The following is a 57,671-nucleotide window of genomic DNA, read 5'->3' as shown; positions in this document are numbered from 1 at the left end:
TGAATCCTACTTGGTTTCTCCATTGGTGATGAACAAAGTCTTGCATATCCACCCGATCATCGCTGTTTTTCTACTGTTGATTGCGGGGAACTTGATGGGATTTGTCGGTATGATCGTTGCTCTGCCTGTTTATTCGATCATCGTAGCGATGTCTCGTACCTGTATTCAGTTTTGGCAAGAACGTCGACAAGCAAAAACGCTGATCAAAGAAGAATAAGTTTGTTCACACGATGATCGCCAGATCATCGTTTTTTTTGCTTACTGAAAAGTCAACGCAGCAACGAACATTCGTGCTATACTAACTGCACAGAAAGATATAGTGGGAGTGAATGAGATGAAGGTATTGTGGAATGAACATATCGTGGATCGTGATCAAGTCAAATTAGATATTGAAGATAGAGGGTATCAATACGGAGATGGTATTTATGAAGTGATCAGGGTCTATCATGGTCAGTGTTACATGTTGGAAGAACATATGCAGCGACTCACAGCGAGTGCCAAGAAAATCAAATTGGCTCTGCCGTATGATGTAACGCTGCTGAAAGAACAGCTAAAGGCATTGATTGCTGTTGAAAAAATTGACAATGGGGAAGTCTATCTTCAAATCACCAGGGGGATGTATTCTCCGCGAAATCATCAATTTCCGCCAGTTGGTACGGTGACGCCAGTACTGACAGCAAACGCCATCCCTTTCGAGCGACCAACGGACATGCAGGAAAGAGGATTGACCGCCACTGTGATTCCAGATCAGCGTTGGCTGCATTGTGATATCAAATCATTGAGTTTGTTGGGAAATCTTTTGTCATTGGATGAAGCCATCGAGAAAGGCTTTGACGATGCTTTGCTGCAAAGAGATGGCTATTTCACAGAAGCGTCAGCATCGAATGTGTGGTTTGTCATCGATGGCCAACTATATACCCATCCTGATGGGCCTTTGGTCTTACCCGGAATCACCAAAATCAAAGTTCGTGCACTGTGTGCTGAACTGGGCATCTCATTACATGAAGAACCAGTCGCGATCTCCCAATTGCCTCAGATACAAGAGTGCTTCTTGACCAATTCAGTCTGGGAAATCGTACCAGTCGTTTCAATTGATGGTCAAATGGTCGGAGCAGGTGATAGAGGGCCGATAACCACTCGCTTGCAACAAGCTTATATCGATGCTATCTAAATAAAAAAGGCTGACCTGATTCGTCTCATCCGGTCAACCTTTTTTTACCATTCACTTGGATTCCATAATTTCCCATCCAATTCACCTTGTTTTGAGGTGATGCGTTGTTGCTGCTCTTGAAGTAAGTCAGCGAGACCTTGTAGGAGCGCTTTTTCGTGATAATCGGTTGATTCGTTGGTGATATCTGAGATCATTTGTTCAATCCATGGTTCCATCAAAAGAATTCCTCCAAACTGGTCAATGCGTCGTTTAAATCGTGAAGCAACTCATAGTTGTCTTCCACCTGCGTCAACAACGGATTCAGCTTTGGGTTGACAGCAACGTGTGTCCGCAAGCGGTCGATAAACCATCTTTGCCTTTGTTCAAACGAGAAAGGCGCAGGCATTGTTAACAATTGTTGATAGTCGATCACAAATGCGCGTTTCTGTTTTTCGGATTTATACATCAATTGATCCAGCACGACCAAAGGCAGTACACGCATCTGGTATTTTTGGGCCATCATTAGTTGCGGCCGTAATATTTCGTTGAAGCTGATTTGTTCGGTTCCCCCTAGTTGAAACCCTTTGGCTGCCACACCGGTAGAAATAGCAAACCCGATTTCTTTGCCACGTAACACTGTTTCGGCTGGAGACCAAATGGCATCGATCCAAGCCTTCATTTTGGCTGGGACGCTATACCAATATAGCGGGAATTGTAAAATCAAGCGATCACATTCTGACAGTAAAGACAGTTCATCAGCTACTATAAACTGGTCTAGCGTATCGAGAAAATGGATCGTGACTCCGGGTATTTTTGCACTTTCAGTAAAAAATCGCTGTGACAGCGAATGTTGGTAGTCTGGGTGACTCGCGATGACTAAAGTGTTTGTCATAAATCATTCATCCTTTCATAATAGATGTACCACAAATTTCCAGAAAGGGAAACTAGTCTGCTTTTTAGGTTCGTTTAAGTTGCAGCCTGTATTATGACTAAAAATGATCGATCGGAGGAAAAGCGAATGAGGATGGACAACAGTCATGTGTTAGTAAAAGTTCTGGCAGGATTGGTTTGGCTGATTGCCAACGGCATTGCTCTAGTAGAAAAAGGATTGTATACCACAGGCATTTCACAAAAGAGACAAGATGTGTGCACTAGCGAATGGATCGATGAAGATGGCCAAGAATTTACTGTGATGCACAGATAAGTGAATACAAGCTGTACGCAAGCAACACGAACAGTTAAATGAATCATTGTACATTTCATTGGTAAAGGTATAATAAGAGTATCAAATGAAATGGACCGATGTGATGAATCATTTATATAAACAAATCCAGTATCAAATTCCCAAGTTGAATCGTGTTGAAAAGAATGTTTTAGATTATTGCCTGCATGCGTCCGCAGAGGTTTTAGACATGACCGCAACACAATTGGCGCGAGAAACATACACCAGTCAAGCGACAGTTTCTCGTATGGCAAAAAAACTTGGTTTTGCTGGTTTTCAAGAATTCAAATTTGCACTGAAAGGTCATCAGATGATGACACACCCACAGGATGAAAGTAGCCAACCGCTGGCTTTAACGCCCCTGATCGAACAAATGCTTCGCGATTTTGAGCATTCTTTGCAAGGAATCGATCCTAACCAATTGACAAAAGCTATCGAACTTTTGGCGGAAGCCAAGCGCATCGAATTTTTTGCATTGGGCCAAAGTATGCCGGTCGCATTGTCTGCGAGCCGCAAATTACGTTTCTTAGGCAAACAGGTGGGTGCAGCAACGGATTGGGACGAACTTTTTGCTGTCAGCAATCATTTGACGAGTGCCGATTTGGCCATATTTATTAGTTTAAGCGGTGAGACAATGGGGATGTTGGACTATGCAGATCGGCTGATAGACAATCATGTGCCGCTCATTGCTTTTACGGGAACTTATGCCAATTCATTGATAGAACGAGCGACACTGGCTTTTACATCTGAAATCAGTACAGTGTATAGTCAAGATATTGATTTGAGTCCCCGGGTACCTTTGGCGGGGATCCTTGATGTGTTGATGATTCAATTTGCAAATCGAATACAACCTAAGAAGAATACCCATTCTGATTCCTGAATGGGTATTCTTCTTTTGGTATATAGGTTGAATCAGTCGTTGTTATCGTTTACATTTTTGGTGTAAAGGAAAGTAGAACAGAGGAGGAAATAAACGTGAAAAAAACAAAAAACACCAGTTGGATGGAAATTTTTCAAGGATTAGGAAAAACATTCATGCTGCCCGTCGCGTTGTTGGCATTTATGGGGTTGTTTTTAGGAATCGGCAGTGCGTTTTCATCGGAAGCGACAATTGACGCGTTCCCTGTGTTGGGTGCTGCATGGCTGCAAGTGATGTTTCGCTTTATGTCAACTATTGGCGGCTTTGCATTTAGCTACCTGCCTGTTATGTTTGCGATGGCGATCCCTTTAGGATTGGCGCGAAAAGAAAAAGGCGTTGCTGCTTTTTCTGGATTTGTTGGTTATGTAGTCATGCATTTATCGATCAATTTTTATTTACAAGAAACCAACCAGCTAGCAACTACAGAGCTGCCTAGAGAAGCAGGGCAAGAAATGGTGTTTGGCATCCAGACGCTATCGATGGGGGTTCTAGGTGGGATCATCGCTGGCTTGATCGTTTATAAGCTGCATATGAAATTCTATCATTTTCAACTGCCGGATAGTTTTGCCTTCTTCTCCGGCGCCCGTTTTGTACCAATCATTACCTCAGTAACGCTGGCGTTAGTAGGTGTAGTCATTCCCATGATCTGGCCGTTGTTCGCATTTGTGATTACAGGAATCGGTCATTTGATCCAACAGGCAGGTCCTTTTGGTCCGTTTCTGTTTGGTTCTGGTGAACGATTGCTCTTGCCTTTTGGGTTGCACCATATATTGGTGTCGATGATTCGCTTTACTGAAGCTGGCGGTAGCCAAATCGTCGATGGCCAACAAGTCTTTGGCGCTTTAAATATTTTTTATGCTGAGTTGCAAAATGGGTTGAGTATCTCGCCAAGCGCCACAGCTTTCTTGTCACAAGGGAAAATGCCGACCTTCATGTTCGGTTTGCCTGCGGCAGCGTTGGCGATGTATCAAACAGCGAAACCGCAAAATCGACACAAAATCAAAGGCTTGTTGATTTCCGGTGTCATTGCAACGTTTGTCACTGGAATTACCGAACCAATTGAGTTTCTATTCTTATTTGTTAGTCCATTACTCTGGATCTTCCATGTCATCATGACGGGTGCTGGGTTTATGATAATGAGTGTTTTAGGTGTAACGATCGGAAACACTGATGGCGGGATTTTAGACTTTGTGATTTTCGGGGTCATGCAAGGGACACAGACCAAATGGTGGCTGGTTTTGGTGGTTGGTGCTTGTTGGTTTGCCATTTACTATTTTGTCTTTAAAACAGTCATTTTACGCAAAAACTTACACACACCTGGAAGAGAAACACCCGGCGTGGACGAAATGGATTATTCACAAGATGAGTTGCAGCATAATGTCAAAGGTGGATTTGATGCACCGGGGATTTTAACCGCTTTGGGTGGGGCTGAAAACATCGAATCACTGGATAATTGTATTACGCGACTCAGATTGGTCGTGAAAAACGGATCGATCATTGACGATGAACGATTGAAAAAGCTGGGGGCACTGGGAGTTGTCCACTTGAATGACAACAATGTACAAGTCATCATTGGTACAAAAGTGACCACCGTCAGAAATCAATTGGATGCAATTTTATAGAGGAGAGGAGTCAATAGCATGGATTTTGATGAAGAGATAGATCGTAGAGGAACCCACTGCACACAATGGGATTACATTGAAGATCGCTTTGGTCAAAATGACTTGTTGCCATTCACCATCTCAGATACTGACTTCAAGGTGCCACCGATTGTGGAAAAAGCCTTATTCACAAGGATGCAACATCCAATTTACGGTTATACACGATGGAATCACGGCGATTTCAAAGATGCGGTGTCTCACTGGTATCAGACTCGCTTTGCGGCCACAATCAATGACGCGTGGCTCGTTTATAGTCCATCTGTCATCTATAGTGTCAAACAACTGATCAGTATATTAACAGTTGCAGGAGACGGTGTTATCATTCAAACACCCGCCTATGATGCGTTTTTTCACTTGATCACCAGCAATGGGCGTAAATTAGTAGACAATCCGCTTCTTTATCAGGAGGGAAACTATCAGTTCAATTTGGTAGAACTTGCAGAACAAATGGCTCAACCGGAGAATAAAGTCTTGCTGCTATGCAGTCCTCATAATCCTACAGGGCGTGTTTGGGAAAGAAAGGAATTGATTGAGATACTGCGACTGGCTCAGCAGCATGGGGTATTTATTATTTCTGATGAAATCCATATGGACATTTTGCGTGAGGGACAAGTTCATGTGCCATTGGTTCAATTGGCCGAAGACAATATCGCTGTGGTCACATCTGGAAGCAAGACCTTTAATTTTCCAGGTTTGATTTATTCATATGGATTGATCCCCAATCCACACATCAGAACACAATTTATCCAGCGATTAAAAGAGGCAGATGGCTTAAGCTCTACAAGCATCTTTGGTTTGACCGCGACGATTGCTGCTTATCAAGGAGGGGCTAGTTGGGTAGATGCACTCAACCACTATCTTGATGGAAATAGCAGGTTTGTCAAACAATATCTGCAGCAACACCATCCTGAGATAGCTGTCGTCGATAGCCAAGCAACCTACCTGATGTGGTTGGATTGTTCGCAGATGGCGCTTTCTATGGCTGAGATCCAAGAACGATTGATCAATCAAGGAAAGGTCGCCATTATGGATGGGGCCGTATATGGGGCGGCGGGCAAGGATTTCTTGCGTTTGAATATTGGGTGTCCTCGAGCAAAACTTGAAGAAGGAATGGGTCGATTTACCCGTAGTTTTCAATGATATACATGGAAATGAAAAAACTGCTTACCCAAGAAGAAGTGCCTGTTTTTCTTCTTCTGTGTGCAAGCAGTTTTTTTTATTTCGACCGAGATTGGTTAGGGGAAGTAGCGGTTCTTTCAACGACATGAAGAAAGCCATCGCGGTCTTGGATGATCAAAATCGATTGGTGGTCATAACGGGTGATAACCTCACCTTTGACATATTCGTTGGTAATGGTCCGATAATTCGTCGTGTTCATAGTCATTCCTCCCAACAATTCCATCTTGGTTCTCAGCGGTGTAGTGAACCAAGTGGTATCTTTATCATAAAGGATGAATGTATGGTTCCTAACAATTTTAGGTAAAGATTGTGTGAATACATGTTAATCAGCCAGATTAAAACGCAAAGCCATTTTTTGACTCCCTGATTCAACCATTTTACCCAACAAGGCTGTTGCTTGTTCCATATAATAAGTGGCCATCGTCTCATTGGCCTCTTCCAGCAACAATAAGGCTTGATCTTGTCCATTCCATGCTTGATCCGTCTGAAGCTGGATGCGGCGACAATAGGCCATGGTATCCAGTTCAAATCGAGCTGCCAAATCGCTATAGCGGTCATAATCACTGTCACCGATCAATGCCAACGTACGACTCAACCAATAATGGTTAGCAGGATCATAGACGTTTGTGGTATCCCGATAGGCTGCTGGTGTGTCGGTGATATGGGTATAAAAAGGAACCACACCATTGAATGTATTTGGTCCAAAAGCCAGCCAATGAATACCCGCAATTTCAGGTGCAACATTGTTTCTGATTTGTAGAATATGGACTTGTTGATTGCGATTCAGTGCAATCGACCGAAATTGTTTTTTCTCTGTTGCGGTGCCGGTTCCATAAGGATCAAAAGGTGTATTCTGAAAATGACTGCTGAGTGCCCATTTGACATCTTCAATCGTCAGCTTTTGTTTTGGATAACACAAGAAAGGCAATTCTTGATTGATTGGGTCCGCGTCTGTTCCACTGAAATGCTTTTGGATATACCAAGCACGAGGGTTATTATAGCGGGTATCTTTTTCGGTGGCACTCCCGAAAATATGCCGCAGATTGACTCCTTCAAAGTCAGGATTCAAATGGTGCGTGTCGATCATAGCAGGTAAATCTTTGGCGTACAATACGGTGTCTGCATCAAAATCGAAAGCATCGATATTCAAGCGATTGGGAGCCACCACATAGGCATCGTCTGGAATACGCGTTGCCACCCAATGATGTCCGCCAATGGTTTCCATATACCAGACTTCATCTTGATCTGAAAAAGCGATGCCGTTTGACTCATAGGTACCGTATTCTTCGAGTAATTGTCCTAAACGAAGCACACCTTCTCGGGCTGAGTGGATGTAAGGCAAGACAATACTGACAAAGTCCGCTTCGCCGATGCCCTCGGGTACAAGAGGATCGATGGCTAGGACGCGGGAATTGGTGGTGATCGTTTCGGTCGCAGTCATGGCAACATTTGCGGCATTGATCCCGGAAGCCGCCCAGACGCCTTGTGACGGATCAGCTTCCGGGGTAGCTGTATAGCGCATGGCGTTTTCTGGTAATTGAACTGTGCAATCACTTAACACGGCAAAAAACGTACGCCCTTGTTCTTTCGGTTCGATCACGACAAATTTTTGCGGCTCTGAGCCGCTGCCGGAATCTTCATTACGGGCGATCATTGTTGAACCATCGTTGGTTGCATGTTTACCAACCAAAATCGTGGTACATGAAGCTGTTTTTCTATCCATATCTATTCTCCTTATCGATGGGGGACTATTCGAATTGATGTTAGTATAACGATTGTTTTGGGTTTTATCAATGGGTGAGCTCTCGACTTTTTAAAAACCATCGAATTTTGGTTGTATATTTAGTACAATAGAGAAATGAAGAAAAGAAATGGGGAGAATCGATGAAACAAAAAATAATGATCAGTTATGTTTTACTGCTGAGTCTACTGTTGGTGGGCTGTGCGAAACCAAGTATCGATGGTACTAGTACATCTACGGAAGCTTCTTCAGCTGAAAAATCAGCTACACAGCGAACTGCTGAGATTTCGTTTGTCAACAACAGCGACGATACATCGGCAGCTTTGACTGACAAAACAGTCACATTTGAAGAGGGAACGACGCTGATGACGATCATGAAAGACAATTTTGAGTTGGTGGAAGATCAAGGCATGATCACAAGTATTGATGGTTTGGCGCAAGATGAAGGCAGTGGCTACTATTGGACCTACACAATCAATGATGAGATGATCAACACCGGTGCCAATGACACTTTTTTAGGGGAAAACGATCAAGTGGTTTTTACCTATGAAAAATTCGAATAAAGCGGCCTATTTCACGGTAAGAGAAATTGCTTTCTTAAGTTTGTTCACCGCAGCAGCGGTGGTTGGTCGTACACTCCTGCATCCTTTACCTAATGTGCAGCCGATGACCGTGATTTTCTTGTTGATTGTCTTATACTTGGGCTTTAGACGGGGGATGATCGTTGCCATTCTTTCCTTAGTCATCACCAATCTTTATATGGGGATGGGTGTGTGGACGGTGACACAAATCATTAGTTATGGTGTGGTCTTAGCAGTACAAGGGATATTTTGTTTGTCGGCAAGCTATCGCCGCATGCCGGTGTGGCCATTTCTTTATAGTGTCGCTGCAGGCTTTTTATATGGTTTTGTGATTTCATGGCTGAGTGTGAAATTGTATGGATTGCCGCATTTTTGGCCCTATTATCTACAAGGCCTTAGCTTTGATGCATTACATGCCATGGGTAATGGCGTTTTTTATCTGTTGCTGGCACCAGTATTTCGCCAGTTGATTCGCCGGTTCTATCCAAAAAAAGACAAAATCAGCTGATTTTGTCTTTTTTTGTTACGGCGTGAAGCTAAACGATCATTTTTTCTTCTTGAGGAACTAGGTCACATAGCTTTGCGACACCGGTTTCGCCAGTTTCTTTGATGCAGACAGTTACTGTATTAGTAAGGACATGTAAGACTTGAACTTCCACTAAATCTGGTTGCCCTATGACTTTTGCCCAATAATCAATGCTTAGATCTACCTGTGATTCATTCATCATTCACACCTCATTCTATTCAATTTAGCAATAGAATATCGGAAATGATGATGAAAGTAAAGGATTTCAACTCGACATTGTCAATTCCATTTTTGGGTAGATCACGGGTTATGTGAAAAAGGATACAGGCATATAATTATGCAATCAAACAGGCAGCGGGTATGCTTGAAGTAAGTGAAAGGGGTTGCTGAAAATGAAGTGGATCGTCAAAAAAGCTGACCTTGAAGACTACCGTCAGAAGTTCGATGGCAAACTTGCGGGTTATGCAGAAGAAGCCAAAGTGATTGCCCTCCCGTTACCGAAATATTATATTCTTGTTCTTGATGAAGAAAAAATCCATTTGATCCAGTTAGATTTGAGTTTTAAAGAAAAAGCGATGCAAACGATATTTTTACATGATATTACTCATATGCAGATCAGCGGTGTGTTGAACAAAAAAATAAGCATCCAGACCCCTGCTGCGACGGTCAAACTGCTGATTAAGCCAATGGCTATTGGCATCCAAGAGGAGCAAAAACGCTTGTTGGAACGATTGGCGCAAATCGCTACCTAATACTTAATACAAAGTATATAATACAAAAAACACAAAATAAAAAAAAACAGAGAAGTCGGAATGGCTTCTCTGTTTTGATCTATTCAGGTGTACCGACGATCTTGATAAAGGCATCGATATTTTTTATTTTCATATGTTTGATCACCAATTGTTCGCGCTTGTTCCATTTGCCTTCAACCTCAAGTTGATATTTATTTAAGGGCAATCGCAAAACATAGCTGGAAAGGTAGCGGTCTTTGATGATACAATTGACGATTTTATGGTCTTCAAGTAATTGGATACCGGTTAGCATCATAGGTGTTTCTTGGAAAACACGGCTATTCACAAGTAATCCTGTATGTGTTTCGTTCATAGTCATTTCCTTTCTAAGCAGCATACACACTTCTTTCTAATTGCTATGTTACCTGATTTAGGTCAGAAAGGCAATTCCTGTGAAAGGATTGCCTGCTTATGATAAGCTAAAAGAAAGGAGTGATTTGGATGGCTGGATACAATCGTTTTTCTAAAGAATGGCAAAATGCTTCAAAAGAATTACGGGAAGGAACATCAAAGAATGCCAAAAAAGGATTGAAGACTCGGCAAAAAATAGCCGATGAAAAAAAGGCGAAAGCGGACAATGCCTATCAGACAGGATTTTTGATTGGCTCATTCCGGGAAATGTTTCGAAAAAAATAGCTGTCTGCACAGTATATATCAAACAACAAGCCAATCAGAATGGTCTCTGCATTCTGGTTGGCTTGTTGTGTGGATTTAGAACAAGTAATTGAAGAAAACACCATTGAGAAATGAAAAACTGAGATAAAAGAGAAACAAAGTCACAACATCTAAGGGCAGCCCCTGCAAGATGTGAGGGATCTCCGCAATTTCAACTCTGGTGCGAACACCTGATAATGCATAGGAAAACAACATGTACATACCAGTGGCTGTTGCGAGGTGCAGAAGATAGTGGTCATAAGGAAACTGTGTTACTGTGGCTACTGTCATGATCGGCACAGCCACAAAGATGATTTTTGTCAAATGATCGGTCAGAAAACGAGATTTGCCGGGCATTATTTTTAGTAGGACCCATGAGATGACCAGCGCAATCAGAGCAGCGGTGACTAAATTGGTCACTACGACGTTTCCATAGACAAGATTGGCTTGCATCACGCCCCAAAATAAGACGCCGCTGAGTAAATATGCTATTCCGATCACAGTGGCAAGATAGCAGACACGGGTGGTGACGTTGGGCGTTTTTTTGCCAACGGCTGGCGCAAGTTGTTGACAGACATAGTTGGTTAAAATAATCACGAGAAACAGTACAAGTCTGTTGGCAATCGTCACAATAATTCCTCCTTTCAAACAATTGATCAACGCATGAATTTAAGATTAAAGGGTGTCGGTTTTCCTTCACCTAAGATCCTTAAGCGCAAGAAACGATCGATCAACGGCGTAAAGCAATTCATGATCAAAATCGCATAACTCATGCCTTCGTTGGTGAATCCATAGAAACGAAACAAGACGACGAGTAAACCCACGCCAACGGCGAATAGGTTCTCGCCTGCCTTTGTACCAGGCGTGGATGAATAATCCGTCGCCATGTAGATAGCACCTAACATCGCGCCGCCACTGATAATATGCCCAATCACATGCTGCCACGTGCCAGTAAAGAATCCGTCAGGTCCTAAAATGAAGGCAAATAGACCAATCGTAGCAAAAATAATCAGAGGAATACGAGGAGAAATGATTTTCCGCCATACTAGAAAAATGCCGCCTAGCAGCAACAAACAGGCACTGGTTTCACCAACACGACCACCAGTAAAACCTAAGAAAGCATCAAGCAGTTCTTGATTGGATAACGTATCACCGGCTTTCATCACCGCTAGAGGCGTGGCGCCAGATACGACATCATTGGCAGTTGCTTGGGATACCACATCAGGACTGATGCTGCCAAAAGGCGGATCAGGCCAACTGATTAGAAACATCTGATTATAGAATAAACCAATCAACAAGGCGCGCCCCCCCAATGCTGGATTGAGGAAATTGTAGCCGATGCCGCCAAAGAATTCTTTGACAACGATCACCGCAAAGGCCACACCAATGACAGGAAAATACCATGGCGCAGAAGGCGGCAGATTCATCGTCAGTAACAAGGCTGTAACCACAATACTTAAATCGAATCGCAGGGGACGCTTGACCAAGAAAGACCAACCCATGTCAGCAGCAAAAGCGGTAACGATTCCGATGACGAATAAGCCATAGACTTTCAAGCCGAAAAGATAGCCCGAAAATAAGACTGCGGGCAATAACGCCAACACTACTGCACCCATGATTTTGACAGTTTCATCATTGTCACGGATATGTGGGCTAGGGGGTACGTCCTGTTGTTTACGTTGCTGAAAGATTTTCTCGCTAGCTGAATCTTGATAGTAATCAGGCACTTTCCTTCGCCTCCTCTCGCAGCTGTGCCACTTTGCTCTTGGCCGCTGTGATGTTGGCCGCTAAAGACCGTTTTGCCGGACAGACAAAGGTACAAGCACCGCAATTGATACAAGCCTCTGCTAAGAGTTCTTCACATTTTTGGTAATCTCCCGCACGGTAGAATTGATCGATTTCCATCGGCATCAAACGCATCGGACAAGCTTCAACACATTTGTTGCACCGAATACAGGGATTTTCTTTATACAGCCAATCGGTTTCTTCATTGAATATGATGACCCCATTGCTGCCTTTTGTGACAGGGACTTTCAGTGTATTGACGGCTTTGCCCATCATGGGTCCACCTAAGATCAATTTGCTGGGGGCACCTTGAAAGCCGCCGGCAAAATCAATCAATTCGCCTGCTAAAGTCCCTAGGGGATTTTTGACGATACAAGGTTTTTGGACATCTCCTGTGACAGTCGTATAGCGTTCTATCAAAGGTTTGTCAAAACATACAGCATCGGCTAGTGCAAAACTGGTGGCAACGTTGATCAAAACAATACCTATATCAGCGGTCAATCCGCCAAGGGGAACTTCTTGATCTGTCAATAACTCTACTAACTGCTTTTCACCACCGGTTGGATAAACAGTTGGGACAGTAACGACTTCGATGGTGTCATCGTCGGCACTCGCAGCGGTCATCGCTTTGATTGCTAAAGGTTTGTCATCTTCGATCCCAATCAAAATTTTAGGGTCTGCCAATAACTTTTGGGCGATTTTGGCGCCAGTAATTATTTGCTGCGCTTCTTTTTGCATCAAAAAGGCGTCACTACGTAGAAATGGCTCACATTCTGACCCGTTTAGGATCAGCGTATGGATGTCGTTAGGCTCATCTACACTGAATTTCACGTGAGTAGGAAACGTGGCGCCGCCTTTACCTGCGATGCCTCCAGCTTGAATCTTTGCAATGATCTCCTTATTTTCAGCTGTCGACCAATCGAAAGCGTCGGTCAAAAAGTCATTGGTATATTTGAAATCATTTTCGATGATGATCGTGGTTCCTTCACCATTGTTCTGGTCGGGCCAATCGACGATATCAACGATGTTTCCAGAGACTGAGGCATGGATTTTAGCAGAAACAAAGGCATCCGCTTCAGCAATCACTTGACCTTGTTTGACATAATCACCAACGGCGACGATAGGTTCCACAGGTGCGCCGATATGTTGGGCTAACGGGATAAACACCATTGTTGGCGAGAACGTCAAGACATCGTCTTGTTTGACCATTAACTTTTCTTTCAACATTTTTAACGGAGGGCTAAGAGAGATGCCGCCAGTAAATGTTCGCATACAAAACACTCCTTTCTTATTCTATGTCTAAGTGTATCATGGGAGAGTCTGACATAAAAATTTAAACCCTTACAAATAAATAAAACCAGCATTTTTCTGTTTGACACATGACTGTTCGTTCATATATAATGATAAATGTAAATATGTTCATGTATTCATATGAAGAATGGAGGGACTTACATGTCAGAACATACTTGTCACCAAGCGCAAACGCATAACGATCACCATAGTCACAACCATAGTCATCTATCAGTGAAATGGTTTTTTGTTGGTTTTATCTGTTTTATGGCTGCACTCATTATACCTACAGATTCAATCAAAACCGTACTTTATCTGTTGACGATCCTTTTTGCCGGCTACCATATTATTGGCGAGGGCATCACAGATACGATTTCGCAAACAAAAAGCAATCATCGATTCACACCAAATGTACATTTACTGATGACAGCCGCAACACTTGGTTCAGTCGTCATTGGCAACTATAGTGAAGGCGCGTTATTGATCTTGATATTTGCTGGTGCGCATTTTTTGGAAGAGTACGCAGAAGGGCAAAGTCGGCGTGAAATCACAAACCTGTTGAAAATCAACCCAACAGAAGCCCGCTTGATCGATGCCAATGGGATAGTCACGAAAATTGCGGCAGAAACAGTGAAACAAGGCGATCATCTGCAAGTATTGCCTGGCGATCAAGTGGCCGCTGACGGCGTGATTATTTCCGGATCAAGCGATATCAACGAAGCCTCCATCAATGGAGAAAGCGTGCCGCGGGAGAAGACTGTCGGGGATGAAGTATTCGGCAGTACCATGAATGGTTCTGGCAATTTCACCATGGAAGTGACCAAAGATAGTGCAGACTCCGTTTTTGCCAAGATCATTGCAATGGCCGCACAAGCACAGTCGAACATGTCACCTACCGAAACCACAATTAAAAAAATCGAACCGATGTATGTCAAAATCGTCTTTTTGTTGGTGCCTCTATTTATTTTAACAGCACCATTCCTCTTAGGATGGGATTGGTCTACTAGTTTTTACCGCGGTATGGTAATGATGATCGCTGCTTCACCTTGTGCCTTAGCAGCTAGTGCGGTGCCTGTCAGTCTGTCGGCATTGTCTAATTTGGCCAAACGTGGCGTCTTGTTCAAAGGCAGTACTTTTTTGACGCAGTTTGCGCACATCAATGTCATTGCTTTTGACAAGACCGGCACATTGACCAAAGGCAAACCAACGGTCACCGAAGTTGTTTACGGCACGGCTGATCGTACAAGCATTGATGCAGTGATCACAGCGATGGAAAAACAAGCGAATCATCCTTTAGCGGAGGCAATCATTGCTCATTTCGACCGAAGTGAACTGCCTACACAACATTTGACGGTCACCAATCAAGCAGGTACTGGCCTGATAGCCAATCAAGGGGATCAACAGTATCGTCTGGGAAAAGTCAGTCCAGATTTGGACATCGCTGCAACGTTGAAAAGCGCCATCGACGATCTGGAAGCGAAGGGGCGGACGATTGTCTTATTTTCGATCAACCAATCTGTCGAAGCAGTGATCGGTTTAATGGATCAACCAAACGACAAAGCCTATGCAGTCATTGAAAGAATGAAAAAACAAGGGATTCAAACGGTGATGATCACTGGTGATAGGCAAGCTGCGGGAGATACCATCGGTGCGCAACTGCAGATCGATCAAACGATTGCGCAAGTCATGCCCGCGGACAAAGCAGCGATCGTTGCAGATTTGCAAAGAAAATATGGTGTAACGGCAATGGTCGGCGATGGTATCAATGATGCCCCAGCACTTGTCCAGGCGGATATTGGCATCGCTATGGGAGAAGGCTCAGATGCAGCGATTGAAGTGGCAGATGCGGTCCTCATGAAAAATGATCTCTATCGGGTCGATTATGCCTATCGTATTGCAAAAAAAACAGAAAAGGTGATGTGGCAAAACATTTATTTTTCGATGTTAATCGTCGCCTTATTGGTGGTGTTGAATCTATTGGGGAAAATGAACATTGGTTTAGGTGTGATTGCCCATGAAGGTAGTACACTACTGGTGTTGTTGAATGGTTTACGCTTATTGAAAAAACTACCAGAATAAAAAAGCGCCACTGTCCGCTTCCTTTAGATTAGGAGCGGGTAGTGGCGCTTGTCTGTCTACTTTATAGTGGATAAACTGTTAGTGGGTAAACTGTGTATCCGCTGGAAATGGAAAGCTGTCGATTTTTGCTAGACGCTTTTCGATACGACGCAGAATACCTTCTGATGATTCAACTTGTTTGATTGACTGAAACGCTTTGAGCAATAACGCTTTTTCTTTCGCGTATTCATTTTCTAACCGATAGATCGTGGCCAAACGTTCCACATATTCGTAATGGGTATAGTCAGTCTTGTTGATCAAAAAATGTAATAAATCTTTGGCTTTAGGATAATCTTCTTGTAAATAGAAGCTGATGGCTTCACGATATAATTTGATATCCAATTCTTCGATCGCATGTGGGTCGGCTTTCAAAGAGCGCCATTCATTGATAGAAATTTTTCGCACGACTTTACCGGTGGGATCTGTCAAAAAGATCACAGGTACGTCATTCGGATGTTTTAGATCTGGTTTGATTTTTTGCATGTCGCACCTCCTACAGTAGCATCGTGTTACAATTTGATACTTTCTCTTATTTTAAAAGGTAAAGGACCAAAAGTCTACATGAAGGTGTCAGAAAACTTTGATTTTTATCACATTCTCATTTTAAGCTTTTTTTCGCTGAAAGTGGTTGATCGCATCTGAGAAGCCCATAAATAACAGGATACCGCCAAAGATTTGGAAGAAGAACAGGACGGTTGAAAATGGGTTGAAGACCAAAATGATCCCAGCTGCAATGATTAGAAAGCTGACGATCAAGCCAATCAAATAAGGGGCACCACTTCGTTTTTGACTGAAATTGGCCATCAAACGTGTACAGCCGCTTATGGTGATCAAGATACCTAAAAAGAAAGGGATGATTGACAGCAACCCGCTAGCAAATATCAAAATAGCCGCAGCTGAAATCAACAATAGGATACCTGAAATATATTGGACTTGTCGATAGCCTTTTTTCTGGTCTTGATAGTTGCTGTATAGACTCATAATCCCTAAACAAGCAATGTAGCCTGCAACCAAATAGACGATCGTATCGAATACAGTGCGGGGGGCGATGAGAATGATTAGCCCGAAGACAATGTAAACCAAAGCTCTGATCAAATCATAGCGATATAATTTATCAAAAAATGCATTCATAAATGTTTCCTCCTTTTTTTTCCTATTGTAACGAATTATAGCGAAAATGGATACTATAAGACACAACTGGCAATTTATTTCTTTATTGAATCCACAATCTTTGATAAAATAGGGGAAAAGCTGAACGGAGAAACGTATGACAGGTTTAACACTATTGATGGCGCTATTTACGATCGTGCTTTTTCTTTTTTTGATACTCAGTCGACGCGAGATTCTGCTGCTAGCCAAAGAACGACCAGTAAGTAAAATCGCAATCGTTATATTTTCATTGGTGATTATTGTGGCGATGTTCTTAAATGATGACACGCTAGATCATCGGATCCGCGGTGTGATTTCAGGGTTTATTTTCCTTAGTTTTGCGCTGGACAGCAAAGGATTAGCCGATGATCGAATCATCATTCATCCTATGAATATCAAAGGGATCGTCTATCAAGACATTGAGCGCATTGTCTTGTTTCAAGAAGAAGGGCAACCTATCAAGATGAATTACTTTCGGCGGGGGATCCGCGGTCCATTGTTGAAATTCAAACAACCAATGGCAGAAATCGTGGTTTTTTTGAGTGAGCATTTGGCAGAGGGAACGCCAATCGATATCCTAGTGGATCAAGACGATCAATCCTAGAGCAAGACAGCACGTAACTTATAAGCGAAAAGACACAGTCCGATGGACTGTGTCTTTTCGCTTATTTCTTTTCGTTTATTTGATGACTAGGAAACGTTCGTCATCACTTAAAAATTCTTTTTCATTGGCTTCACTTTCTTTTGAGCCAAAGACCAATTGTGCCCGTAATTGCCAGTTTTCTGGAATCGACCATTCTTGTGCGACAGCGTCATCGATGACTGGATTGTAATGTTGCAAGTTGGCACCAAGACCAGCTTCTTCAAGTGCTACCCATGTATTTGATTGGGCGATACCATTTGATTGTTCTGCCCAAACAGGGAAGTTGTCCGCATACAGTGCGAATTGATCTTGCAGATTTTTGACTGTATCTGTATGGATAAAGAATAATACGGTACCGAAACCAGCTTTAAAACCAGCCAGTTTTTGTTTTGTTGCTTCGAAGGCTTCTGGCGGTGTCAAAGGCTCAAGTGCGGCTTCAGTCAATGACCATAATTTTTCATGGGCATCACCAAACAAAATCACGGCACGAGGAGATTGTGCATTAAATGCAGTCGGGCTGTTTTTGACTGCTTCTTTGATGATTGATTCAATATCTGTTTCAGAAAGTGTCACGTTTTTGCCTAATCCGTAGATTGAACGGCGTTTTTTGATTGTGTCTAAGAATGTCGTCATCTTATAACCACCTTTTTATAATATAGCGTTAGTATACATGCTTACTTAATGTTAGTAAATAAAAATGCTCAACAAAAAGCCCAGCTTACCACTGGACTTCTTGTACGGCTGTATTTATTGTGCATCAATGGCAATAAATTTAACGGTCACATATTCTTCAGGTCCATATTTGCCGTTTTCACGGCCAAACCCTGAATGCTTGACACCGCCAAAGGGTGCTGCGGGATTAGAGATGGCAATATCATTGACACCGACCATACCATATTGCAGTTTTTGCGCAGTATTGGAAATGGTTTGCAAGTTGGTTGAGAAGAAGTAAGAAGCAAGGCCAAAAACGGTATCATTGGCAGCTTCAACTACTGCTTCACGATCATCGAAAACAATCAATGGAATGACTGGTCCAAACGTTTCATCGTAATACATGTCCATATCCGGTGTAATCCCATCGATCACAGTTGGTTCGAAGAAATTTCCCTTCGCATAGGGAGCTTCAGTCATCTTATGACCACCAACTAAAATGGTGGCGCCTTTCTTTGTGGCGTCTGCTAATTGATCGACAACTTTATCTACGCCAGCCTCATTGATCATTGGGCCAACGGTGGGATCATCGGTACCAAATCCAACGGTGACCTCTTGCATTTTTTCGAGTAAACGTGTGGTAAATGTTTCTTTGATCGACGCTTCTACAAAGATGCGATTGGGTGAGGTACATACTTGGCCGTTGTTTCTAAATTTCGCCGCAATCAATTTATCGACAGCTAAGGAGATATCCGCATCACTAAAGACGATGAATGGTGCATGGCCACCTAACTCCATAGAAACTTTTTTCAAGGTAGGCGCGGCTTGCTCGTAAAGTTTCATGCCGACTTCAGTTGACCCAGTAAAGGTGATTTTTTTGACGATTTCATTTTCGGTCAATTCTTTGCCAATCTCAGCCGAAGAACCTAACAGAATATTGACTACACCGTCTGGCAACCCAGCACGTTGGAAAATATCACCTAGTGCTAAAGCAGAAAGCGGGGTTTCTTTTGATGGTTTCATAACTAATGTACATCCGACGGCGATCGCCGGAGCGATTTTGCGTGCGATCATATTGGATGGGAAGTTCCATGGTGTAATTGCACCTACGACACCTATGGCTTCTTTGCGGACCAACCAATGATTTTCTTCGGGTGCTGGAATGACTTCGCCATAGACACGTTGTGCTTCAGCCGCATTCCAACGAAAATTCTCGACATTCGATTGAATCTCAGCGGCTGCTTCTTTCACAGGTTTCCCTTGTTCCAAACTCATGATCAGCGCCAATCGGTCACTTTCTTCAGCCATCAAATCAGCTATTTTGTTCATATGGTCGGCACGTTCCTTAGGGGAGATGCGGGACCAAGTAGCGAACGCTTTCGCAGCAGCATCGATTGCGTCTTTGGTTTCCTTCGTGCTTCCTTGACTGACTTTGACCAGTTCTTCGTTGGTTGCCGGATCAATCACAGCTACTGCTTCTTGACTGCCCTCGATCCATTTGCCATTGATCAATAATTTTGTCGGTACTTCTGGTAATTGTCTGTTCACATTGGCACTTCCTTTCAAATTTATCCTACGTATAAAACCGTAGCATGGATTCGCTGATCTGACAATTTATATGCAAGGAAGCGGGCCATCAAATTTTTCTAAAGAAAGTTTTCCTTTCTCTCACGTTTGTGCCGTTTTATGTTAAAATAAATAAGAATGTTTGTTCGATTTTAGGCAAGAAATTAAAATGAAGCAACAGTTAAGGATGCGAAAATGATATGAAAGAAGTATTGAAAACAATTGGATTTATTGCGATTTTCGCGACTTTTCTTTTTTTACTCCGCCAGTATGTATTTACACCAGTGATCGTCAAAGGAGATTCGATGGACCCAACCTTGCATGATGGTGAGCGGGTGATTGCATTGAAACAAACAGACATCGAACATTTTGATATAATCACTTTTGTCGCACCAGATGATTCGGGTAAAAACTATATTAAGCGGGTCATCGGTTTGCCGGGGGATCAAGTGGTCTATCAGGATGACATGTTATATATCAACGGAACCGCCTATGATGAACCCTATTTAGACGACTTTAAAGCCAATCTCCAAGATGGATTTCCCTTGACAGATGATTTCGATATGTCATTATTTGACGAAACAGAAGTGCCAGAGGGAAAACTTTTGGTCTTGGGCGACAATCGACGTATTTCAAAAGATAGTCGGCAATTAGGGCTGATCGATGCGTCGGCGGTGCTGGGAGATGTGGTGTTTGTGTTTTGGCCCATCGCTGATTTTGGCCGCTTAAACGAGTGATGATTCAATGGAATACATATGTTAAACAACCATCAAAGGATCGAACGAAATGTGACGATCTGATTAGGAAAGGAGCCAATTATGAGTCTACGATTTATTATCGGCGACGGCCGCAGCGACCACGAACAAGCCATAATCACTGTGGCTAAAGAGTGGCTGCAAGAAGAACAGCAAGACGTGTTCTTCCTCGTGCCAAACTACAACAAATTCGAACGCGAGAGAGAAATCTTGCAAGGGTTGAAAGCAACACAATCAGGAGATTTCGCATCGATCCGCGGGCAAATCTATAGTTTTTATCGCTTGGCTTGGTATTATTTGCAGCAAACAGGATTATTGTCTCAAGGGGCGCTTTCTGAAAATGGTGCAACGATGATCATGCGCAAATTATTGTTGGACATGGAAGAAGAATTGATTTTATACCGTGGTGAAATCAACAAAAATGGGTTTGTGCAGCAGTTATTGGCCTTTTATCAAGAAATGCATACGAGTCAACTGAGTGTCGCCGATTTATTGGCAGGAGGCGGTTTGATCGACAGCCATACGGATGCCACCCGCAAGTTCTCAGAATTAGCGGCCATATTTCAACGCTTTGAAACGGAATTGCTAGAGCGTGGGGTGCAAGTAGATCAGCCAATCACATTATTGACTCGGTATTTAACTGGAGATGCACACGACCTTTCTATGTCAAATGACAGCCCCAACCGCTATACGCCTGATTTGAGCAAGACATTGTTTGTAATCAATGGGTTCTCAACTTTTTCAACGCAAGAACAACAATTGATCAATGTATTGATGGAGAAAGGGCATGTAGCCATTGATTTAATGCTGGATCGTCCGTATACGAACGGATTGCCATCGCCTTTGGATTTGTTCTATGAAGCTGGGCGCAGTTATTTTCAATTTTTCCAATATGCCAAAGAGAACGGAATCAAGTTGTATCTTGATCAGAAATTGCCGCCGATGGACAGTCAATCAGTGCAAAAGGCAGCGTACCTTGAATTAGAAACCTTCTGGCGGGAAACGCAATCTCAAGGACATTATCAGCAAAAGTCAGCTTTAGAACCCCACTTGTCATTATGGAAAATGGGTAATCCTGAAGAAGAAGTCCGGCAAATCGCAGCTGAGATCCGTCGTTTGATGAGTGAAAAAAATGACGCCTCGCCTATGCGCTATCGGGATATTCAGTTGCTGGTTGCAGAACCAGAGATCTATCATCAATATATCCCCAAAATATTTACGGAATATGAGATTCCTTTCTATATAGATGAAGAACAAATGATGGCGCAACATCCTTTGGTTGAATTCTTAAACGCTTTTTTTGCTTGCAGGCAATATGGGTACCGTCTACGGGATGTCTTTCGTCTATTACGGACCGAATTGTATTTGCCCCATTCGTTTCAAGAAGAAGGAGATTGGCAGGCGGCTCGGGATCGTTTCCGACAGCTGACAGATATGACGGAGAATCAAGCGTTGGCCCACGATTTCCAAGGTGCAGTTTGGACCAGAGCGGAAGATTGGACTTTGGCAGCCTATTCAATTGATGCACAAGAACAAACAGCTATCTCTGAACTGACGGCATACACCAATCAGTTGCGACAGGCTTTTCGGACAGACATTGCGGACAGTTTACAAGCTTTGACCCAAGTGAAAACCAATCAAGAGGCTGTGAAAGGGCTGTATTTATTTTTGATTCAATCTGGTGTCGACACGCAATTGCGGTATTGGCGGGACCAAGCAATCGATCAAGGGAAGCTAGATCAAGCCCGCAATCATGAGCAAGCGTGGCAGGCATTGATGGATCTCTTGGATGAATATATCACCGTATATGGTGAAGATCCTTTTGATGTTGATTTGTTTGAAGATATTGTGATGACAGGGTTAGAAACTGTCACTTTCGGCAAAATCCCGACGGCCATCGATCAAGTCAACATCAACCGCCATGACCTCGCGCGTCCTCGACAAAGTAAAATCACTTTTGCTTTAGGTTTGAATGAAAGTGCACTGCCGAGAAAAATCGAGAACCATACATTGCTGACCAATGAAGAGCGACAACAATTCAATCAGCACTTTGCTGGAGAAAAATATCTGCGAGATACGATCATTGAAGGCAGCGTCAAAGAACCGTTCTTGTTTTATGGGATATTACTGTCAGCAACAGATCATTTGTATTTGTCCTATGCTTGTAATTTCGATACACAGCAAAATATCAAACAATCTCCCTATTTAGAACGGATCACGCAGCGGACAACTAGCCGCTTTGTCGACCGTGGGTTCTTGTCCTTGACCAGTCCGCCAGACTATTATGTCGGCACGTACCGTAGTTTGATTTATCAAATCAATAATCTGAGCCAACAGGCCAACAAAAACAAAATGCATTTACCGTCTGTTTGGCAAACACTTAAGCAGCGATTATTGGCTACCCAGTGGCATGATTTGGCGCATAAAGTCTTTGAGAGTCAGACCCATCAGAATATACCCGTTCCTATGTCACAAGACCAAGCAGCTGCACTTTATGGTTCGTCGATCTACAGTTCGATTTCGCAGATGGAGACCTTCTATCAATGTGAATATAAATATTTTGTTAGTTATGGTTTGCGTCTGAAGGAACGTGATATTTATGGCTTGAGTCCAGCCATGACTGGAGAGTTTTTCCATGATGCGTTAGACCGTTTTGTCAAAGTACTGATCACGGAAAATATCTCATTGATACAATTGACTGCTGATCAGAAAACACAGTTTGTGGAAGCAGTCTTGCAAGAAATATTCGGTGAAAGCCGCTATCGCTTACTCACAAGTTCTGCGCGGATGAACTTTATACGTTATCAGTTGGGCAAAACCATTCAACGAGTGGCCTGGGCTTTGATGCGACAAGGTCAGAAAATGCATTTTTCACCGGAAAAAACAGAAGTATTATTCGGTCAGATTGCAGGTTCCAATGGCATCAATGGTATTGAATTGCCATTAAGTTCGGGGGGGGAACTTCATGTACGGGGAAAAATCGACCGGGTAGACACCGCGCAAAGTGAGGAAGAACAATGGCTATCTGTTGTGGATTACAAATCCAGCAGCCGAGATTTTGATTTGTCAGAAGCCTATTATGGGTTGGCGATGCAGTTGATCACTTATTTGGATGTTGCGTTGACAGATGCTGTGCAATTGGTTGGCTCCACCAATGTTCATCCTGCCGGTGCCTATTATCTGCATGTGCATGACCCATTATTAGATGGTCAAGAAGCCGATGAGGATGAACGGCTGAAACGCTTTAAATACGATGGATTATTCATAGACGAGCCATCCGTATTCCCATTACTAGACCAAGAAGTAGAAACCAGCAAGAATTCACTGATCTTTCCTATTCGCAAAGACAAAAATGATGTGTATCAAAAAACAGCTCAAGCCAAGAACAAGTTTTATACCGAGGATGAGTTGGACTTGCTGCGGGGGCACAATCGCAAAAATATGCAACAAAGTGCTGAAAGGCTGCTTAGTGGGGATATCGCGCTGAATCCTTCTTACAAAATAAAGGATAAGAAGCGTGCGTGTGAATTTTGTCCCTTCCGCAGTATCTGCGAATTTGATGTTTTGTTAAAAGAAAATGACTACCATAGATTAGAAAACTTATCTAAAGAAGAAATTATACAACGCTTAAGGGAGGAAGAGCATGAGTAAGATCCCTTTAAAACCGCAAAATGAAACCTTTACGGATACTCAGTGGCAAGCTATTTTTGACCATGGGGACAACCTATTGGTCTCTGCTTCGGCTGGTTCCGGGAAAACGACCGTTTTGGTGCGGCGTGTCATTGAAAAGCTGAAAGCTGGCACGACAGTAGATGCTTTGTTGATCGTGACCTTTACCGAAGCTGCGGCCAGAGAAATGAAAGAACGGATCGAACAGGCTTTGCACGAGGCCATCAATCAAGAAAGTGACCCAGAACGGCGTCAGCATTTTGTGCGTCAATTGCAGCTGCTTCCCACAGCAAACATCTCGACATTGCATGCATTTTGTTTGACAGTGATTCGACGCTTTTATTATTTGATCGATCTAGATCCGAATTTTCGTATGCTAACGGATGAAACGGAAACACTGCTGATGAAAGAAGAGATTTGGACTCAATTGCGGGATCAGCAATATGAAGAAAATGACGAAGCGTTTTTCAAACTAACTGAAAACTTTGCCAGCGATCGCTCGGACGAAGGGGTTGGTGATCTGATCATGTCATTATATGATTTTGCCCGTGCCAATCCAGATCCGATTCATTGGTTGCAACATTTGGCAGACCAATACCTAGTAGCGGGTACTTTTGCGGATCAACCGCTGTATCGATCACTCATCAAGCCCATGTTACAAGATACTTTGCAGACCGCGCATTCTTTGGTCACTGCTGCCAAAGACTTAGCCGATCCTTCGCCTGAGATGGACAAAGCGGCTGCTGTATTGCAGCAAGATCTCTCATTGGTTGAGCAGCTGCAAGCAATGGTTCAAGCGGATCAAGTAGACGGCTTCTATGAAAGTATCCAAAAACCGAATTACGCCCGCTATCCAAGCTTTCGCAAAGCAGAACAAAAAGAATTGTCGCAAGAGATCAAGCCGTTACGAGATGATGCCAAAAAAATGGTCGAGCAGTTGAAAGCATACTTTCCTTATCCACCGGCAGACATGATTGGCCTGTTGGAAAAATCAGCACCGATCGTGGACAAAATGGCAGAAATGACGGCAGCGTTTATGGCTGCTTTTCAAGAACGCAAATTGGCTACAGGACGCTTAGACTTTAATGATCTAGAACATTTTGCGTTGCAGATTTTGCAAGGGTCAGGTGATGGCAACGAGGCTGCTGTGTATTACCGTGATCGCTTTGCTGAAGTATTGGTAGACGAATACCAAGATGTCAATCGTTTGCAAGAAGCCCTGTTGTACTGGGTCCGGCAAGTAGACAGCAATCCTGGCAATATGTTTATGGTCGGTGATGTCAAACAATCGATCTATTCCTTTCGTTTAGCAGATCCAACGCTCTTTATTGAAAAATACATGGATTTTGAAACGGAGAAGGGTGGTCGCCGGATCGTTTTGGCGGAAAATTTCCGGTCCCGTTCCGATGTCTTAGATTTTACCAATTTGGTTTTTCAACAATTAATGGATACCCGTGTTGGACAAATCCCTTATGATGAGGCGGCTGCCTTAGTGACGGGATTCCCACATTTTCCTGACAGCGATGCGTATCAGACAGAAATCTTGCTTTATGAAAAAGAACAAGGTGATGCACCTTCATTGATTGATGACAAAACAGAAGGTGAATTGCATATCACCGCATTGAAAATTCGCGGGTTGATCGATGATCAGTTTATGATCTACGACAAAAAAACCAAAGAAAATCGACCAGTTACCTACAGTGATATCGTCTTGTTGACACCGACAAGAAAGAACAATCTGGTCATCTTGGATGTCTTCAAAAAATTCGGTTTGCCATTGGCTGTCAACGACGCCCAAAACTATTTTCAAGCAACAGAAATCCAAACGATCGTTTCGCTGTTGCAGATCATTGATAATCCGTATCAAGACATCCCGTTGGTTGCTGTATTGCGCTCGCCGATAGTTGGGCTGACCGAAGATCAATTGGCTGAGATCCGTATGGCGGATCGCATGGGGGAATATTACGCTGCGTTGCTGACCTATCATCAAGAACATTTGCAAGAAGAAACTGTATTGGCTCAACGTGTCCGCGATTTTTTGACCGCTCTTGCGCAATGGCGTGAAGACGCACGCCGCAGTACGATTCCGGATTTATTATGGCGTATTTATCAAGAAACTGCTTACTTGGATTACGTGGTCGGCTTGCCGGCAGGTCAGCAGCGTTATGCAAATCTTGTAGCATTGATCCATCGCGCAGAGAAGTATGAAAAAAGCAGTTTTCGCGGCTTGTACCAATTTATTCGTTTTGTGGAAAAGATGCAGGAAAAGAACAAAGACCTTGCGGAACCATTGGCTACACCCGTCGAAAATGCCGTCCGCGTCATGACAGTTCACGCCAGCAAAGGATTAGAGTTTCCAGTGGTCTTTTTGCTGGATACGACAAAGTTCTTCAATTATCAAGACTTTCAAAAACGATATATCTTTGAAGAAAGTCTCGGTGCTGGCATTCAATACATCGATGCTGCCGAAAATATCAAGTATGAAACCCTGCCCTTCCAAGCAATCAAACAGGTTCGTTTAAAAAAGGCGCTCTCAGAAGAAATGCGTAAGCTCTATGTAGCGCTGACCAGAGCAGAGCAGAAACTTTATTTGGTTGGTTCTTACAAAAACCAAGAAGAAGGCTTCAAAGCTTGGCAGGCAGGCTTGACTCAAAAAGACCTTGTCCTTGATCCGGCATTGCGCTTGGTGGCGCGGGGAAGTTTGATGGACTGGATCGGTCGGACATTGATGCGTCACCCCGATATGGAAGCCGTCTTCCCAGAAGCGACGGATCGTAAGCGAACGATTCATCATCCGGCCCATTTCTCGATCACTTGGTGGAATCAAGAGGCACTTTCCGTAGAAAGCGCCCCCCTTGAAGTGACAGAAGAAACAGAGGTCGAAAGCAGCAATGACGTTGCTTTGGATGATTTGACGAAGCGTTTAGCCTATCAGTACATGTACCCTAAAGCAACAGAAACGACCAGTTATCAATCTGTGTCAGAATTAAAACGGTTGTACAATGATCCTGATGACCAACAGACGACATTGCTGGCTTGGCAAAGCGCATCAGAAAAAACACAGCAGCAACACCGCTATGTTCAAGACACGTTGGCTACACCAAAATTTATGCAAGACATTGAACCACAGGCGGCAACGATCGGTACAGCGACCCATACGGTTCTGCAGATGCTGCCGTTGGGGGAAACACCTACACGAGAATCCTTGACAGGTCTAATTGATCAATTGGTAGAAAACCGATTTTTTTCTGAAGAAATCGCCAAACAAATTGACCGCGAGAGTATTTTATGGTTTTATCATACTGAACTAGGTGAAAAAGTGTTGCAGTATTCAAATAGGGTCAAACGAGAACAGCCATTTTCGATGCTGAAAGAGGCGGATACGATTTTTGAAGGATTCGATGAACCGGATGCACAACTATTGATCCATGGCATCATTGATGGCTATATCGAATTACCAGATGAAATCATTTTGTATGATTTCAAAACTGATGATACATTCGGCAACGAAGAACAGATGATCCAAAAAATGAAAGATCGTTATTATGGACAGTTGAAATTGTATAGTCAAGCCCTTGAAAAAGCGTTGCACAAACCTGTTCGCCAGACGTTCCTTGTCTTATTGCGCGCGCAAAAGGTCCTTGATTTTTCTTGAGACAAGCCGTGTTTCTTACAATTCGTAAGCAATGTGCTATAATAAACAAAAGAGGTGATGGAGAATGTTAAAAGCAGAAACGGATTATGCCCTTTGTCCCAAGTTCGAGAAAGCATTTTCGATTTTAGGGAAAAAGTGGAATGGCTTGATCATTGATGTCCTTCTTGAAGATGGCAAACAAAGATTTGTTGACTTAGCCAATAAAATCCCTCAAGTAAGTGATCGTGTATTAGTGGAACGATTGAAAGAACTAGAGCGGGAAGACATTGTCTGCAAAGAAAGCAATCTATACTGCTTGACACCAAGAGGGGTCGCATTAGAAAATAGTATGATGAGTGTGAAGCGTTGGGCAGAAAATTGGGTATCTGAGTCAGAATGCAGTTGATTTATGTGTAGTTTTTAGGTAAACTAGCATTAAATGAATAGTTGAAAAAGCGATGATAGAAGCTAGTAATTTAGCCGGATCAGTCAAGGGAGATATGCCATAGACTGCAAGCAGATCCTGTATCCACTAAATGAATTTCACTTCTGGAGCTTACTGATTCGTCAGTCGGCAGTATTCTTGTCGTTAATTGAAGTGAGTGCGCAGCAAATTGCTGCGAATGAGGATGGTAACACGAAGACGTCGTTCCTTTTAGAGGACACGTCTTTTTTTGTTGCCAAAAATCCCGTCCGTCATATGTCGAGGAGAAAATAACCGCCGTTTGCCACTATTCATATTTAGAAGGAGGAGACTTATGTCTTTACAAGAGAAATTAGAAGCCTTGAAAGAATCAACGCTTCTTAAGATCAATGAAAGCACCACAATCAAAGACCTGAATCAGATCAGAGTCGATGTCTTAGGTAAAAAGGGACCAATCACAGAAGTATTGCGGGGAATGAAGGATTTATCCGCTGAGGAACGGCCAAAAGTCGGCAGCTATGCCAATGAGATCCGTGACCGTCTAACAGAAGCTGTTGAGTCGGCAAAAAGCAACTTAGAAGCAGCAGCACTTGAGAAAGCGTTGGCTGAAGAAGCAATCGATGTGACATTGCCAGGGAAAGTGATGCGGCAAGGTACCCGTCACGTATTGACACAAATCATGGAAGAAATCGAAGATATTTTCGTAGGAATGGGCTATCAGGTCGTTGAAGGCTTTGAAGTCGAAAACGACCACTACAATTTTGAGCGCATGAATCTACCGAAAGATCACCCTGCACGCGACATGCAGGATACCTTCTATATTTCTGATGAAATCTTGATTCGGACCCATACATCACCTGTACAAGCACGGACAATGGAAACCCATGACTTCAGCAAAGGCCCATTGCGGATGATTTCGCCTGGGAAAGTCTTTCGTCGCGATACCGATGATGCCACACATAGTCATCAATTCCACCAGATCGAAGGATTGGTCATTGACAAAAATGTGACCATGGGTGATTTAAAAGGAACACTAGAAGTGATGATGCAAAAGATGTTTGGTGAAGACCGGGAGATCCGTTTGCGTCCAAGTTATTTCCCATTTACTGAACCTTCTGTTGAAGTGGATGTCAGCTGCTTCAAATGTGGCGGTGCCGGCTGTAATGTCTGCAAGCACACAGGCTGGATCGAGATTCTTGGCGCTGGGATGGTGCATCCGAACGTGTTAGAAATGTCGGGGATCGATCCAACGACCTATTCTGGGTTTGCTTTTGGCTTAGGGCCAGATCGCGTCGCTATGTTACGTTATGGTGTCAACGATATCCGTCAATTTTATACCAATGATCTTCGGTTTATCAGTCAGTTCAAGGGGGAATGAATAAATGTTAGTATCTTATAAATGGTTAAATGAATACCTTGACCTGTCAACTGTTACGCCAAAAGAATTGGCAGACAAAATGTCAGTGACAGGCATTGAAGTAGAAGGCATCGACGTGCCTGAAGAAGGATTAAAGAAAATCGTCGTTGGTGAAGTTGTGGCTTGTGAACCGCATCCGGATTCTGATCATTTGTCGATCTGCCAAGTCAACATCGGCGATGAAGTCACTCAAATCGTTTGCGGTGCGCCGAATGTCAAAAGTGGCATCAAGGCGATCGTTGCCTTGCCAGGGTCACGCATCACTGGCAATGTCAAAATCAAAAAAGGCAAAATGCGCGGTCAAGTATCCAATGGGATGATTTGTTCACTACAAGAACTGGGCTATAGCGACAGTGTGATTCCGAAAGAATACGCAGAAGGCATTTACTACTTGCCAGCGGATGCCATTGCTGGAGAACCAGTATTTCCATATTTAGATATGGACGATCATTTGATTGAATTATCGATTACACCTAATCGTGCCGATGCATTGAGTATGCGGGGTGTCGCCTATGAAGTGGGGGCAATCTATCGTCAAACACCGCATTTTCCTGCATTTGATCTAAAGGAAGCAGATACAGCTGCATCGTCTAAAATCAAAGTCACTGTGACAGACGAAGCAGACACGCCTGCTTATCAAATTCGAATCATTGAACATGTGACGATCGCGCCAAGTCCGCAATGGTTGCAAAACCGCTTGATGAATGAAGGCATCCGACCTATCAACAATGTGGTGGATGTGACCAACTATATCCTGTTGCTGTTTGGTCAACCATTGCATGCTTTTGATTACCAAAAGTTGAACAGCCAAGAAATTTTGGTGCGACGTGGGAAAGATGCAGAAACATTGGTGACCCTTGACGGCGAATCTCGCACAGTATCCAACGATGATATTGTGATCACAAATGGCCAAGTGCCAGTTGCGTTAGCAGGTGTTATGGGCGGATTAGACGCTGAAATCACCGGAACTACTACGACTGTGGCGTTAGAAGCAGCTTTATTTGATCCATTGGCGATTCGTTTGACATCTAAGAAATTCAACTTGCGCAGTGAATCTTCTGCACGGTTTGAAAAGGGCATCAACCAAGCAACAGTTGCTGCTGCATGTGATGCGGCCGCTGCGATGATTGCTGAATTAGCAGGTGGCGAAGTGTTGAAAGATGCCGTTGAAGGTTCAAAAGTGACAATCGAACCTGTGACAGTATCTATCACATTAGAACGCATCAATCGTTATTTAGGTACAACCATCGATGCAGCTGAAGTCGAAGAAATTTTTGCAGCTTTAGGTTTTGATACAACCATAAGTGGAGAGACCTATCAGGTTTCTGTACCGCCTCGCCGCTGGGATATCAGTATCGAAGCAGACATCATTGAAGAAGTGGCGCGGATCTATGGATACGATCGCTTGCCTTCCACATTGCCTTCCGGTGAAACAGTCGCAGGACGTTTGACACGTGAGCAACTGTTGACCCGTTCGATTCGAACGATTCTTGAAGGAAGCGGGGTCAGTGAAGCAATCAGCTATGCGTTGACCACTGAAGAAAAAGCGCAGCAGTTTACCTTCACAGACAGCCACGTTACTCGATTAGACTGGCCAATGACAGAAGATCGTGCAGTTTTGCGCTTGAATCTGATCGCAGGTTTATTAGATGATCTCGCCTACAATTTGGCCCGTAAAAACAGCAACGTGGCACTATATGAGATTGGCCGTGTCTTTAAACAAACTGGGGACAGCAAAAAAGAATTGCCGACAGAAGTCAATCATTTGAGCATCGCTGTAACTGGCAATGTCCACAACAAAGACTGGCAATCAGAAGCCCAAAAAGTAGATTTCTATCATGTGAAAGGGATGTTAGAAAACCTATTCGCACAATTAGGTTTGAGGACACGTATCACCTATATTCCAACGGATTCATTGAAAGAGATGCATCCAGGACGGACAGCGTTGATCTTATTGGATGAAGAAGTCATTGGCTTTGTTGGCCAAATCCACCCCACAACTGCGAAAGGTTATGAGGTCACTGAAACCTATGCAGCAGAGTTAGACTTAGATCAACTCTTGAAAGAGACCTCTGAACAAACGGTCTATCAAACTGTTTCAAAATATCCTGCTGTCAATCGCGATATTGCATTATTACTCAGTGAGCAAGTGGACAACCAATCAGTGGTTGCTGCAATTCGTGCGGCAGCCGGACGGTTCTTGCAAGATGTACGCCTATTCGATGTCTATCAAGGCAAAAATATTGAAGCAGGCAAAAAATCTTTGGCCTATAGTTTGACCTTTGTCAATCCAGAAGCGACATTGACGGAAGAGGAAATCAATCAATCGATGACCAAAATCACCAAGAATCTAGAAGAAACATTACAAGCAGAAGTACGTTAAAATAGATTTTCGTAAACAAAAAAATCACACACGGCACTGACCGTTCTGTGATTTTTTTGCTGTTTTCTTTACGATTATGGCGATTAGGCGAAATAGTTGATGCCCATCGCTTTTTTGACTTCAGAGAGGGTTTGTGCTGCAACTTTTTCGGCTTGCTGACTGCCAAGTTTCAGTAAATTCATGACTTCGGCAGGATCCTTGGCGAAGGTTTCGCGACGGGCGCGAATCGGTGCAAATTCAGCTTCAAGGACATCGATCAAATAGCGTTTGATTTTAACGTCACCCAAACCGCCTTGACGATAATGGTCCTTCAATTCGGCAATTTTTTCTTTGTCCGTACCGAAGACATCAAGGTAAGTGAAGACCATGTTGCCTTCTACTTGGCCAGGATCATTGACATGAATATGGTTTGGATCTGTATACATACTCATGACTTTCTTTTGCAATACATCGGCTGAATCAGCCAAGTAAATGCCGTTGTTCAATGATTTGCTCATTTTTCCATTGCCATCGATCCCTGCAAGACGCCCCATTCCTTTGGGCGGTAAGACCGCTTTGGGTTCAACCAATACTTCTTGATAGGTAGTATTAAAGCTATGGACGATTTCTTGAGCTTGCTCCAACATCGGCTTTTGGTCTTCGCCGACAGGGACTAGGTTGGCTTTGAAGGCCGTGATATCTGCTGCTTGAGAAACTGGATAAATAAAGAAGCCAGATGGTACACCTTCACCAAATTTCTTTTGTTCGATTTCCGCTTTGACCGTTGGGTTGCGTCGCACCCGAGCAACACTGACTAGATTAAGATAGTACATGGTCAACTCAGAAAGTTGCGGAATTTGCGACTGGATAAATAAAGTAGTCTTTGCAGGATCGATACCTACCGCCAAGTAGTCTAAAGCAACTTCTAATATATTTGCGGAGACTTTTTCCGGTGTTTTGGCATTGTCTGTTAAGGCCTGCATATCTGCCACCATGACAAAGAGTTGATTATCCGGATCAGCTTGCATTTCGACCCGTTTTTTTAGTGAGCCCACATAATGACCAAGATGTAATTTTCCGGTCGGGCGATCGCCTGTTAAAATTGTATTCACGTTTCATCCACCTTTACCATTCTATATGGTTTATCTTACCTTTTTTTGGCGTAAGAAACAACTCGTTCCCAAACAAGTCAAAATTTTTTTCATAAAAATTTTCATGGACAAAAACCTGACATATCAGTAAAATAACTAGAGTGGTTTCATCATTAAAGGAAGGATAAACGAAAAGCACCTTTACAAAACAAAAAAGTTTAGGCTATAATATGAATCAAATCTTACCAATTACTCATGTAATTTTAAAATAAACTAGGAGTGTGAAGCAATGGCAATGATCGAATTTAAAAATGTAGAAAAGTATTATGGCAAATTTCATGCATTAAAGAACATTAACCTTGAATTTGAAAAAGGAGAAGTCGTTGTAGTTATCGGACCTTCTGGTTCTGGTAAAAGTACAATGCTCCGTACAATCAATGGATTAGAAACGATTTCGGGTGGACAATTACTGATCAATAATAAGAACTTATTCGATAAAGATGTCAAATTGACTGAGGTTAGAAAAAACATTGGTATGGTTTTCCAACATTTTAATCTCTATCCAAATAAAACGGTGTTAGAAAACATTACGTTGGCACCGATCAAAGTATTAAAAAAGAATGAGCAAGAAGCAATCAATCTAGCAGAAAAATTGTTGGACCGTGTAGGGATGTTAGATAAGAAAGATTCTTATCCATCTATGTTATCAGGTGGACAACAACAGCGGGTCGCAATCGCACGAGGTTTAGCAATGACACCTGAGATGCTGCTTTTTGATGAGCCAACATCTGCCCTTGACCCAGAGATGATCGGCGATGTGTTAGATGTCATGAAAAAAATTGCCAGTGAAGGCATGTCGATGATCGTGGTGACTCATGAAATGAGCTTTGCCAGAGAAGTAGCGGATCGGATCGTGTTCATGGCTGAAGGACAAGTCTTAGAAGATCGCCGCGATGTTGATGGTTTCTTTGATGCGCCGCGAGATATTCGGGCCCAACAATTTCTAAGCAAAGTCACCAACCACTAAGATGAGGAGGAACTAGAATGAGAAAGAAAGTGATTTCTTTGCTCGTGCTTGCCTTAAGTCTCATCACGCTTTCTGCATGTGCGGGGCAAAGTGCTGCCGACAAAGATATTTTAACCAACAGTCAAGACACCAATCAAATTGTCTGGGGCGTAAAAAATGATACCCGTTTGTTTGGGTTGATGGATATTGCCACTGGTGAAGTGCGGGGCTTTGATATTGATATCGCCCGCGCCATCACCGAAAAAATATTGGGCAGAGATGGCAACGCGATATTTGTTGAAGTGACGTCCAAAACACGGATTCCGTTGCTGAAAAACGGCAATATCGACGCGATCATTGCGACGATGACTATTACAGAAGAGCGCAAAAAACAAGTAGATTTTTCCGATGTGTATTTCGATGCAGGTCAATCTTTATTGGTTGCCAACGATAGTCCAATTCAAGGGGTAGAAGACCTGAGTGCTGACACAACAGTGCTGGTGGTCAAAGGGTCCACGTCTGCTGTCAATATTCGTGAAGCTGCCCCTGATGCAAATATCTTAGAATTGGAAAACTATGCCGAGGCTTTTACAGCTTTACAGTCTGGTCAAGGCGATGCGATGACCACAGATAACGCCATTTTATTAGGAATGGCCAGTGAAAATCCAAATTATCATTTGGTGGGGGGAACCTTTACTGAGGAGCCATATGGGATTGCCATCAACAAAGGGCAAGACGATTTCCGCGATGCTGTCAATGATGCATTGCAAGAAATGCATCGCGATGGCACCTATGATGATATTTATAACAAATGGTTCCCTGATGATGCATCAGGAAAAGTAGAATAGGAGGGAAAGCGATGCTAACGTTGTTTCAAACATATACCCCTCAGTTTATTGAAGGTTTTAAATATACAGTGATGGCCAGTTTGATCGCCTTGTTCTTTAGTTTGGTGATCGGTACGTTGATGGCTATTTTCCAACTATCAGACAATCCTTTGATCAAGGGTCTTGCAAAAGCGTACGTGGAGTTTTTTAGAAATATCCCATTATTGATCATTGTGATGTTCTTTTATGTCGTTGTACCTATGTATTGGGTAACCTTTGACGGCTTTCAAGCAGGGACGATCGGTCTGACGATCTATACGTCTGCATTTATTGCAGAAACGATTCGGTCAGGGATTCAAACAGTACCTAAAGGGCAAATGGAAGCATCCTTGTCTTCAGGATTCACCTATAGTCAAGCGATGCGCTATATCATTTTGCCGCAAGCATTTAAAATCGTCGTACCGCCTTTAGGGAATCAATTTATCAATCTGGTAAAAAATTCATCGATTTTAGCGATGGTCGCGGGATTAGATATTATGTATCAAGGCGATCTGATAGCCAGCGAAACGTTCAATACATTTGATACGTATATCATTGTTGGGCTATTTTACTTGGTCATTACTTTGCCATTGTCTTATTTGATGGTCTATCTTGAACGCCGCTGGGCGATCCGCTCATAGAAAGGAGTGTGTGATGTATGACATTTTTTGAAGCATTTTCTGCAATAAATATCCGCTTCTTGTTCGACGGCTTGCGGGTCACGGTCGAAGTGTCGATTCTATCGATCCTATTTAGCTTCTTGATTGGTGGGATTGCAGGAATCATTCGCTTTAGCAAGATTCCTGTTCTTTCCAAAGTCCTAGGTATCGTGATCGATGTGATTCGTAATTTACCGTTGTTATTGATTATCTTCTTTACTTACTTTGCGTTGCCGCAAATTGGCATTCGCTTTAATATTTTTTGGTCAGCGGTTGTCGCACTGACGATTTTTGAATCAGCGATGTTATCAGAAATCTTCCGAGCTGGTTTGAATTCAGTGCCCAAAGGCCAAATGGAAGCCGGTCTGTCGACAGGGTTGACTTATCCCGAAGTTTTGCGGAGTATTGTGGTGCCGCAAGCATTTAAAGCGATGCTTCCGGCAATCGTTAGTCAGCTGATTTCATTGATCAAAGATACGTCTTTGGCGGTGATCATCTCATTGCCTGAGTTGACCCATCATGCCCGTATCATTTACGGACAAAACACCAATTATGTGTTGCCGATGTTCTTGGCGATGACAGTCTTATATTTCTTGGTTTGTTATGCATTGTCGCTGCTTTCTCGTTTCTTTGAGAAAAGACAGTATGATTATTGATCATCATAAATCGATCATCTTAAAAAGAAGAAAACAGTTCAAGGTCATCCATTCATGGGAGGCTTTGAACTGTTTTTATTTCCACAGGAACGTTGCAGGGTCAAAAAGACTTGAAATCTATCTTGAAAAAGTCCAAAATGGAAGATAGGTATCATTTCATACCTCAGACTTTCTTTTATGCAAAGGATGACAGCAATGACACATACACAACCAATAGGATTTATCGATTCAGGGGTTGGCGGTCTGACGGTAGTCAAAGAAGCCATTAAGCAATTACCCAATGAATCCATCCTTTATTTAGGCGATACTGCCCGCTGTCCCTATGGGCCGCGTCCAGCTGAACAAGTCATTGATTATACATGGCAGATGACCAGATTTTTACTTGAAAAAAATATCAAAATGCTCGTGATCGCTTGCAATACGGCAACAGCCGTTGCCCTTGATGAGATCAAAGCCGCGTTATCGATCCCAGTGATCGGCGTGATTCTTCCCGGCAGCCGGGCTGCTGTGAAAGCAACCAGCAACCATCGCATTGGCGTGATCGGCACCGCAGGAACGATCAAAAGCCATTCCTATGAACGAGCGTTGAAAGCCAAATCACCCCAAACGACAGTCATCAGCTTGGCTTGTCCGAAATTTGTCCCTATCGTTGAAAGCAATCAATACCACAGTTCAGTGGCCAAAAAAATCGTATCCGAAACATTGCGTCCGTTGAAGAATAAAAAATTGGATACCGTCATTTTAGGCTGTACCCATTATCCACTGCTGAAACATATGATCCAAAATGAGTTGGGCAGCACGATTCGTTTGATTGATTCCGGTGCTGAAACAGTTGGTGAGGTCAGTACATTACTGGATTATTTCGACATAGCGCAGCAATCAGACCAAGACGTAATCCCAACACATGAATTTTATACGACAGGTTCGCCGAAAATATTCGATGAAATTGCCAACGACTGGTTAGATCTACCGAACATCTCATCGAACCATATCGATTTAGGAGGAAAATAAATGCGTCATGATGGCAGAAGTCAAACAGCGATTCGCCCCGTAAAGATTCAAACAAATGTCTACAAACACCCAGAAGGTTCCGTGGTGATCTCGTTTGGAGATACGACTGTGATTTGCTCCGCAACAGTTGAGGACCGTGTGCCGCCGTTTTTACGGGACACAGGGAAAGGGTGGGTCACAGCAGAGTATAGTATGCTGCCTCGCGCCACCAATACCCGAAATCGTCGAGAAAGTGCCAAAGGGAAATTAAGTGGCCGCACGATGGAGATCCAGCGCTTGATTGCCCGCTCGTTACGAGCAGTCGTAGATTTAGAAGAATTGGGAGAGCATAGCATTGTCGTCGATTGTGATGTGGTGCAAGCGGATGGCGGAACGAGAACCGCTAGTATCACTGGCGCATTCGTTGCGTTGCGTTTAGCAGTCGATACATTATTGCAAGAAAAGAAATTGACCGCTGATCCAATCAAAGAACATTTGGCAGCCATCAGTGTCGGTATCTTGCCGGATGGTACCTGTGTCACAGACTTGGATTATATAGAAGATTCGTCTGCTGCAGTCGATATGAACTTGGTCATGACTGAATCTGGCCGGTTCGTTGAATTGCAAGGGACAGGGGAAGAAGCAACATTCGATGGGCAAGAACTCAATGAAATGCTGATTTATGGAAAAACAGCTATCGAAGAGCTGATCGCCTACCAAAAAGAGGCTTTATTTATTCCAGAGAAACCGCTCTATGACATTCCAGAAAAAGCCATCGTCATCGCGACAGGCAATCCAGGCAAAGCCAAAGAGTTTAAAGCGGTTTTCGGCGCGGCTGGCTATGATGTGAAAACATTGAAGGACTATCCCGATTTACCTGATGTTGAAGAAACAGGCAAGACTTTTGAAGAAAATGCCCGCTTAAAAGCAGAAACGATCGCCAAATTATTGGGGCGTCCCGTCTTAGCAGATGATTCCGGGCTGAAAGTAGATGCGCTAGGGGGCAGACCAGGGGTCTATTCCGCACGTTATGCAGGCGAACAAAAAAGTGATGCAGCAAACAATGCCAAATTGTTGTATGAATTGACAGATACCCCAGATGAGCAACGCACAGCACAGTTTCATTGTACGCTGGTCTTCGCTGCACCGGATAAAGACAGTTTAGTCGTCGAAGCAGATTGGCCTGGCAAAATCGGTCGAATCCCACGTGGAGAAAATGGCTTCGGTTATGATCCGTTATTTGTACCAGATGGTTTTGAAAAAACGGCCGCTGAATTAAGCCAAGCCGAAAAAAATAGCATGAGTCATCGGGGTTTGGCAATCAAAGCCTTACAAAAAGAATGGCAGTCATGGTTGGAAGGAGAATAACAAATGAACTATTTGGTTGTAAGCGACAATCATGGAGATCGTCAAATTCTCGTCGATCTGCTTGAACACTTCAAAGATCAAATCGACTTGTTTCTTCATTGCGGTGATTCGGAGCTACCAGATTCTGATCCGCTTTGGGATACCTATCAAGTCGTCTGTGGCAATTGTGACTACGGTGCGCAGTATCCCGATCACCGTACAGTTGAAACAACGACTGATCGGATCTACATGACTCATGGTCACTTGGTTGATGTGCGGTTTGGCATCACAACGCTTGGCTTGCAAGCACAACAAGCCGATGCATCGATCGCATTATTCGGACACACCCACCAAATCGCCTGCGAAAAAGTCGGCGGGCGTCTTTTTTTGAATCCCGGCAGCATTTCGCAACCAAGAGGACCGATTCAAATCAAAAGCTTCGCCATTATTAAAAGCACAGCGAAAGAATGGCAAGTGCAATACTATGATTGGCAGTTTAAACCTGTCTCAGATTTGACATTTGTTTTCCCCCGTTAAGAAAACGGCATCAAAAAGTAAAAATTTCATTATAATTTTACAACGAGGGTCCTTATTTTCTCATTTTCAGCTAAAATAAGAGGGTAGTTGTGAAATGGAGGCAGTTAGATTGATAGGACCAACCGTAGAGAAAATTTTACTCGAAAATCAAGAGAATTTTTTGGTACCAGCAGAAAATGTGGCATCTGTATTTTATAATCATCCATTGAGTCATGCACTGCTTGTTTTATCGAAAGTAGGGTATTCAAAGATTCCAGTGTTAGACAGTGAAGATCATTTGGTCGGCTTGATCAGTTTATCTAACATCGTCGAGAAAATGATGGATCTTACTGGATTCAGCATGGACAATATTGACGGATTGACAGTTGCAGATGTGATGGAAGTCAATGTTGCTTGTATCAAAGCAGACGGCGACTTGGAAGACATGTTGCATCATTTAGTGGATCAAGCATTTTTACCGATCGTTGATGAGGATAAAGTGTTTGTCGGCATCATGACCCGCAAAGAAATATTGAAATCAGTCAACCATCTCGCCCATGAGCTGGAAAGACGTTATCTGTTGATCTCGAAAGAAGAAACACCAAATCCCACTGAAACATTGCATGTGGTCTAAAAGAGATCATGCACAAAACACCCCCAACTGTTAGCGAAGCTAGCGGTTGGGGGTGTTTTGTTAGATACCTACAATGGGTGCATTCGGTATGGTATAGCCTTTTGCGGTCAAGGCATCGATGGAGGCAGCTAGAAATTCTTCTTTTAATTTCCATTGCGTACCGTTGGTCACATACATTGTTGAGCGAATCGCAAAGTTGTTGTTGCCCAGATCGACCAGACCGAAGACGGTAGGAGCGGTTTGGATCTCTGCTTCGTGTTGTGCCGCGATCATTTGATTGACTTCTTCAATGATACTGCGAATATCATCTAAGCCTTCAGAAGGCAAGATACGGACGTCTACGACCACTTGCATATTGGCTCTCGAGGTATTGCTGATAGTGGTAATGTTGCGATTGGGAATATAATGAACCGTACCATCAACCGATTTCAACTGAACTGTCCGGATACCGACATTCGTCACTGTTCCTTCTAACGTCAGATTGGTCAAGCGGATATAATCACCCACATTAATTTGCTGTTCCGTGATAATGAAAAAACCAGTGATCAGATCATTCATAAAGCCTTGGGCGCCTAAACCAAGCGCAACACCGACGATCCCGGCACCTGCAAGGAGTGAACCGACAGGCACGCCAATTGTCGAAAGAAGTGCATAGACGAAGAAAAAGCCTAAAGAGTAATGAACGATATTGCGAATCAGGGTATGGATCGTATTGATTCGACTCGCGTTGAAAGTGGCTTTCTTTTCATAGGATCGATAAACGCGGTCGATCACCATATTGCTGACTTTTAATAGAATACCGAATAAAATCAAGAGAAAGAAAAGCATTAACGCTTTTTGGATCAAAAGCCCAACGATCTCCTCCCAGTTAATGGACAACCACCACTTTTGGATTGCATTTAGTTGAGCCGCAGCAGGCTCAGTGATGCTTGATCCAGATGAGTCGGTGGTGGATGCTGCAAGAATAAGTCGTTTCATAGATTACCTCCAAAATGTAGTGCTTTTATTTTAACGAAGAAAGCCGACAAATGCAAAAATACTTATTTATGATAAGAGAATTCAAATAAAAAATAGACTGTCTTTCATCAAGACAGTCTAGATAATCGTTTGATCAAGTTTATGCAAGTTTATGATAGATGAACACCTTTATCAACAAAGATGACTTCACCAATGATACCGCTGGATAACGGGCTGATCAAAAAGGCACAAGTGTTGCCGACTTCCTCAATCGTCACACCGACATGGTCTGGCGTCCGGTCTTCTGATAATTGGATCAGTTTTTGATAGTCTTTGACACCAGTGACAGCCAAAGTTTTGATTGCACCAGCAGAAATCGCGTTGACGCGAATTTTTTGTGGAGACAATTCAGCAGCTAAATAACGGACACTTGATTCTAATGCAGCTTTGGCGATCCCCATCATGTTGTAATTCGGTACAGCACGTTCAGCGCCAAGATAAGAAAGGGTCACAATACCGGCATTCTCAGTCAAGATCGGTTTGGCATATTTGGTCACAGCAATAAGGGAATAGCTGCTGATATCTTGTGCCAAGGCATAACCATCACGGGAAATATTCAAAATATCTCCAGAAAGATCTTCTTTGTTGGCATATGCCACAGCGTGGACAACGCCATCGATTTGACCGGCATAAGCTTTGACAGTCTCAAAGGCAGCAGCGATGCTTTCATCATTGGCTACATCACATTCAACAGTGAATTCACCTTCATCCAACAAACGTTCCAATGGTTTTTTCATTCGATCATTTTGATACGTATAGATGACTTCAGCGCCTTGTTGCTTCAATGCTTGTGCACAGCCCCACGCAATACTGCGTTTATTGGCAACGCCCATAACGACGATTTTTTTTCCAGTTAAAAAACTCATAATTCCACTCCTTAATAATATCTACAATCAATAAGTATAATGACAAATAGAGCACGAGATGCTCTTGATTTCTAATTATTATGCATAATTGTTTGATTGTCAAACTATTTTTTTCTAGATAAAAAATAAGTTGCCAATTTATCAGAACTATGATACTTTGATAATCAAACTATAAACTATTTTTAAGCAAGGAAGGGAAACCATGAAAAAATTATTGACTGAAACAGAAGTCATGGATTTGATTCCAAATCGTTACCCAATTATTTATATTGATTATGTAGATGAAATCGAATCTGGCAAAAAAATTATTGCAACGAAGAATGTCACGATCAATGAAGATTTTTTCCAAGGTCATTTTCCAGGGAATCCAGTGATGCCCGGTGCGTTGATTTTGGAAACCTTAGCACAAGCTGGATCGATCCTCATCTTAAAATCTGAAGAGTTCCAAGGACGTACAGCATATATAGGCGGTATCAACAAAGCAAAATTCCGTCAAAAAGTTGTCCCTGGCGATACAATGAAACTTGTTTTTGAAATCAAAAAAATCAAAGGTTCTGTTGGTACAGCTGATGCTGTGGCGACTGTCGAAGATAAAAAAGTCGCTGAATGCGAGTTCACCTTTATTGTTGGGGAACAAAAATAAAAAAATGCCAGCATTTTTTCCTGATAGGAGATGAGCTGGCATTTTGTTTATTTGGCTTCTTGGATGATCGTGATTTTTTCGATTTTGACAGGATCAACTGGTGTAGAATCTTCTCCCGTAGCTGATGCAGTGGTTTCAGCTTGAGCGATTTTATCGACAACATCCATGCCGTCGATCACTTGGCCGAAGACCGTATAATTAAAGTCTAAATTCGGTGTACCGCCATTTTTATACGCATCAATGATTTTTTGTGGATAATGCTGGATAGCTAAGCCATCAGACACATCCTGATCGTTTTGGACGATATAGAATTGACTGCCTTGACTGTTGGGTTGACTTGACTTCGCCATTGCTAATGCACCGCGAATATGGTAAAGCTGGTTTGAGATCTCTTCACCGAAGCCTTCGCCCCAGATGCTTTCTCCGCCGGTACCATCGCCCTCAGGATCTCCACCTTGGATCATAAATTCTTCAATCACACGGTGGAATGTGACACCGTCATAGTAGCCATCTTTGGCGTGGGTCATAAAATTCTCGACAGCTTTCGGTGCTAAATCTGGGAAAAGCTTGATCTTGATGGTTCCTTCACCGGTGACCATCTCAACCACGTCTTCATTTTCTTGGATTTCTGTTTCCAATTGAGGCAATTCTAAGGCGTTCAGATCTACTGATTCAGAGGTGGTCGTACTTTCTGCTGTCTCAGTGTTGTTTGTCGTGCCATTGCTGCAAGCTGCAAATAATAAAAGACTGGTGGCAGCTGAAAGCAAATATATCCATTTTTTCATCGTTTCAATCCTTCCTTGATCAATACCTTTATGATAACAAAAAAGAAGAGGGGATGAAAGCGCAGATTTTGTCCCGTTGGTTCGTTGTTTACTCAAAGGTGTAGACCACTTTTTGAATGTTTGGTATAATGAAAGAGGATACATTGTATCTAACGGATAGAAAATTACAGGAGGTTTTTTGATGGGAAAATTAGGTATTTCGATTTATCCAGAACGGTCAACATTCGAAAAGGACAAAGCGTATTTAGACTTGGCGCATCGATATGGCTTTACACGCGTGTTTACAAGTTTGTTGCAAATCAACGATGACAAAGAGAAAGTCTTGGCTGATTTTAAACAAGTGGTAGATTACGCCAACGAATTAGGCATGGAAGTCATGGTGGATATCAATCCTGGCTTGTTTGAACAGTTAGGGATTTCTTATGATGATCTATCATTCTTTGATGAAATGGGCGCGTATGGCGTGCGTTTGGACATTGGTTTTACCGGTGCCGAAGAAGCCAAGATGACACGTAATCCATATGGAATCAAAATTGAGATCAATATGAGTTCTGGTACTGGATATGTTGACAATATTATGAGTTATTCACCTAATACCGATAATTTATTGGGTTCACATAATTTTTATCCGCATCGCTATTCTGGATTAGGGTATGATCATTTTGTATTCTGCTCCGAAAAATTCCGGAAATATAATTTGAACACGATGGCATTTGTGAATTCTCATGCGGCTGATTTTGGTCCTTGGCCAACACAAGATGGATTATGTTCACTTGAAGATCATCGTGATCTACCTATTGCGACACAAGTCAAACATTTGCTGCTTACTGGCTTGATCGATGATATTTCAGTTGGGAATGCTTATGCTTCTGAAGCCGAATTGGCAGCAATGGCCGAGGCCTTCAATGCGGATTATCCAACATTACGAATCGATGTCACAGAGGGCATCACCGAAAATGAGCGTGTATGTCTTTTTGACAATTTGCACAGCTACCGTGGAGACCGCTCAGAGTATATTTTGCGTTCAACTATGACGCGCGTTTACTATAAAGACAAAGATTTCCCAGCGCATGATACCAATGATATGGTCCGCGGTGATGTCTTGATCGATAATGAAGGCTACGGACAATACAAAGGCGAAACCCAAATCGCATTGAAAGACATGAAAAACGACGGCCGGGTCAATGTCGTTGGAAAAATCACTGATGAAGAATTATTCTTATTAGATTTCTTGAAACCATGGTCAAGCTTCAAGTTGGCTGAAAACAAATAAATAGCACAACATGAAAGCATACCTATTCGCTTAGGTATGCTTATATGCTGTGCTTCATTACAAGAAAATAGACTAGCGCTATCGTAACAAGTTGACAAATACCAATCAAAAACGGTATTTTATGAAAAGAATCAAAACACATATTGATAGTTGCGATAATATAATTATGTAAATAAGGTGATAAGGACGTGAAGCAAGTGAAGTGGCGTTGGAGAATATTGATTGGTGTTTTGCTTTTGGTAATGATTGGCTTAGGTTTTGCCGGTAATTATTTTTATCACTATGCGGTGGTTCCTTCGGAAAAAGACTTTCTGGAAGGAGATACACCGGGAACCGATGAAAGCTCAAGCAAAGACAGCAATGAAGCCTGGTTCAAAGATCCGGATAATCGCGACATGTATGTCTTGACCAGTGAAGATGGGTTGACATTATCAGCCATTTATTTGCCTGCTGAAACACCTGCAGGTAAAACAGCAATCATTGCCCATGGCTATATGGGGAACGCTGAAACAATGGCAGATTATGCGAAGATTTATCATGATCTGGGCTACAACGTGCTGGTTCCTGATGCCAGAGGGCATGGGGAGAGCGAAGGAGATTATATCGGCTTTGGCTGGCCAGAGCGCAAAGACTATCTGCAATGGATCAATCAAATCATCGACAAGAATGGCCCTGAAGAAACCATTACTTTATTCGGAATCAGTATGGGGGCGGCGACGGTCATGATGACCAGCGGTGAAGAGTTGCCGGACAATGTGACGTCGATCATCGAAGATTGCGGCTATACGTCGGTCAATGCGGAATTAGGCTATCAGTTGGATCAATTATTTGATCTGCCGGCATTTCCCTTGATGAATGTCACGAGTTTGGTGACGAAGATGCGGGCTGGTTATTGGTTTGGTGAAGCCGATGCGGTCAAACAATTGGAAAAAAACACCCTGCCGATGTTCTTTATCCACGGCGATGCGGATACCTTTGTCCCTTATGAGATGCTGGACACTTTATATCAAGCAACGAATGGGCCTAAAGAAAAATGGGTCGTGGCAGGTGCAGAACATGCCAAAAGTTACAAGATGGATCCAGAAGCCTATAAAGAAAAAATTGCCGCTTTTCTGGCGAAATATGATCATAAATAAATCGGGTCTTGCTCAATGGTGTCTCGCTAGCGAGGCGCCATTTTTTCATGGTACCTCACAAAAGCGTTAAGAATTCAGGGAAACGAAAGGAAATCAAAGGAAAAGATGGACAAAAACCCTTTCGGTCGTTACAATAAAATAGGCTTTCTTATAAGAGAAATAGGAACCACGATCTGTGGGATAACTGATAATCAAATAAACAGAAGGTAGCAATAAATAGAATGGAGGACAAATCATGTCCATGTTTTTAGATCAAGTAACGATCGATGTGAAAGCGGGTAAAGGCGGCGACGGTATGGTCGCATTCCGCCGAGAAAAATATGTACCCGATGGCGGACCAGCTGGCGGCGATGGCGGTCAGGGCGGCGATGTTGTATTGGTTGTCGATGAAGGGTTGCGCACGTTGATGGATTTTCGGTTCAATCGTCATTTTAAAGCACAACCAGGGGAGAACGGAATGAGCAAAGGCATGCATGGCCGCGGCTCAGATGATACGTATATCAAAGTACCCCAAGGAACAACTGTACGGGACGCGGATACAGGCGCATTGCTGGGTGATTTGATCGAGCAAGGCCAAACATTGGTGATTGCCAAAGGCGGCCGTGGTGGTCGCGGGAATACTCGTTTTGCGTCACCAAAGAATCCGGCACCGGAATTAGCAGAAAACGGTGAACCAGGTCAAGAAAGAAAAATCGAATTAGAATTAAAAGTTCTTGCAGATGTCGGTTTGGTTGGATTCCCTTCAGTGGGTAAATCGACCTTACTGTCAGTCATTTCGTCGGCGCGACCAAAAATCGGTGCCTATCATTTTACAACGTTGGTACCAAATTTAGGAATGGTCACTACCTCTGACGGTCGCAGCTTTGCTGTCGCCGATCTTCCAGGATTGATCGAAGGTGCCTCTCAGGGTGTTGGATTAGGCACACAATTCTTACGCCATATCGAAAGAACGCGCGTGATTCTGCACGTGGTGGATATGAGTGGGATGGAAGGTCGAGATCCTTATGAGGATTATTTAGCCATTAACAAGGAATTGTCTACACACAATTTGCGTTTGTTGGAAAGACCGCAAATCATCGTGGCTAACAAAATGGATATGCCAGATGCTGAAGAGAATCTAGCGATTTTCAAAGAACAATTAGCCAAAGAACAAACGGATGAATTTGCTGAAGGACCAATGATTTTCCCGATTTCTGGTGTGACCAGAAAAGGAATCGACAGCCTATTGAATGCAACGGCAGATTTGATTGAAGTGACGCCGGAATTCTTGTTATATGATGAAGAAATCGAAGAAGATGTTGTGCAATATGGCTTCAAATCAGATAAACCTGAATTCCAAATCGACCGAGAAGCGGATGCCACATGGGTGCTGACTGGCGATAAGATCGAAAAACTCTTCCAAATGACCAATTTTGATCATGATGAGACAGTGATGCGTTTTGCGCGTCAATTACGGGGAATGGGTGTCGATGAGGCATTGCGTGCACGCGGCGCCAAAGATGGCGATATTGTTCGCATCGGCGAATTTGAATTTGAATTTGTCGAATAATCGCTCTGTATAACTTCATTTGACAAAATAACACCATGATAAATGATTACTGACCGCAAATGTCTGATTTTCGATAAGAAAACAGTGATTTGCGGTTTTTTGGTTTATTTTTTTGTCTAAATCATATACTGTTAAATAAAAGAGTTTTATAAAAAATCAATAGGAGTGATTTCTATGCCAAAACGTGTAATTGTAATGAATTTTGATGCCAATGCCAAAGCCTTCCAGGCCTTTTCTGAGGTCAAAAAGTTGCATGCCAGCCGTGGGATCAAAGGCGAACAAATGGCAGTCTTGACCCACACGAATACAGGGGTTCATCAATTTAAGATCGAAGATTTTCTTGATTTCACCGGCAGCAACAAGACATCGACAGGTGGTTTGATCGGCATGTTGGTTGGTATTCTTGGCGGTCCACTGGGGATCATGCTGGGCTGGTTTGGTGGTAGTATGATCGGTGCAACGCGAGATGCCAAAGAGGTCCAAAATGCACAAATACTATTTGAACATGTGGGCCAACAAATCGGCGTAGGCGATACAGGACTGCTATTGTTGGCGGATGAAGAGGACAATCGTCCATTGAATCAACTGATTATGCAAGAATTAGGTGGCGATATTTCACGCTTTGATTACGAAGAAGTTGAAACAGAAATCGAAAAAGCCAAAGAAGTGGAAGAACAAGCACGGGTCCGTGCCCAAGAGGATTGGAAAAGATCTCATGATCAAGGTGATACACCAAATGATCCCAACTGATTGATGGAAGCTTCGATTGCATATTGCTTTCTTTTCCGCTAAAATTGTGGAGAGATGAAAGGAACGAAGCACATGGAATTAGAATTTTTAGGTACAGGCGCGGGTGTGCCTGCGAAACATCGGAATGTGACAAGTACAGCATTGCGCTTGTTGGATGAACGGAATGCGGTTTGGCTGTTCGACTGTGGTGAAGGCACGCAGATGCAAATTTTACGGTCAACGATCCGTCCGCGGAAAATTGAAAAAATCTTTATTACCCACTTGCATGGTGACCATATCTATGGGTTGCCTGGTTTGATCAGCAGTCGTTCGTTCCAAGGGGGCGATACACCATTAGAAATCTATGGACCAAAGGGAATCAAAGACTTTGTCCATACGATTCTGCGCATTTCTCAAACAAAAGTTAGCTATCCCTTGCGTATGATCGAGATCGAATCCGAAGGTGTTTTGTTTAAGGACCAACAGTTTGAAGTTTCTTGTATGCGTTTGGATCATGGAATCGAAAGTTTTGGCTACCGTGTCGTTGAAGCCAGCCACAAAGGTGAATTACAAGTTGAGGCACTGTTGGCATTGGGGTTAAAACCAGGACCGGTTTTTGGTCGCTTGAAAAAAGGTGAAACGGTGACCTTAGAAGATGGTCGTGAGATCAATGGTTCTGATTATCTGGGTCAAGACAAACAAGGGCGGATCGTCGCGATTTTAGGCGATACCCGCATATGCCGCAACGCAGTGACTCTTGCAGCAGGTGCAGATGTACTTGTACATGAAAGTACGTTCAATAAGGCCGAAGCAAAGCTTGCCAAAGCCTATTTCCACTCTACAACATACCAAGCGGCACAGGTCGCTGCAGAAGCTGGCGTCAAAAAGTTACTACTGAATCATATCAGTGCCAGATATGTGGGCAAAGACATTACTGAATTAGCGAATGAAGCAAAAGAGAAGTTTCCTGATACCCTCATCGTCAAAGATTTTGATATTGTGGACATTCCTTTTGCCGGAGAGGAAGTATTGTATGAATCTTGAAAATAAAGTTGTTGTCGTCACAGGTGGTTCAGCAGGACTAGGCGAACAAATTTGTTACGAAGCCGCCAAGCAGGGGGCTATTGTCGTCACTTGTGCCCGCCGCATCAACTTGATCGGCAAAGTCAAAGAACAGTGTATGGCATTAAGCGGCAAAGCAGCATTTGCTTTCCAACTAGATATTGCCAACCCCGAAAGTATTGATCACTTGGTTGAACGTATCAACGAAGAAGTGGGGCCGGTGGATATTTTGGTCAACAATGCCGGTTATGGGATCTTCCAAGAATTTACGGAAATGGACCCAGCGATTTTTCAGCAAATGTTTGAAGTCAATGTGCTAGGCATGATGGTCTTGACGCAAAAAATGGCGATTCAAATGGCTGAACAAAAGGCCGGACATATCATCAATATAGCGTCGATCGCTGGGAAAATCGCGACACCAAAAACAGCCGTCTATTCAGCAACGAAATTTGCCGTTATCGGTTTTTCGAATGCACTGCGGTTGGAATTAAAACCAGTTGGTGTACATGTAACAACGGTCAATCCAGGACCGATCGAGACGAACTTTTTCGATCAAGCTGATCCAAGCGGCAATTACTTGGCAAATTTAGGCAGTATCGTATTGGAGCCCAATAAGCTTGCCCGGACGATCGTCAAAAATATGGTCCATCCGAAACGTGAAATCAATCGGCCACATATTTTCGGTGCTGCAGCAACGTTATACACGTTGTTTCCAAGTATCGGAGATTTCATGGCCGGGAGTTTATTCAACAAAAAATAGGGGATGAAATAAATGAAAAATCAATGGCGGGTCATCGTTGGTATCTTATTGATCTTGGTTGTTGTTTTATTTGCAGTAGCAAATAATATGACAGTACCGATAAATTTCGGCTTTACAACTATCCAATCTCCATTGATTTTGGTCATTATCGGCTCAGCACTGCTGGGGGCATTGATACTGCTGCTTGTGTCAGCAACAGCCATGTTCCGTCAGAAGAAAGAGTTGAAGGTATTGCGCAAAGATTTGGCCAAATACCAATCAGATAATGATCAAGTGTTGAAGGAACAACGAGAAAGCTTGGAACGAGAGTTTAACAATAAACAAGCGGAATTGGCTGCAAGAGAGCAGCAAATCAGCAATCAGGAAACGCAATTGTTCGAAGAGCCCGTGTTGGTTAAGCCGACGGACGAAACAGATGAAATGAAAACTTTCGATTCCCAAGGATGATGGTAGATTAGACAGACATAACCACGACTTTCTATTGTCATCATGCGCAGACAAAACAACAGGTCAGGCGCATGAAGACAGTCAGAGCAGCCGTGGTTTTTGCTTGTTTTTTCAATTTTAGGTAAATTTTGCTATAATGAGCGTGTTAGGAGTGATTTGGTGAAACAGGCAAATTTTTTGTGGGTACAGCCGGAAACATCTGAGCTATCCCCAGCGTTTAAGGAACTATTACAAACACACACTATTCCTGAACATATTGGTCGTTTATTGTGGCAACGAAACATTCGGTCCGCCGATGCGTTAGCTGCTTTTTTACGTCCTGATTTAGATCATTTATATGATCCTTTCTTGTTATTCGATATGGAAAAGGCAGTTGCGCGTATCCATGAGGCAATCATCAATGAAGAGCGAATCTTGATTTATGGTGATTATGATGCAGATGGAATCACCAGCACAACAGTCTTGAAAGAAACCCTTGAATTACTTGGTGCCGAGGTCAGTACCTATTTGCCAAATCGATTTACAGACGGCTATGGTCCCAATCTAGCGGTCTATAAGAAGATGATCTCAGAAGGAATTCAATTGATCGTCACTGTCGACAATGGCGTTTCTGGTCATGAAGCGATCGCTTATGCCCAGCAGCAAGGTGTCGACGTGATCGTAACGGATCATCATGAATTACCAGAAGCACTCCCAGATGCCTATGCGATCATTCATCCGAGACATCCATCTGGGGACTATCCTTTTGGCGATTTGGCTGGTGTCGGTGTGGCATTCAAGACCGCATGTGCCTTATTAGAAGAAGTACCGTTAGAATTACTGGACTTAGTTGCGATCGGTACGATTGCGGATATGGTTTCATTAACGGATGAAAACCGGATTCTAGTCAGCAATGGCCTCAAGATGATACAACAGTCTGACCGCATCGGCTTAAATGAGCTTCTATCCATCAGCGGTGTCAATAAGCAGCAGATCACAGAAACGGATATTGGGTTTTCTGTTGGTCCAAGACTGAATGCCATTGGTCGTTTAGAAGATCCCAATCCTGCTGTGACTTTGATGACGACTTTTGATCAAGAAGAAGCGGCGGCACTCGCGCGGGAATTAGATACGATCAATCAACAGCGAAAGTCTTTTGTTGAAGCGATCATGAAAGAAGCGCAACAAAAAATCAACCCAGAAAATGAGGTGCACTTGGTCGTCGGGGACAACTGGCATGAAGGGGTTTTGGGTATCGTGGCGGGGCGTTTGATGCAGCAAACAGGTCGTCCAGTGATCGTATTGACCAAAAAAGAGCAAGGGGTCGCCAAAGGATCAGGACGTAGTGTGGCTGCGTTGAATTTATTTGAGATGTTGTCAACGATGAGAGATTTGTTCGTCAATTTCGGCGGCCACCATGCCGCAGTAGGGTTGACGATTCCTACCGATGATTTGGCTTTGCTGCAAGAATCAATGAACAAGTATGTTGCTTCTGAAGGGATTGATTTGAGCGAAGGGATTCCTCTACAAATCGATGATACGCTCTCCTTAGGCGATGTGACGATCGAACTGATTGATTCTTTGAAAGTATTGGCGCCATTCGGCTTAGGCAATCCGTTGCCTAAATTTTTGATCAAAGACTTGCATACCAAAAGCGCGCGACAAATTGGTGCAGAAAAGCAGCATTTAAAGTTGGTGATGGAAGACAACACATCAACCCAATTAGATGTGATCGGATTTGGTTTTGGTGCTGAAGCCCATGAGTTTGACAATGACGATTTGTCCTTGGTCGGTCAATTGACGATCAATGAATGGAATGGCAACAAAAAGCCCCAATTGATGATGGATGACTTTGCGGTAGCAGGATTTCAACTGTTTGATTATCGATCGAAGCGTATGCGTCAGGGCATTTCTTTTGGCAATCAGACGCTGGGAATCTCATTTTGGGCAAAACTGACGACTGAAGCACAGCGAGTTTGTCCAAACTTGACAGTATATCAGACAATGCCTGAATTGATTGATGTCTTCAATCAAGGCGATTTTCAAGAAATCGCGTTTTTGGATTGTCCGAAAGAACCACAGGTCATGAAAGAAATCGTTGAAGCGCTGGCTGTCAATCGCATCAATATTGTCTTGCTTTCACCAGAAGACGCTTATTTGGATGGTGTAGGTTCTCGAGATCAATACAGCCGACTATTCAAATTGATCCAGCAACAAGAGCAATTAGATGTGCGCTATAAGCTGAAAAGTATTGCCGATTTCTTAAAATTGCCCGAAAAATTATTAATTTTTATGATTCAGGTGTTTTCTGAGCTGGAATTTGTTACAATAAAAGATGGCGTTTTGAAAAAAAATGCTGCCCCGGCGAACCACCCGTTGACTGATAGTACCGTTTATCAACAAAGGCAGCAAATGATCAAGACAGAAGAATTTTTATTAATGAGTGATTTATCGACCTTAAAACAATGGTTGATATCTTAGGAGGAAAAAACATGGATTTAAAAAATTATATTGCGAGTATTCCGGATTACCCTCAGGAAGGGATCATTTTCCGCGATATTTCCCCTTTAATGGCGGATGGTGAAGCCTATCGTTATGCGACACAACAAATCGTTGAATATGCGCAAGAGAAATCAATCGATATGGTCGTAGGACCAGAAGCCCGCGGGTTTATCGTTGGTTGTCCGGTTGCCTATCAATTGGGTGTCGGTTTTGCGCCAGTGCGTAAAAAAGGCAAATTGCCTCGTGAAACAATCGAAGCAGAGTATGAAAAAGAATATGGTGTCGATGTTCTGACGCTTCATGCAGATGCAATCAAACCAGGACAACGTGTCTTGATTTGTGATGATTTATTGGCGACAGGCGGAACAATCAAAGCGACCATCGAATTGGTAGAGAAATTAGGCGGAGTCGTAGTTGGTTGTGCCTTCTTGATCGAATTGATGGATTTGCACGGCAGAGATAAAATTCAAGGTGTAGAAATCAAGACACTGATGGAGTATTAATCCAAAGTCGAACAAAAACCGACCCCCGCAACATTCGCTCAAGCAGCGAACGTTGCGGGGGTCGGTTTTTATGAATCAAGGCAGCTTTGCCAATCTCAAGCAGATTATGGTTCGTATCGATAAATATCATGGTCATAGTAGTGTCTATTACGTTTCCGTTCAGCTTGTCGAAACTTCTTTTCGTCCCACAACATGAACCATAACATCGTTAGAGGACAAAAAATCAAAACTGCACTAAGTACGCCAAAATAACCGATAATAATACCCACCAATAATATAAATAAAACAAAACCAAATCGACGAATAGCTTTCATCTTGTTCACTCCTTATAAATACGAACTAATGTTTGTATACCTATTATACGAATGTTTGTTCGCTTTGTAAAGAGGAAAGAAAAAAATCTTCGACTAAACGAAGATTTCATTGATAGCTCTTGTATGGCTCAGAGGAAGTGGCGGTATAATCCAACCACTTGGCCTAGGATAGTGACATCATTCAAAATGATTGGCTCCATATAATCATTTTCGGGTTGCAAACGAATATGATCTTTTTCTTTGAAGAATCGTTTACATGTAGCTTCGTCTTCATCCGTCATGGCGATCACGATGTCGCCGTTTTGGGCACTTTGCTGCTTGCGAACGATCACTTGGTCACCGTCAAGGATACCCGCATTGATCATGCTCTCGCCACGAATCGTCAACATGAATAAACTGCCTGAACTATTGGCTAAATCTGGCGGGATCGGGAAGAAGTCAGATGCTTCTTCAACAGCAAGAATCGGTTCTCCGGCAGTCACGATACCCAGCATTGGGATCGAAGATGGTTGAACATCGATTTTTTCAAGACCAGAAGCAGTCAATTCGATAGCTCTGGGTTTCGTTGGATCTCTTAGTATCAAGCCCTTTTTTTCAAGTCGGGACAAATGACCATGAACAGTTGAAGTGGAAGATAACTGAACGGCTTCGCCAATTTCGCGAACAGTCGGCGGATAGCCTTTTTCAGTGACACGTGTATGAATAAACTTAAGAATTTCGATTTGTCGATTTTCTGTTCGTTTTGCCAAAACTGACACCTTCTTTCATTTAATAACTAAAGTGTACCATAGGATAGCAAAGAATTCAAACAAATGTTCGCTTTTTGTGCTATTGTTTTTATGACGTATTTTGTAGTAAAATCAAGGGGTAAAGGAGTGACGAGCATGTTATCACCAGAGAAATTAGCACGCATCAATGAACTAGCGAAAAAGAAAAAAAGCGAAGGTCTGACTGATGTGGAAGAAAAAGAACAAAAAGCGTTGCGAGAAGAATATTTAACAGCATTTCGCGGCGGTATGCGTCATCATATCGAAGGTATGAAAATCGTTGATCCAGAAGGCACCGATGTCACACCAGACAAATTGAAAGAAATCCAAAGGCAAAAAGGTCTCCACGGCAGAGATGCGTGAAATCCTTTCCAATCTATTGTATTTGGCAGAGAAATCACGTATAATGAAAATCAGTAATAAAGGTAAAAAAAACCTAAATTAGGAGGAACTATCATTGTTTGATAAAATCGATCAATTAGGCGTTAACACATTGCGTACATTAAGTATTGAAGCTGTCCAAAAAGCGAATTCAGGTCACCCAGGATTGCCAATGGGGGCTGCGCCAATGGCTTACGCATTATGGACCAAACATTTAAAAGTCAATCCAACGACATCAAGAAACTGGGTCGACCGTGACCGCTTTGTCTTGTCGGCAGGACACGGCTCTGCATTATTGTACAGCTTGTTGCACGTATCGGGCTATGATGTAACAGTCGATGATTTAAAAAACTTCCGTCAATGGGACAGCCGTACACCGGGACATCCTGAAGTCGGCCACACAGATGGTGTGGAAGCAACGACTGGTCCTTTAGGACAAGGCATTGCGATGGCAGTGGGAATGGCCATGGCTGAAGCACATCTTGCCGCGACGTATAACCGTGATAACTACAACGTGATCGACCACTATACGTATGCGCTATGTGGAGATGGCGATTTAATGGAAGGTGTTTCTCAAGAAGCGGCTTCTATGGCGGGGCATATGAAACTTGATAAATTGATCGTTTTATATGATTCGAATGATATTTCCTTGGATGGTCCAACATCGAAAGCATTTACTGAACATGTGGGTGGACGCTTTGAAGCCTATGGCTGGCAACATATTTTGGTCAAAGATGGCAATGATCTAGAAGCAATCTCTGCGGCAATCGAGGAAGCAAAAGCTGAATCTGATAAACCAACATTGATCGAGATCAAAACAGTCATTGGCTATGGCGCGCCAAACCAAGGCACATCAGCTGTCCATGGTGCACCGATCGGCGCTGAAGGAATCACTGCAGCCAAAGCAATCTACGGCTGGGAATTCCCTGAATTTACAGTACCGGAAGAAGTGGCAGCACGTTTCAAAGAAACGATGATCGAAGAAGGCCAAAAAGCAGAAGCAGCCTGGAATGATACCTTCAAAGCGTATCAAGAAGCGTATCCTGAATTGGCTGAACAATTCACCAAAGCGTTCGCTGGCGAATTGCCAAGTGACTGGGATGCGGAATTGCCAAGCTATGATGTCGGCAGCGCTCAAGCCAGCCGTGTATCCAGCAAAGAAATGATCCAAGCATTATCAAAAGCGGTCCCAAGTTTATGGGGTGGCTCAGCCGATCTTTCTGGTTCAAACAATACAATGGTCGCAGCGGAAAAAGATTTCGAACCTGGTCAATATGAAGGCCGCAACATCTGGTTTGGTGTCCGCGAATTTGCGATGGCTGCTGCAATGAATGGAATCCAATTGCATGGCGGTACACGGATTTATGGCGGTACATTCTTTGTATTTGTTGATTACTTGCGTCCAGCAGTCCGTTTGTCTGCGATCCAACATGCACCAGTCATCTATGTATTGACTCATGACTCAGTAGCCGTTGGGGAAGATGGACCAACCCACGAACCTGTTGAACAATTGGCTAGTGTACGTTGTATCCCAAATGTTCAAGTCATCCGTCCAGCGGATGGCAATGAAACCCGCGCAGCCTGGAAATTGGCTATGACGACGACAGATAAACCAACTGTATTGGTATTGAGCCGTCAAAACTTGCCTGTTATTGAAGGAACCAAGGATCAAGCAGATACACAAGTGGCAAAAGGCGGCTATGTGATCTCGAAACAACAGGGGGATCAGCCGGAAGGTATCTTGATCGCCACTGGATCTGAAGTCAATCTAGCAGTGCAATCACAAGCAAAATTGGCAGAAGAAGGCGTTGACGTCGCTGTTGTGTCGCTTCCAAGTTTTGATTTATTCGAAGCACAATCAGCAGAATACAAAGAAAGCGTCTTGCCAAGAGCAGTCAAGAAACGCGTAGCCATTGAAGCAGCTTCACCATTTGGCTGGGACCGTTACCTAGGCTGCAAAGGGAAAGTCATCGCGATTGATCACTTTGGCGCATCTGCACCTGGGGAAAAAGTCTTGGCAGAATTTGGTTTTACTGTTGAGAATGTGGTTGATACCTTTAAATCAATCAACTAATTGATAAATGCAAAAATACGTATGGAATATCTTCGTAATGACGATATTTCATGCGTATTTTTTTATTTTTATAAGAAAAAAAGTTAGTTTACATATTTCGTTTTTTGCAAAACGCAAAATAGTGCAAAAAACCATAATATAATGAACTATATTGACAGAAATCGATGGAATACCCTTTTTTGATAGGCATTATGGTAATATTGGTGTGTAAGAATGAATATTTAGGAGGGGTCAAATGAAAAAGAAGATATTGATTAGTTTGTTGTTCGGTTTAATGGCTGTTTCAACCATAGTAAATGTCCATGCGCTTAGTACGTCCAAACCCAGTGGAGGTTACTGGAAATATGGGGTCGCAGGTGTAGGTTCAATTTCAAGTTATACTCATATGTCGAAAACACATTCTGCTACAGTTTCAAAAGGATCGAACTCAAACTTCAATAAAAGAAGTGCTGGTACTGAAGCTTATGCACGCCTTTGGGTGTATTCGGGTTGTAACTTTTACTACAATACTTATTAAGTTTTGTAGTAAATCATATCTATGGGGAAGAGACTAGAAGAATTTCTGGTCTCTATATTTTTAGGTGGTGAAAAATGAGAAATTTAATTGTTGGTATAATTTGTTTGATTTCCTTCTTACTCAGTTCAGCATTAATAATGGTTGAAAAATCAACTCATGCGCGCTATTTGAATAATATTGAAGATATAGGATCAAATATGCAAAAATTCTATGTCCAAAAAACTAATGTAAAGCATGCACAAGAGATTTCTTTTTTTGAAACATTAGTAGATACGTATGATGCTTCTATCATACGTACAGATAGAGTTTTTAATGAGGATCGTATTGTCATTTATAAATCTGGTATTTTCTCAAATGCATACATAAATATGCTGAAAATTAAACTGGAAATGGATAGCGGTGATACAATCATTTCTGATGATGCGTTTTTAGCTACATTTAAAACAAACGATAAGGATCAATCAGGTAGAATAAAAGACTTTTTGAATGATACCCCTTTAATCTTACAATCTTTAAAGAGACTTTATAGCGAGAATGCATTAACTCCTGGTGGAGAATATAGTTTAATAGTTGATCGTAGTGACTCAGAAATCATAATTGATATGTTGTCTGATTTTTATAGTATAAGTAAAGTTGAATTATTGACACCTACGACTGGATTTGAAAATGATATAGGGGGAGCGTTCTACCTAATAATATTTTTTTCAATAATACT

The 57,671-nt window shown here is 42.8% G+C and carries 59 protein-coding genes (1 of these 59 only partly in view); 40 read left to right on the top strand and 19 right to left on the bottom strand.

Features of this window, described 5'->3' with window-relative positions:
• Both A5886_RS08275 and dat read left to right on the top strand, forming a co-directional pair.
• Positions 1-217: the final stretch of an AI-2E family transporter gene (locus A5886_RS08275; RefSeq protein ID WP_086274518.1), read on the top strand. It extends 878 nt beyond the left edge of the window; the window shows 217 of its 1,095 coding nt (coding positions 879-1,095); its start codon lies off the left edge, out of view; the stop codon is at positions 215-217.
• A gap of 117 nt (positions 218-334) precedes the next feature.
• Positions 335-1,171, top strand: a complete 837-nt coding sequence (gene dat / locus A5886_RS08270) for a D-amino-acid transaminase (protein WP_086274517.1) — start codon at positions 335-337, stop codon at positions 1,169-1,171.
• A gap of 44 nt (positions 1,172-1,215) precedes the next feature.
• Here the strand turns inward: dat and A5886_RS15840 are convergent, their stop codons facing one another.
• Positions 1,216-1,386, bottom strand: a complete 171-nt coding sequence (locus A5886_RS15840; RefSeq protein ID WP_179190008.1) for a hypothetical protein — start codon at positions 1,384-1,386, stop codon at positions 1,216-1,218.
• Positions 1,386-2,042 (bottom strand): NAD(P)H-dependent oxidoreductase, encoded by a 657-nt coding sequence (locus A5886_RS08265; RefSeq protein ID WP_086274516.1) that lies wholly within the window; start codon positions 2,040-2,042, stop codon positions 1,386-1,388. The genes A5886_RS15840 and A5886_RS08265 overlap by 1 nt, the downstream gene beginning before the upstream one ends.
• Before the next feature lie 126 nt (positions 2,043-2,168).
• On the opposite strand from A5886_RS08265, the gene A5886_RS08260 reads away from it, so the two are divergent.
• The 4 genes from A5886_RS08260 (at position 2,169) to A5886_RS08245 (ending at position 6,092) form a co-directional block, all read left to right on the top strand.
• Positions 2,169-2,354, top strand: a complete 186-nt coding sequence (locus A5886_RS08260) for a hypothetical protein (RefSeq protein WP_086274515.1) — start codon at positions 2,169-2,171, stop codon at positions 2,352-2,354.
• An 85-nt stretch (positions 2,355-2,439) separates the two neighbouring features.
• The gene (locus tag A5886_RS08255) at positions 2,440-3,252 is read left to right on the top strand and encodes a MurR/RpiR family transcriptional regulator (RefSeq protein ID WP_256926183.1); all 813 of its coding nucleotides are present in this window, start codon (positions 2,440-2,442) and stop codon (positions 3,250-3,252) included.
• Positions 3,253-3,341: 89 nt separating this feature from the next.
• Positions 3,342-4,913 carry a maltose/glucose-specific PTS transporter subunit IIBC gene (malX, locus tag A5886_RS08250; protein WP_179190082.1) on the top strand — a complete coding sequence of 524 codons (1,572 nt, stop codon included), beginning with the start codon at positions 3,342-3,344 and terminating at the stop codon, positions 4,911-4,913.
• Positions 4,914-4,931: 18 nt separating this feature from the next.
• Complete coding sequence (locus A5886_RS08245) at positions 4,932-6,092, top strand: MalY/PatB family protein (RefSeq protein WP_086274513.1); 1,161 nt, start codon at positions 4,932-4,934, stop codon at positions 6,090-6,092.
• Between the two features lie 76 nt (positions 6,093-6,168).
• On the opposite strand, the gene A5886_RS15670 is transcribed toward A5886_RS08245, so the two are convergent.
• A complete protein-coding gene (locus A5886_RS15670; RefSeq protein ID WP_143353781.1) occupies positions 6,169-6,330 on the bottom strand; it encodes an aldo/keto reductase in 162 nt (53 codons plus the stop codon).
• Positions 6,331-6,453: 123 nt separating this feature from the next.
• Positions 6,454-7,854 (bottom strand): C69 family dipeptidase, encoded by a 1,401-nt coding sequence (locus tag A5886_RS08240; protein WP_086274512.1) that lies wholly within the window; start codon positions 7,852-7,854, stop codon positions 6,454-6,456.
• 161 nt (positions 7,855-8,015) lie between these two features.
• Here A5886_RS08240 and A5886_RS08235 point away from each other — a divergent pair, with 161 nt between their 5' ends.
• Positions 8,016-8,435: a DUF4430 domain-containing protein gene (locus A5886_RS08235; protein WP_086274511.1), complete on the top strand. Its 420-nt coding sequence runs from the start codon at positions 8,016-8,018 to the stop codon at positions 8,433-8,435.
• Entirely contained in the window at positions 8,419-8,961 is a 543-nt protein-coding gene (locus A5886_RS08230) for an ECF transporter S component (protein ID WP_086274510.1), read from the top strand. Before A5886_RS08235 ends, A5886_RS08230 begins: the two co-directional genes overlap by 17 nt.
• A gap of 28 nt (positions 8,962-8,989) precedes the next feature.
• Here the strand turns inward: A5886_RS08230 and A5886_RS08225 are convergent, their stop codons facing one another.
• The gene (locus A5886_RS08225) at positions 8,990-9,178 is read right to left on the bottom strand and encodes a hypothetical protein (RefSeq protein WP_086274509.1); all 189 of its coding nucleotides are present in this window, start codon (positions 9,176-9,178) and stop codon (positions 8,990-8,992) included.
• Between the two features lie 193 nt (positions 9,179-9,371).
• Between A5886_RS08225 and A5886_RS08220 the strand changes: the two genes are divergently transcribed.
• Complete coding sequence (locus A5886_RS08220; protein WP_086274508.1) at positions 9,372-9,731, top strand: hypothetical protein; 360 nt, start codon at positions 9,372-9,374, stop codon at positions 9,729-9,731.
• Between the two features lie 79 nt (positions 9,732-9,810).
• On the opposite strand, the gene A5886_RS08215 is transcribed toward A5886_RS08220, so the two are convergent.
• Positions 9,811-10,083 carry a hypothetical protein gene (locus A5886_RS08215; RefSeq protein WP_086274507.1) on the bottom strand — a complete coding sequence of 91 codons (273 nt, stop codon included), beginning with the start codon at positions 10,081-10,083 and terminating at the stop codon, positions 9,811-9,813.
• Between the two features lie 128 nt (positions 10,084-10,211).
• Here A5886_RS08215 and A5886_RS08210 point away from each other — a divergent pair, with 128 nt between their 5' ends.
• On the top strand, positions 10,212-10,406 hold the full coding sequence (locus tag A5886_RS08210; protein WP_086274506.1) for a hypothetical protein: 195 nt from the start codon (positions 10,212-10,214) through the stop codon (positions 10,404-10,406).
• A gap of 75 nt (positions 10,407-10,481) precedes the next feature.
• On the opposite strand, the gene A5886_RS08205 is transcribed toward A5886_RS08210, so the two are convergent.
• The 3 genes from A5886_RS08205 to rsxC are packed head-to-tail and all read right to left on the bottom strand — an operon-like array spanning position 10,482 to position 13,481.
• Entirely contained in the window at positions 10,482-11,054 is a 573-nt protein-coding gene (locus tag A5886_RS08205; protein ID WP_086274505.1) for a hypothetical protein, read from the bottom strand.
• A gap of 26 nt (positions 11,055-11,080) precedes the next feature.
• Entirely contained in the window at positions 11,081-12,151 is a 1,071-nt protein-coding gene (locus tag A5886_RS08200) for an RnfABCDGE type electron transport complex subunit D (RefSeq protein ID WP_086274504.1), read from the bottom strand.
• Positions 12,144-13,481, bottom strand: coding sequence for an electron transport complex subunit RsxC (rsxC, locus tag A5886_RS08195; RefSeq protein WP_086274503.1), 1,338 nt, complete (start codon positions 13,479-13,481; stop codon positions 12,144-12,146). Before rsxC ends, A5886_RS08200 begins: the two co-directional genes overlap by 8 nt.
• 180 nt (positions 13,482-13,661) lie before the next feature.
• Here rsxC and A5886_RS08190 point away from each other — a divergent pair, with 180 nt between their 5' ends.
• A complete protein-coding gene (locus tag A5886_RS08190; protein WP_086274502.1) occupies positions 13,662-15,578 on the top strand; it encodes a heavy metal translocating P-type ATPase in 1,917 nt (638 codons plus the stop codon).
• Positions 15,579-15,656: 78 nt separating this feature from the next.
• Here A5886_RS08190 and A5886_RS08185 read toward each other — a convergent pair whose 3' ends face one another.
• Positions 15,657-16,100, bottom strand: coding sequence for a hypothetical protein (locus tag A5886_RS08185; RefSeq protein ID WP_086274501.1), 444 nt, complete (start codon positions 16,098-16,100; stop codon positions 15,657-15,659).
• A gap of 120 nt (positions 16,101-16,220) precedes the next feature.
• Positions 16,221-16,748 carry an HdeD family acid-resistance protein gene (locus A5886_RS08180; RefSeq protein WP_086274500.1) on the bottom strand — a complete coding sequence of 176 codons (528 nt, stop codon included), beginning with the start codon at positions 16,746-16,748 and terminating at the stop codon, positions 16,221-16,223.
• A gap of 136 nt (positions 16,749-16,884) precedes the next feature.
• Here A5886_RS08180 and A5886_RS08175 point away from each other — a divergent pair, with 136 nt between their 5' ends.
• Positions 16,885-17,370, top strand: coding sequence for a hypothetical protein (locus tag A5886_RS08175; protein WP_086274499.1), 486 nt, complete (start codon positions 16,885-16,887; stop codon positions 17,368-17,370).
• Between the two features lie 75 nt (positions 17,371-17,445).
• Here the strand turns inward: A5886_RS08175 and A5886_RS08170 are convergent, their stop codons facing one another.
• Positions 17,446-18,042 (bottom strand): nitroreductase family protein, encoded by a 597-nt coding sequence (locus A5886_RS08170; protein ID WP_086274498.1) that lies wholly within the window; start codon positions 18,040-18,042, stop codon positions 17,446-17,448.
• 114 nt (positions 18,043-18,156) lie between these two features.
• Complete coding sequence (locus tag A5886_RS08165; protein ID WP_086274497.1) at positions 18,157-19,608, bottom strand: NAD-dependent succinate-semialdehyde dehydrogenase; 1,452 nt, start codon at positions 19,606-19,608, stop codon at positions 18,157-18,159.
• 218 nt (positions 19,609-19,826) lie between these two features.
• Between A5886_RS08165 and lepB the strand changes: the two genes are divergently transcribed.
• From lepB to pheT, 6 genes are all read left to right on the top strand, one after another.
• Positions 19,827-20,363 (top strand): signal peptidase I, encoded by a 537-nt coding sequence (lepB, locus tag A5886_RS08160; protein WP_086274496.1) that lies wholly within the window; start codon positions 19,827-19,829, stop codon positions 20,361-20,363.
• A gap of 81 nt (positions 20,364-20,444) precedes the next feature.
• Positions 20,445-24,032, top strand: coding sequence for a PD-(D/E)XK nuclease family protein (locus A5886_RS08155; RefSeq protein ID WP_086274495.1), 3,588 nt, complete (start codon positions 20,445-20,447; stop codon positions 24,030-24,032).
• Complete coding sequence (gene addA / locus A5886_RS08150; protein ID WP_086274494.1) at positions 24,025-27,705, top strand: helicase-exonuclease AddAB subunit AddA; 3,681 nt, start codon at positions 24,025-24,027, stop codon at positions 27,703-27,705. Before A5886_RS08155 ends, addA begins: the two co-directional genes overlap by 8 nt.
• A 64-nt stretch (positions 27,706-27,769) precedes the next feature.
• Positions 27,770-28,090, top strand: coding sequence for a winged helix-turn-helix transcriptional regulator (locus A5886_RS08145; protein WP_086274493.1), 321 nt, complete (start codon positions 27,770-27,772; stop codon positions 28,088-28,090).
• Positions 28,091-28,442: 352 nt separating this feature from the next.
• On the top strand, positions 28,443-29,486 hold the full coding sequence (pheS, locus tag A5886_RS08140; protein ID WP_086274492.1) for a phenylalanine--tRNA ligase subunit alpha: 1,044 nt from the start codon (positions 28,443-28,445) through the stop codon (positions 29,484-29,486).
• Between the two features lie 4 nt (positions 29,487-29,490).
• Positions 29,491-31,908, top strand: a complete 2,418-nt coding sequence (pheT, locus tag A5886_RS08135) for a phenylalanine--tRNA ligase subunit beta (RefSeq protein ID WP_086274491.1) — start codon at positions 29,491-29,493, stop codon at positions 31,906-31,908.
• Between the two features lie 83 nt (positions 31,909-31,991).
• Here pheT and trpS read toward each other — a convergent pair whose 3' ends face one another.
• Entirely contained in the window at positions 31,992-32,999 is a 1,008-nt protein-coding gene (trpS, locus tag A5886_RS08130; protein ID WP_086274490.1) for a tryptophan--tRNA ligase, read from the bottom strand.
• A gap of 268 nt (positions 33,000-33,267) precedes the next feature.
• Here trpS and A5886_RS08125 point away from each other — a divergent pair, with 268 nt between their 5' ends.
• The 8 genes from A5886_RS08125 to cbpB all read left to right on the top strand — a co-directional run bounded on the left by A5886_RS08125 (position 33,268) and on the right by cbpB (position 39,652).
• Positions 33,268-34,005, top strand: a complete 738-nt coding sequence (locus tag A5886_RS08125; protein WP_086274489.1) for an amino acid ABC transporter ATP-binding protein — start codon at positions 33,268-33,270, stop codon at positions 34,003-34,005.
• Between the two features lie 17 nt (positions 34,006-34,022).
• Positions 34,023-34,832: a transporter substrate-binding domain-containing protein gene (locus A5886_RS08120; protein WP_086274488.1), complete on the top strand. Its 810-nt coding sequence runs from the start codon at positions 34,023-34,025 to the stop codon at positions 34,830-34,832.
• An 11-nt stretch (positions 34,833-34,843) separates the two neighbouring features.
• On the top strand, positions 34,844-35,491 hold the full coding sequence (locus tag A5886_RS08115; protein ID WP_086274487.1) for an amino acid ABC transporter permease: 648 nt from the start codon (positions 34,844-34,846) through the stop codon (positions 35,489-35,491).
• A gap of 17 nt (positions 35,492-35,508) precedes the next feature.
• Positions 35,509-36,165 (top strand): amino acid ABC transporter permease, encoded by a 657-nt coding sequence (locus A5886_RS08110; protein WP_086274486.1) that lies wholly within the window; start codon positions 35,509-35,511, stop codon positions 36,163-36,165.
• Positions 36,166-36,360: 195 nt separating this feature from the next.
• Entirely contained in the window at positions 36,361-37,176 is an 816-nt protein-coding gene (racE, locus tag A5886_RS08105; protein WP_086274485.1) for a glutamate racemase, read from the top strand.
• Positions 37,177-38,523 (top strand): ribonuclease PH, encoded by a 1,347-nt coding sequence (gene rph, locus A5886_RS08100; RefSeq protein ID WP_086274484.1) that lies wholly within the window; start codon positions 37,177-37,179, stop codon positions 38,521-38,523.
• A 3-nt stretch (positions 38,524-38,526) separates the two neighbouring features.
• Positions 38,527-39,039, top strand: a complete 513-nt coding sequence (locus A5886_RS08095) for a metallophosphoesterase (protein ID WP_086274483.1) — start codon at positions 38,527-38,529, stop codon at positions 39,037-39,039.
• A 109-nt stretch (positions 39,040-39,148) separates the two neighbouring features.
• Entirely contained in the window at positions 39,149-39,652 is a 504-nt protein-coding gene (gene cbpB, locus A5886_RS08090; protein ID WP_086276021.1) for a cyclic-di-AMP-binding protein CbpB, read from the top strand.
• Positions 39,653-39,712: 60 nt separating this feature from the next.
• On the opposite strand, the gene A5886_RS08085 is transcribed toward cbpB, so the two are convergent.
• Together A5886_RS08085 and fabI are read right to left on the bottom strand one after the other, a co-directional pair.
• Complete coding sequence (locus A5886_RS08085) at positions 39,713-40,630, bottom strand: mechanosensitive ion channel family protein (RefSeq protein ID WP_086274482.1); 918 nt, start codon at positions 40,628-40,630, stop codon at positions 39,713-39,715.
• 149 nt (positions 40,631-40,779) lie between these two features.
• On the bottom strand, positions 40,780-41,535 hold the full coding sequence (fabI, locus tag A5886_RS08080) for an enoyl-ACP reductase FabI (protein WP_086274481.1): 756 nt from the start codon (positions 41,533-41,535) through the stop codon (positions 40,780-40,782).
• A gap of 202 nt (positions 41,536-41,737) precedes the next feature.
• Between fabI and fabZ the strand changes: the two genes are divergently transcribed.
• Positions 41,738-42,178: a 3-hydroxyacyl-ACP dehydratase FabZ gene (fabZ, locus tag A5886_RS08075; protein ID WP_086274480.1), complete on the top strand. Its 441-nt coding sequence runs from the start codon at positions 41,738-41,740 to the stop codon at positions 42,176-42,178.
• Positions 42,179-42,225: 47 nt separating this feature from the next.
• Here the strand turns inward: fabZ and A5886_RS08070 are convergent, their stop codons facing one another.
• Positions 42,226-42,963 (bottom strand): peptidylprolyl isomerase, encoded by a 738-nt coding sequence (locus A5886_RS08070; RefSeq protein WP_086274479.1) that lies wholly within the window; start codon positions 42,961-42,963, stop codon positions 42,226-42,228.
• Between the two features lie 181 nt (positions 42,964-43,144).
• Here A5886_RS08070 and A5886_RS08065 point away from each other — a divergent pair, with 181 nt between their 5' ends.
• The 9 genes from A5886_RS08065 (at position 43,145) to A5886_RS08025 (ending at position 52,903) form a co-directional block, all read left to right on the top strand.
• Positions 43,145-44,236 carry a DUF871 domain-containing protein gene (locus A5886_RS08065; RefSeq protein WP_086274478.1) on the top strand — a complete coding sequence of 364 codons (1,092 nt, stop codon included), beginning with the start codon at positions 43,145-43,147 and terminating at the stop codon, positions 44,234-44,236.
• A gap of 197 nt (positions 44,237-44,433) precedes the next feature.
• Complete coding sequence (locus A5886_RS08060; protein WP_086276020.1) at positions 44,434-45,372, top strand: alpha/beta hydrolase; 939 nt, start codon at positions 44,434-44,436, stop codon at positions 45,370-45,372.
• Between the two features lie 235 nt (positions 45,373-45,607).
• Positions 45,608-46,921, top strand: coding sequence for a GTPase ObgE (gene obgE / locus A5886_RS08055; RefSeq protein ID WP_086274477.1), 1,314 nt, complete (start codon positions 45,608-45,610; stop codon positions 46,919-46,921).
• Between the two features lie 174 nt (positions 46,922-47,095).
• Positions 47,096-47,671: a DUF456 domain-containing protein gene (locus tag A5886_RS08050; protein ID WP_086274476.1), complete on the top strand. Its 576-nt coding sequence runs from the start codon at positions 47,096-47,098 to the stop codon at positions 47,669-47,671.
• 72 nt (positions 47,672-47,743) lie between these two features.
• Entirely contained in the window at positions 47,744-48,694 is a 951-nt protein-coding gene (rnz, locus tag A5886_RS08045; protein ID WP_086274475.1) for a ribonuclease Z, read from the top strand.
• Positions 48,684-49,472, top strand: a complete 789-nt coding sequence (locus tag A5886_RS08040) for an SDR family NAD(P)-dependent oxidoreductase (RefSeq protein WP_086274474.1) — start codon at positions 48,684-48,686, stop codon at positions 49,470-49,472. The genes rnz and A5886_RS08040 overlap by 11 nt, the downstream gene beginning before the upstream one ends.
• A 12-nt stretch (positions 49,473-49,484) precedes the next feature.
• Entirely contained in the window at positions 49,485-49,919 is a 435-nt protein-coding gene (locus A5886_RS08035) for a LapA family protein (RefSeq protein ID WP_086274473.1), read from the top strand.
• A 159-nt stretch (positions 49,920-50,078) separates the two neighbouring features.
• Positions 50,079-52,379, top strand: coding sequence for a single-stranded-DNA-specific exonuclease RecJ (gene recJ / locus A5886_RS08030; protein ID WP_086274472.1), 2,301 nt, complete (start codon positions 50,079-50,081; stop codon positions 52,377-52,379).
• An 11-nt stretch (positions 52,380-52,390) separates the two neighbouring features.
• Positions 52,391-52,903, top strand: a complete 513-nt coding sequence (locus A5886_RS08025) for an adenine phosphoribosyltransferase (RefSeq protein ID WP_054114908.1) — start codon at positions 52,391-52,393, stop codon at positions 52,901-52,903.
• 104 nt (positions 52,904-53,007) lie between these two features.
• On the opposite strand, the gene A5886_RS08020 is transcribed toward A5886_RS08025, so the two are convergent.
• Together A5886_RS08020 and lexA are read right to left on the bottom strand one after the other, a co-directional pair.
• Positions 53,008-53,217 (bottom strand): HMG-box domain-containing protein, encoded by a 210-nt coding sequence (locus A5886_RS08020; protein ID WP_054114909.1) that lies wholly within the window; start codon positions 53,215-53,217, stop codon positions 53,008-53,010.
• A 128-nt stretch (positions 53,218-53,345) separates the two neighbouring features.
• Positions 53,346-53,975, bottom strand: a complete 630-nt coding sequence (gene lexA / locus A5886_RS08015) for a transcriptional repressor LexA (protein ID WP_086274471.1) — start codon at positions 53,973-53,975, stop codon at positions 53,346-53,348.
• Between the two features lie 126 nt (positions 53,976-54,101).
• On the opposite strand from lexA, the gene A5886_RS08010 reads away from it, so the two are divergent.
• From A5886_RS08010 to A5886_RS15835, 4 genes are all read left to right on the top strand, one after another.
• Positions 54,102-54,347: a DUF896 family protein gene (locus A5886_RS08010; RefSeq protein ID WP_086274470.1), complete on the top strand. Its 246-nt coding sequence runs from the start codon at positions 54,102-54,104 to the stop codon at positions 54,345-54,347.
• A gap of 94 nt (positions 54,348-54,441) precedes the next feature.
• Positions 54,442-56,439 (top strand): transketolase, encoded by a 1,998-nt coding sequence (gene tkt / locus A5886_RS08005; protein WP_086274469.1) that lies wholly within the window; start codon positions 54,442-54,444, stop codon positions 56,437-56,439.
• A 235-nt stretch (positions 56,440-56,674) separates the two neighbouring features.
• On the top strand, positions 56,675-56,956 hold the full coding sequence (locus A5886_RS08000; protein ID WP_086274468.1) for a lactococcin 972 family bacteriocin: 282 nt from the start codon (positions 56,675-56,677) through the stop codon (positions 56,954-56,956).
• A gap of 74 nt (positions 56,957-57,030) precedes the next feature.
• Positions 57,031-57,671, top strand: a 641-nt coding sequence (locus A5886_RS15835) for a hypothetical protein (RefSeq protein ID WP_179190007.1), incomplete at its 3' end; no start/stop codon positions are given.

It is taken from the genome of Candidatus Enterococcus testudinis (genome assembly GCF_002140915.1).
In the GTDB taxonomy this organism is placed as follows: domain Bacteria; phylum Bacillota; class Bacilli; order Lactobacillales; family Enterococcaceae; genus Enterococcus_D; species Enterococcus_D testudinis.
The sequence above is the reverse complement of the archived record's forward strand: the minus strand, read 5'-3'. Positions and strand labels throughout refer to the sequence as shown.

Excerpts from the sequence above, each read along its gene's own strand:
- dat (WP_086274517.1), top strand. The coding sequence starts at position 335 with ATGAAGGTATTGTGGAATGAACATATCGTGGATCGTGATCAAGTCAAA.
- A5886_RS15840 (WP_179190008.1), bottom strand. The coding sequence starts at position 1,386 with ATGGAACCATGGATTGAACAAATGATCTCAGATATCACCAACGAATCA.
- A5886_RS08265 (WP_086274516.1), bottom strand. The coding sequence starts at position 2,042 with ATGACAAACACTTTAGTCATCGCGAGTCACCCAGACTACCAACATTCG.
- A5886_RS08260 (WP_086274515.1), top strand. The coding sequence starts at position 2,169 with ATGAGGATGGACAACAGTCATGTGTTAGTAAAAGTTCTGGCAGGATTG.
- A5886_RS08255 (WP_256926183.1), top strand. The coding sequence starts at position 2,440 with ATGAAATGGACCGATGTGATGAATCATTTATATAAACAAATCCAGTAT.
- A5886_RS08245 (WP_086274513.1), top strand. The coding sequence starts at position 4,932 with ATGGATTTTGATGAAGAGATAGATCGTAGAGGAACCCACTGCACACAA.
- A5886_RS15670 (WP_143353781.1), bottom strand. The coding sequence starts at position 6,330 with ATGAACACGACGAATTATCGGACCATTACCAACGAATATGTCAAAGGT.
- A5886_RS08240 (WP_086274512.1), bottom strand. The coding sequence starts at position 7,854 with ATGGATAGAAAAACAGCTTCATGTACCACGATTTTGGTTGGTAAACAT.
- A5886_RS08235 (WP_086274511.1), top strand. The coding sequence starts at position 8,016 with ATGAAACAAAAAATAATGATCAGTTATGTTTTACTGCTGAGTCTACTG.
- A5886_RS08230 (WP_086274510.1), top strand. The coding sequence starts at position 8,419 with ATGAAAAATTCGAATAAAGCGGCCTATTTCACGGTAAGAGAAATTGCT.
- A5886_RS08225 (WP_086274509.1), bottom strand. The coding sequence starts at position 9,178 with ATGAATGAATCACAGGTAGATCTAAGCATTGATTATTGGGCAAAAGTC.
- A5886_RS08220 (WP_086274508.1), top strand. The coding sequence starts at position 9,372 with ATGAAGTGGATCGTCAAAAAAGCTGACCTTGAAGACTACCGTCAGAAG.
- A5886_RS08215 (WP_086274507.1), bottom strand. The coding sequence starts at position 10,083 with ATGAACGAAACACATACAGGATTACTTGTGAATAGCCGTGTTTTCCAA.
- A5886_RS08210 (WP_086274506.1), top strand. The coding sequence starts at position 10,212 with ATGGCTGGATACAATCGTTTTTCTAAAGAATGGCAAAATGCTTCAAAA.
- rsxC (WP_086274503.1), bottom strand. The coding sequence starts at position 13,481 with ATGCGAACATTTACTGGCGGCATCTCTCTTAGCCCTCCGTTAAAAATG.
- A5886_RS08190 (WP_086274502.1), top strand. The coding sequence starts at position 13,662 with ATGTCAGAACATACTTGTCACCAAGCGCAAACGCATAACGATCACCAT.
- A5886_RS08185 (WP_086274501.1), bottom strand. The coding sequence starts at position 16,100 with ATGCAAAAAATCAAACCAGATCTAAAACATCCGAATGACGTACCTGTG.
- A5886_RS08180 (WP_086274500.1), bottom strand. The coding sequence starts at position 16,748 with ATGAATGCATTTTTTGATAAATTATATCGCTATGATTTGATCAGAGCT.
- A5886_RS08175 (WP_086274499.1), top strand. The coding sequence starts at position 16,885 with ATGACAGGTTTAACACTATTGATGGCGCTATTTACGATCGTGCTTTTT.
- A5886_RS08170 (WP_086274498.1), bottom strand. The coding sequence starts at position 18,042 with ATGACGACATTCTTAGACACAATCAAAAAACGCCGTTCAATCTACGGA.
- lepB (WP_086274496.1), top strand. The coding sequence starts at position 19,827 with ATGAAAGAAGTATTGAAAACAATTGGATTTATTGCGATTTTCGCGACT.
- A5886_RS08155 (WP_086274495.1), top strand. The coding sequence starts at position 20,445 with ATGAGTCTACGATTTATTATCGGCGACGGCCGCAGCGACCACGAACAA.
- addA (WP_086274494.1), top strand. The coding sequence starts at position 24,025 with ATGAGTAAGATCCCTTTAAAACCGCAAAATGAAACCTTTACGGATACT.
- A5886_RS08145 (WP_086274493.1), top strand. The coding sequence starts at position 27,770 with ATGTTAAAAGCAGAAACGGATTATGCCCTTTGTCCCAAGTTCGAGAAA.
- pheS (WP_086274492.1), top strand. The coding sequence starts at position 28,443 with ATGTCTTTACAAGAGAAATTAGAAGCCTTGAAAGAATCAACGCTTCTT.
- pheT (WP_086274491.1), top strand. The coding sequence starts at position 29,491 with ATGTTAGTATCTTATAAATGGTTAAATGAATACCTTGACCTGTCAACT.
- A5886_RS08125 (WP_086274489.1), top strand. The coding sequence starts at position 33,268 with ATGGCAATGATCGAATTTAAAAATGTAGAAAAGTATTATGGCAAATTT.
- A5886_RS08120 (WP_086274488.1), top strand. The coding sequence starts at position 34,023 with ATGAGAAAGAAAGTGATTTCTTTGCTCGTGCTTGCCTTAAGTCTCATC.
- A5886_RS08115 (WP_086274487.1), top strand. The coding sequence starts at position 34,844 with ATGCTAACGTTGTTTCAAACATATACCCCTCAGTTTATTGAAGGTTTT.
- A5886_RS08110 (WP_086274486.1), top strand. The coding sequence starts at position 35,509 with ATGACATTTTTTGAAGCATTTTCTGCAATAAATATCCGCTTCTTGTTC.
- racE (WP_086274485.1), top strand. The coding sequence starts at position 36,361 with ATGACACATACACAACCAATAGGATTTATCGATTCAGGGGTTGGCGGT.
- rph (WP_086274484.1), top strand. The coding sequence starts at position 37,177 with ATGCGTCATGATGGCAGAAGTCAAACAGCGATTCGCCCCGTAAAGATT.
- A5886_RS08095 (WP_086274483.1), top strand. The coding sequence starts at position 38,527 with ATGAACTATTTGGTTGTAAGCGACAATCATGGAGATCGTCAAATTCTC.
- A5886_RS08085 (WP_086274482.1), bottom strand. The coding sequence starts at position 40,630 with ATGAAACGACTTATTCTTGCAGCATCCACCACCGACTCATCTGGATCA.
- fabI (WP_086274481.1), bottom strand. The coding sequence starts at position 41,535 with ATGAGTTTTTTAACTGGAAAAAAAATCGTCGTTATGGGCGTTGCCAAT.
- fabZ (WP_086274480.1), top strand. The coding sequence starts at position 41,738 with ATGAAAAAATTATTGACTGAAACAGAAGTCATGGATTTGATTCCAAAT.
- A5886_RS08070 (WP_086274479.1), bottom strand. The coding sequence starts at position 42,963 with ATGAAAAAATGGATATATTTGCTTTCAGCTGCCACCAGTCTTTTATTA.
- A5886_RS08065 (WP_086274478.1), top strand. The coding sequence starts at position 43,145 with ATGGGAAAATTAGGTATTTCGATTTATCCAGAACGGTCAACATTCGAA.
- obgE (WP_086274477.1), top strand. The coding sequence starts at position 45,608 with ATGTCCATGTTTTTAGATCAAGTAACGATCGATGTGAAAGCGGGTAAA.
- A5886_RS08050 (WP_086274476.1), top strand. The coding sequence starts at position 47,096 with ATGCCAAAACGTGTAATTGTAATGAATTTTGATGCCAATGCCAAAGCC.
- rnz (WP_086274475.1), top strand. The coding sequence starts at position 47,744 with ATGGAATTAGAATTTTTAGGTACAGGCGCGGGTGTGCCTGCGAAACAT.
- A5886_RS08040 (WP_086274474.1), top strand. The coding sequence starts at position 48,684 with ATGAATCTTGAAAATAAAGTTGTTGTCGTCACAGGTGGTTCAGCAGGA.
- A5886_RS08035 (WP_086274473.1), top strand. The coding sequence starts at position 49,485 with ATGAAAAATCAATGGCGGGTCATCGTTGGTATCTTATTGATCTTGGTT.
- A5886_RS08025 (WP_054114908.1), top strand. The coding sequence starts at position 52,391 with ATGGATTTAAAAAATTATATTGCGAGTATTCCGGATTACCCTCAGGAA.
- A5886_RS08020 (WP_054114909.1), bottom strand. The coding sequence starts at position 53,217 with ATGAAAGCTATTCGTCGATTTGGTTTTGTTTTATTTATATTATTGGTG.
- A5886_RS08010 (WP_086274470.1), top strand. The coding sequence starts at position 54,102 with ATGTTATCACCAGAGAAATTAGCACGCATCAATGAACTAGCGAAAAAG.
- A5886_RS08000 (WP_086274468.1), top strand. The coding sequence starts at position 56,675 with ATGAAAAAGAAGATATTGATTAGTTTGTTGTTCGGTTTAATGGCTGTT.